General features: G+C 69.0%; 61 protein-coding genes and 1 pseudogene (2 of these 62 running past the window's edge). 35 read left to right on the plus strand and 27 right to left on the minus strand.

Annotation, left to right across the window (positions count from 1 at the left end):
• From ACO2Q2_RS04635 to motB, 11 genes are all read left to right on the plus strand, one after another.
• Window positions 1–82 carry the 3' portion of a hypothetical protein gene (locus tag ACO2Q2_RS04635; RefSeq protein ID WP_423254605.1) on the plus strand. It extends 353 nt beyond the left edge of the window, so only the last 82 of its 435 coding nucleotides appear in the window; its start codon lies beyond the left edge, outside the window; its stop codon occupies window positions 80–82.
• On the plus strand, window positions 79–1,443 hold the full coding sequence (fliI, locus tag ACO2Q2_RS04640) for a flagellar protein export ATPase FliI (RefSeq protein WP_423254606.1): 1,365 nt from the start codon (window positions 79–81) through the stop codon (window positions 1,441–1,443). Before ACO2Q2_RS04635 ends, fliI begins: the two co-directional genes overlap by 4 nt.
• Window positions 1,440–1,883, plus strand: coding sequence for a flagellar export protein FliJ (fliJ, locus tag ACO2Q2_RS04645; RefSeq protein ID WP_423254607.1), 444 nt, complete (start codon window positions 1,440–1,442; stop codon window positions 1,881–1,883). Before fliI ends, fliJ begins: the two co-directional genes overlap by 4 nt.
• 71 nt (window positions 1,884–1,954) lie before the next feature.
• Entirely contained in the window at window positions 1,955–3,145 is a 1,191-nt protein-coding gene (locus ACO2Q2_RS04650) for a flagellar hook-length control protein FliK (RefSeq protein WP_423254608.1), read from the plus strand.
• Window positions 3,146–3,172: 27 nt separating this feature from the next.
• Entirely contained in the window at window positions 3,173–3,349 is a 177-nt protein-coding gene (locus ACO2Q2_RS04655) for a hypothetical protein (RefSeq protein WP_423254609.1), read from the plus strand.
• A 28-nt stretch (window positions 3,350–3,377) separates the two neighbouring features.
• Complete coding sequence (tgt, locus tag ACO2Q2_RS04660) at window positions 3,378–4,520, plus strand: tRNA guanosine(34) transglycosylase Tgt (protein ID WP_423254610.1); 1,143 nt, start codon at window positions 3,378–3,380, stop codon at window positions 4,518–4,520.
• 293 nt (window positions 4,521–4,813) lie between these two features.
• Entirely contained in the window at window positions 4,814–5,143 is a 330-nt protein-coding gene (gene yajC, locus ACO2Q2_RS04665; RefSeq protein ID WP_423254611.1) for a preprotein translocase subunit YajC, read from the plus strand.
• An 83-nt stretch (window positions 5,144–5,226) separates the two neighbouring features.
• Window positions 5,227–7,107, plus strand: a complete 1,881-nt coding sequence (gene secD / locus ACO2Q2_RS04670) for a protein translocase subunit SecD (RefSeq protein WP_423254612.1) — start codon at window positions 5,227–5,229, stop codon at window positions 7,105–7,107.
• A gap of 97 nt (window positions 7,108–7,204) precedes the next feature.
• On the plus strand, window positions 7,205–8,176 hold the full coding sequence (gene secF / locus ACO2Q2_RS04675) for a protein translocase subunit SecF (RefSeq protein WP_423254613.1): 972 nt from the start codon (window positions 7,205–7,207) through the stop codon (window positions 8,174–8,176).
• Between the two features lie 145 nt (window positions 8,177–8,321).
• Window positions 8,322–9,191 (plus strand): flagellar motor stator protein MotA, encoded by an 870-nt coding sequence (gene motA / locus ACO2Q2_RS04680; protein ID WP_423254614.1) that lies wholly within the window; start codon window positions 8,322–8,324, stop codon window positions 9,189–9,191.
• Entirely contained in the window at window positions 9,188–10,165 is a 978-nt protein-coding gene (gene motB / locus ACO2Q2_RS04685) for a flagellar motor protein MotB (protein WP_423254615.1), read from the plus strand. The genes motA and motB overlap by 4 nt, the downstream gene beginning before the upstream one ends.
• A gap of 41 nt (window positions 10,166–10,206) precedes the next feature.
• Here the strand turns inward: motB and murU are convergent, their stop codons facing one another.
• The 4 genes from murU to ACO2Q2_RS04705 form a co-directional block, all read right to left on the minus strand.
• Complete coding sequence (gene murU / locus ACO2Q2_RS04690; RefSeq protein ID WP_423254616.1) at window positions 10,207–10,902, minus strand: N-acetylmuramate alpha-1-phosphate uridylyltransferase MurU; 696 nt, start codon at window positions 10,900–10,902, stop codon at window positions 10,207–10,209.
• Entirely contained in the window at window positions 10,899–11,927 is a 1,029-nt protein-coding gene (locus tag ACO2Q2_RS04695; protein ID WP_423254617.1) for an aminoglycoside phosphotransferase family protein, read from the minus strand. Before ACO2Q2_RS04695 ends, murU begins: the two co-directional genes overlap by 4 nt.
• Before the next feature lie 193 nt (window positions 11,928–12,120).
• Window positions 12,121–13,491: an ammonium transporter gene (locus tag ACO2Q2_RS04700; protein WP_423254618.1), complete on the minus strand. Its 1,371-nt coding sequence runs from the start codon at window positions 13,489–13,491 to the stop codon at window positions 12,121–12,123.
• Entirely contained in the window at window positions 13,481–13,819 is a 339-nt protein-coding gene (locus ACO2Q2_RS04705; protein WP_423254619.1) for a P-II family nitrogen regulator, read from the minus strand. Before ACO2Q2_RS04705 ends, ACO2Q2_RS04700 begins: the two co-directional genes overlap by 11 nt.
• A 259-nt stretch (window positions 13,820–14,078) precedes the next feature.
• Between ACO2Q2_RS04705 and ACO2Q2_RS04710 the strand changes: the two genes are divergently transcribed.
• From ACO2Q2_RS04710 to ACO2Q2_RS04740, 7 genes are all read left to right on the plus strand, one after another.
• The gene (locus tag ACO2Q2_RS04710) at window positions 14,079–14,537 is read left to right on the plus strand and encodes an SUF system Fe-S cluster assembly regulator (RefSeq protein ID WP_423254620.1); all 459 of its coding nucleotides are present in this window, start codon (window positions 14,079–14,081) and stop codon (window positions 14,535–14,537) included.
• Window positions 14,534–16,000 carry a Fe-S cluster assembly protein SufB gene (sufB, locus tag ACO2Q2_RS04715; RefSeq protein WP_423254621.1) on the plus strand — a complete coding sequence of 489 codons (1,467 nt, stop codon included), beginning with the start codon at window positions 14,534–14,536 and terminating at the stop codon, window positions 15,998–16,000. The genes ACO2Q2_RS04710 and sufB overlap by 4 nt, the downstream gene beginning before the upstream one ends.
• Window positions 15,997–16,644 carry a class I SAM-dependent methyltransferase gene (locus tag ACO2Q2_RS04720; RefSeq protein ID WP_423254622.1) on the plus strand — a complete coding sequence of 216 codons (648 nt, stop codon included), beginning with the start codon at window positions 15,997–15,999 and terminating at the stop codon, window positions 16,642–16,644. Before sufB ends, ACO2Q2_RS04720 begins: the two co-directional genes overlap by 4 nt.
• 5 nt (window positions 16,645–16,649) lie before the next feature.
• Window positions 16,650–17,417: a Fe-S cluster assembly ATPase SufC gene (sufC, locus tag ACO2Q2_RS04725; RefSeq protein ID WP_423254623.1), complete on the plus strand. Its 768-nt coding sequence runs from the start codon at window positions 16,650–16,652 to the stop codon at window positions 17,415–17,417.
• The gene (sufD, locus tag ACO2Q2_RS04730) at window positions 17,414–18,721 is read left to right on the plus strand and encodes a Fe-S cluster assembly protein SufD (protein WP_423254624.1); all 1,308 of its coding nucleotides are present in this window, start codon (window positions 17,414–17,416) and stop codon (window positions 18,719–18,721) included. The genes sufC and sufD overlap by 4 nt, the downstream gene beginning before the upstream one ends.
• A gap of 114 nt (window positions 18,722–18,835) precedes the next feature.
• On the plus strand, window positions 18,836–20,077 hold the full coding sequence (locus ACO2Q2_RS04735) for a cysteine desulfurase (RefSeq protein ID WP_423254625.1): 1,242 nt from the start codon (window positions 18,836–18,838) through the stop codon (window positions 20,075–20,077).
• 467 nt (window positions 20,078–20,544) lie between these two features.
• Window positions 20,545–21,441, plus strand: coding sequence for an acyltransferase (locus tag ACO2Q2_RS04740; RefSeq protein ID WP_423254626.1), 897 nt, complete (start codon window positions 20,545–20,547; stop codon window positions 21,439–21,441).
• Here the strand turns inward: ACO2Q2_RS04740 and ACO2Q2_RS04745 are convergent.
• The 3 genes from ACO2Q2_RS04745 to ACO2Q2_RS04755 all read right to left on the minus strand — a co-directional run bounded on the left by ACO2Q2_RS04745 (window position 21,431) and on the right by ACO2Q2_RS04755 (window position 22,414).
• On the minus strand, window positions 21,431–21,721 hold the full coding sequence (locus tag ACO2Q2_RS04745) for a type II toxin-antitoxin system RelE family toxin (RefSeq protein WP_423254627.1): 291 nt from the start codon (window positions 21,719–21,721) through the stop codon (window positions 21,431–21,433). The genes ACO2Q2_RS04740 and ACO2Q2_RS04745 overlap by 11 nt on opposite strands.
• Before the next feature lie 73 nt (window positions 21,722–21,794).
• Window positions 21,795–21,956 (minus strand): type II toxin-antitoxin system Phd/YefM family antitoxin, encoded by a 162-nt coding sequence (locus tag ACO2Q2_RS04750; protein ID WP_423254628.1) that lies wholly within the window; start codon window positions 21,954–21,956, stop codon window positions 21,795–21,797.
• A gap of 86 nt (window positions 21,957–22,042) precedes the next feature.
• Window positions 22,043–22,414, minus strand: a complete 372-nt coding sequence (locus ACO2Q2_RS04755) for a YciI family protein (RefSeq protein ID WP_423254629.1) — start codon at window positions 22,412–22,414, stop codon at window positions 22,043–22,045.
• A 336-nt stretch (window positions 22,415–22,750) separates the two neighbouring features.
• On the opposite strand from ACO2Q2_RS04755, the gene ACO2Q2_RS04760 reads away from it, so the two are divergent.
• The gene (locus ACO2Q2_RS04760; RefSeq protein ID WP_423254630.1) at window positions 22,751–24,550 is read left to right on the plus strand and encodes an amidase; all 1,800 of its coding nucleotides are present in this window, start codon (window positions 22,751–22,753) and stop codon (window positions 24,548–24,550) included.
• An 11-nt stretch (window positions 24,551–24,561) separates the two neighbouring features.
• Here ACO2Q2_RS04760 and ACO2Q2_RS04765 read toward each other — a convergent pair whose 3' ends face one another.
• Both ACO2Q2_RS04765 and ACO2Q2_RS04770 read right to left on the minus strand, forming a co-directional pair.
• Window positions 24,562–24,852 (minus strand): HigA family addiction module antitoxin, encoded by a 291-nt coding sequence (locus ACO2Q2_RS04765; RefSeq protein WP_423254631.1) that lies wholly within the window; start codon window positions 24,850–24,852, stop codon window positions 24,562–24,564.
• 16 nt (window positions 24,853–24,868) lie between these two features.
• A complete protein-coding gene (locus tag ACO2Q2_RS04770; RefSeq protein ID WP_423254632.1) occupies window positions 24,869–25,150 on the minus strand; it encodes a type II toxin-antitoxin system RelE/ParE family toxin in 282 nt (93 codons plus the stop codon).
• 114 nt (window positions 25,151–25,264) lie between these two features.
• Between ACO2Q2_RS04770 and ACO2Q2_RS04775 the strand changes: the two genes are divergently transcribed.
• Entirely contained in the window at window positions 25,265–25,750 is a 486-nt protein-coding gene (locus ACO2Q2_RS04775) for a hypothetical protein (RefSeq protein WP_423254633.1), read from the plus strand.
• 352 nt (window positions 25,751–26,102) lie between these two features.
• On the opposite strand, the gene ACO2Q2_RS04780 is transcribed toward ACO2Q2_RS04775, so the two are convergent.
• The 3 genes from ACO2Q2_RS04780 to ACO2Q2_RS04790 all read right to left on the minus strand — a co-directional run bounded on the left by ACO2Q2_RS04780 (window position 26,103) and on the right by ACO2Q2_RS04790 (window position 27,554).
• Window positions 26,103–26,429 (minus strand): hypothetical protein, encoded by a 327-nt coding sequence (locus ACO2Q2_RS04780; protein ID WP_423254634.1) that lies wholly within the window; start codon window positions 26,427–26,429, stop codon window positions 26,103–26,105.
• Between the two features lie 109 nt (window positions 26,430–26,538).
• On the minus strand, window positions 26,539–26,988 hold the full coding sequence (locus tag ACO2Q2_RS04785; RefSeq protein WP_423254635.1) for a hypothetical protein: 450 nt from the start codon (window positions 26,986–26,988) through the stop codon (window positions 26,539–26,541).
• Window positions 26,985–27,554, minus strand: a complete 570-nt coding sequence (locus tag ACO2Q2_RS04790) for an RNA polymerase sigma factor (RefSeq protein ID WP_423254636.1) — start codon at window positions 27,552–27,554, stop codon at window positions 26,985–26,987. The genes ACO2Q2_RS04785 and ACO2Q2_RS04790 overlap by 4 nt, the downstream gene beginning before the upstream one ends.
• Before the next feature lie 354 nt (window positions 27,555–27,908).
• On the opposite strand from ACO2Q2_RS04790, the gene ACO2Q2_RS04795 reads away from it, so the two are divergent.
• The 4 genes from ACO2Q2_RS04795 (at window position 27,909) to ACO2Q2_RS04810 (ending at window position 29,598) form a co-directional block, all read left to right on the plus strand.
• Window positions 27,909–28,235: a hypothetical protein gene (locus ACO2Q2_RS04795; protein ID WP_423254637.1), complete on the plus strand. Its 327-nt coding sequence runs from the start codon at window positions 27,909–27,911 to the stop codon at window positions 28,233–28,235.
• 104 nt (window positions 28,236–28,339) lie between these two features.
• Window positions 28,340–28,882, plus strand: coding sequence for a GNAT family N-acetyltransferase (locus ACO2Q2_RS04800; RefSeq protein WP_423254638.1), 543 nt, complete (start codon window positions 28,340–28,342; stop codon window positions 28,880–28,882).
• The gene (locus tag ACO2Q2_RS04805) at window positions 28,879–29,202 is read left to right on the plus strand and encodes a non-heme iron oxygenase ferredoxin subunit (protein WP_423254639.1); all 324 of its coding nucleotides are present in this window, start codon (window positions 28,879–28,881) and stop codon (window positions 29,200–29,202) included. Before ACO2Q2_RS04800 ends, ACO2Q2_RS04805 begins: the two co-directional genes overlap by 4 nt.
• Window positions 29,203–29,463: 261 nt before the next feature.
• Window positions 29,464–29,598 (plus strand): hypothetical protein, encoded by a 135-nt coding sequence (locus ACO2Q2_RS04810; RefSeq protein WP_423254640.1) that lies wholly within the window; start codon window positions 29,464–29,466, stop codon window positions 29,596–29,598.
• On the opposite strand, the gene ACO2Q2_RS04815 is transcribed toward ACO2Q2_RS04810, so the two are convergent.
• Window positions 29,582–30,355, minus strand: a complete 774-nt coding sequence (locus ACO2Q2_RS04815; RefSeq protein WP_423254641.1) for a MipA/OmpV family protein — start codon at window positions 30,353–30,355, stop codon at window positions 29,582–29,584. The genes ACO2Q2_RS04810 and ACO2Q2_RS04815 overlap by 17 nt on opposite strands.
• Window positions 30,356–30,661: 306 nt before the next feature.
• Here ACO2Q2_RS04815 and ACO2Q2_RS04820 point away from each other — a divergent pair.
• The 8 genes and pseudogenes from ACO2Q2_RS04820 to ACO2Q2_RS04855 form a co-directional block, all read left to right on the plus strand.
• Window positions 30,662–31,351 (plus strand): annotated as a pseudogene (locus ACO2Q2_RS04820) (MtnX-like HAD-IB family phosphatase); the annotation flags it as partial.
• A gap of 225 nt (window positions 31,352–31,576) precedes the next feature.
• A complete protein-coding gene (locus ACO2Q2_RS04825) occupies window positions 31,577–32,983 on the plus strand; it encodes an aspartate aminotransferase family protein (RefSeq protein ID WP_423254642.1) in 1,407 nt (468 codons plus the stop codon).
• A 109-nt stretch (window positions 32,984–33,092) separates the two neighbouring features.
• Complete coding sequence (locus tag ACO2Q2_RS04830) at window positions 33,093–33,368, plus strand: acyl carrier protein (protein WP_423254643.1); 276 nt, start codon at window positions 33,093–33,095, stop codon at window positions 33,366–33,368.
• Window positions 33,365–34,594 (plus strand): beta-ketoacyl-[acyl-carrier-protein] synthase family protein, encoded by a 1,230-nt coding sequence (locus ACO2Q2_RS04835; protein ID WP_423254644.1) that lies wholly within the window; start codon window positions 33,365–33,367, stop codon window positions 34,592–34,594. Before ACO2Q2_RS04830 ends, ACO2Q2_RS04835 begins: the two co-directional genes overlap by 4 nt.
• A gap of 32 nt (window positions 34,595–34,626) precedes the next feature.
• Window positions 34,627–35,694, plus strand: coding sequence for a peptidogalycan biosysnthesis protein (locus tag ACO2Q2_RS04840; RefSeq protein ID WP_423254645.1), 1,068 nt, complete (start codon window positions 34,627–34,629; stop codon window positions 35,692–35,694).
• A complete protein-coding gene (locus tag ACO2Q2_RS04845) occupies window positions 35,691–36,557 on the plus strand; it encodes an arginase family protein (RefSeq protein ID WP_423254646.1) in 867 nt (288 codons plus the stop codon). Before ACO2Q2_RS04840 ends, ACO2Q2_RS04845 begins: the two co-directional genes overlap by 4 nt.
• Before the next feature lie 69 nt (window positions 36,558–36,626).
• Complete coding sequence (locus ACO2Q2_RS04850) at window positions 36,627–36,893, plus strand: DUF1778 domain-containing protein (RefSeq protein ID WP_423254647.1); 267 nt, start codon at window positions 36,627–36,629, stop codon at window positions 36,891–36,893.
• 1 nt (window position 36,894) lies between these two features.
• A complete protein-coding gene (locus ACO2Q2_RS04855) occupies window positions 36,895–37,386 on the plus strand; it encodes a GNAT family N-acetyltransferase (RefSeq protein ID WP_423254648.1) in 492 nt (163 codons plus the stop codon).
• Window positions 37,387–37,443: 57 nt separating this feature from the next.
• Here ACO2Q2_RS04855 and ACO2Q2_RS04860 read toward each other — a convergent pair whose 3' ends face one another.
• The 10 genes from ACO2Q2_RS04860 to ACO2Q2_RS04905 all read right to left on the minus strand — a co-directional run bounded on the left by ACO2Q2_RS04860 (window position 37,444) and on the right by ACO2Q2_RS04905 (window position 47,076).
• On the minus strand, window positions 37,444–38,649 hold the full coding sequence (locus tag ACO2Q2_RS04860) for a DegT/DnrJ/EryC1/StrS family aminotransferase (protein ID WP_423254649.1): 1,206 nt from the start codon (window positions 38,647–38,649) through the stop codon (window positions 37,444–37,446).
• A 164-nt stretch (window positions 38,650–38,813) separates the two neighbouring features.
• Entirely contained in the window at window positions 38,814–39,212 is a 399-nt protein-coding gene (locus ACO2Q2_RS04865) for a DMT family transporter (RefSeq protein WP_423254650.1), read from the minus strand.
• A complete protein-coding gene (locus ACO2Q2_RS04870) occupies window positions 39,209–39,568 on the minus strand; it encodes an EamA family transporter (protein ID WP_423254651.1) in 360 nt (119 codons plus the stop codon). The genes ACO2Q2_RS04865 and ACO2Q2_RS04870 overlap by 4 nt, the downstream gene beginning before the upstream one ends.
• Window positions 39,569–39,575: 7 nt before the next feature.
• Window positions 39,576–40,412 (minus strand): alpha/beta hydrolase, encoded by an 837-nt coding sequence (locus tag ACO2Q2_RS04875; protein WP_423254652.1) that lies wholly within the window; start codon window positions 40,410–40,412, stop codon window positions 39,576–39,578.
• A gap of 183 nt (window positions 40,413–40,595) precedes the next feature.
• Window positions 40,596–41,525, minus strand: coding sequence for an HlyD family secretion protein (locus ACO2Q2_RS04880; RefSeq protein ID WP_423254653.1), 930 nt, complete (start codon window positions 41,523–41,525; stop codon window positions 40,596–40,598).
• Window positions 41,522–42,268, minus strand: coding sequence for an ABC transporter ATP-binding protein (locus ACO2Q2_RS04885; RefSeq protein WP_423254654.1), 747 nt, complete (start codon window positions 42,266–42,268; stop codon window positions 41,522–41,524). Before ACO2Q2_RS04885 ends, ACO2Q2_RS04880 begins: the two co-directional genes overlap by 4 nt.
• Entirely contained in the window at window positions 42,265–43,398 is a 1,134-nt protein-coding gene (locus ACO2Q2_RS04890) for an ABC transporter permease (RefSeq protein WP_423254655.1), read from the minus strand. Before ACO2Q2_RS04890 ends, ACO2Q2_RS04885 begins: the two co-directional genes overlap by 4 nt.
• The gene (locus tag ACO2Q2_RS04895) at window positions 43,398–44,822 is read right to left on the minus strand and encodes a TolC family protein (protein WP_423254656.1); all 1,425 of its coding nucleotides are present in this window, start codon (window positions 44,820–44,822) and stop codon (window positions 43,398–43,400) included. Before ACO2Q2_RS04895 ends, ACO2Q2_RS04890 begins: the two co-directional genes overlap by 1 nt.
• A 183-nt stretch (window positions 44,823–45,005) precedes the next feature.
• Window positions 45,006–46,409, minus strand: a complete 1,404-nt coding sequence (locus ACO2Q2_RS04900; RefSeq protein WP_423254657.1) for a sensor histidine kinase N-terminal domain-containing protein — start codon at window positions 46,407–46,409, stop codon at window positions 45,006–45,008.
• Complete coding sequence (locus ACO2Q2_RS04905; protein WP_423254658.1) at window positions 46,402–47,076, minus strand: response regulator; 675 nt, start codon at window positions 47,074–47,076, stop codon at window positions 46,402–46,404. The genes ACO2Q2_RS04900 and ACO2Q2_RS04905 overlap by 8 nt, the downstream gene beginning before the upstream one ends.
• Window positions 47,077–47,265: 189 nt before the next feature.
• Here ACO2Q2_RS04905 and ACO2Q2_RS04910 point away from each other — a divergent pair, with 189 nt between their 5' ends.
• Together ACO2Q2_RS04910 and ACO2Q2_RS04915 are read left to right on the plus strand one after the other, a co-directional pair.
• Window positions 47,266–49,488, plus strand: coding sequence for a M1 family aminopeptidase (locus ACO2Q2_RS04910; RefSeq protein WP_423254659.1), 2,223 nt, complete (start codon window positions 47,266–47,268; stop codon window positions 49,486–49,488).
• On the plus strand, window positions 49,488–50,402 hold the full coding sequence (locus ACO2Q2_RS04915) for a hypothetical protein (protein ID WP_423254660.1): 915 nt from the start codon (window positions 49,488–49,490) through the stop codon (window positions 50,400–50,402). Before ACO2Q2_RS04910 ends, ACO2Q2_RS04915 begins: the two co-directional genes overlap by 1 nt.
• Window positions 50,403–50,441: 39 nt before the next feature.
• Here the strand turns inward: ACO2Q2_RS04915 and ACO2Q2_RS04920 are convergent, their stop codons facing one another.
• The 4 genes from ACO2Q2_RS04920 to ACO2Q2_RS04935 form a co-directional block, all read right to left on the minus strand.
• Complete coding sequence (locus ACO2Q2_RS04920; RefSeq protein WP_423254661.1) at window positions 50,442–51,047, minus strand: hypothetical protein; 606 nt, start codon at window positions 51,045–51,047, stop codon at window positions 50,442–50,444.
• Window positions 51,044–51,583, minus strand: coding sequence for a GNAT family N-acetyltransferase (locus tag ACO2Q2_RS04925; protein ID WP_423254662.1), 540 nt, complete (start codon window positions 51,581–51,583; stop codon window positions 51,044–51,046). The genes ACO2Q2_RS04920 and ACO2Q2_RS04925 overlap by 4 nt, the downstream gene beginning before the upstream one ends.
• Window positions 51,584–51,596: 13 nt before the next feature.
• Entirely contained in the window at window positions 51,597–52,067 is a 471-nt protein-coding gene (locus tag ACO2Q2_RS04930; RefSeq protein WP_423254663.1) for an SET domain-containing protein-lysine N-methyltransferase, read from the minus strand.
• A 116-nt stretch (window positions 52,068–52,183) separates the two neighbouring features.
• Complete coding sequence (locus tag ACO2Q2_RS04935; protein ID WP_423254664.1) at window positions 52,184–52,519, minus strand: ComEA family DNA-binding protein; 336 nt, start codon at window positions 52,517–52,519, stop codon at window positions 52,184–52,186.
• A 211-nt stretch (window positions 52,520–52,730) separates the two neighbouring features.
• Between ACO2Q2_RS04935 and ACO2Q2_RS04940 the strand changes: the two genes are divergently transcribed.
• On the plus strand, window positions 52,731–53,037 hold the 5' end (the start) of the coding sequence (locus ACO2Q2_RS04940; protein ID WP_423254665.1) for a M20 family metallopeptidase. It continues 1,118 nt past the right edge of the window; 307 of the gene's 1,425 nt are visible here — the first part of the coding sequence; the start codon lies at window positions 52,731–52,733; its stop codon lies off the right edge, out of view.

The raw sequence follows: 53,037 nt of genomic DNA on the forward strand, positions 1-53,037 counted from the left end.
TCCCGCGGGCGCACACCGGCGGCGCGATCTTTCTGCCGTCACCACCCGCCGCCCGTCGCGCGGCCAGGCGCTGGCGCGATGAGCGCCGATCCGCTGGCGCTGCGCAGTGAGCGCTGGCGCGAGCAGCTCGCGCGCCGCGGCCGCCGCGCCGAGGCGGCGCATCCGCTCACCGTGGAAGGCCGACTGCGCCGCGTGGTCGGCCTCACGCTGGAAGCCGAGGGCTGCGAGGCGGCGCTGGGTTCGCGCTGCCTGGTCGAGGCCGCCGACGGCGGGCAGCTGGACACCGAAGTGGTCGGCTTCGCCGACGAACGCCTGCTGCTGATGCCGGTGGGCGAGATGCATGGCGTGCTGCCGAACGCCCGCGTGCGCCCCTGCGCCCGCGCCGATGGCCTGCCGGTGGGGCAGGGCCTGCTGGGTCGGGTGATCGGCGCCGACGGCCTGCCGCTGGATGGACTCGGCCCGCTGGATTCCGACGAGCACGCCGCACTCAAGCGCGAGCCGATCAACCCGATGGCGCGCAAGCCGATCGACACCCCGCTGGACACCGGCGTGCGTGCGATCAACGCGCTGCTCACCGTGGGCCGCGGCCAGCGCCTGGGCCTGTTCGCCGGCTCCGGCGTGGGCAAGTCGACCCTGCTCGGCATGATGACCCGTTACACCGACGCCGACGTGGTGGTGGTCGGCCTGATCGGCGAGCGCGGCCGCGAGGTGAAGGAGTTCGTCGAGCACACGCTGGGCGAGGAAGGCCGTCGCCGCGCGGTGATCGTTGCCGCACCGGCCGACGCGCCGCCGCTCAAGCGCCTGCGCGGCGCGCAGTACGCCACCGCGATCGCCGAGTGGTTCCGCGACCGCGGCCTGCGCGTGCTGCTGCTGATGGATTCGCTCACCCGCTACGCCCAGGCGCAGCGCGAGATCGCGCTGGCGATCGGCGAGCCGCCGGCGACCAAGGGCTACCCGCCGTCGGTGTTCGCGATGCTGCCGGCGCTGGTGGAGCGTGCCGGCAACGACGCGCAGGGGCGCGGCTCGATCACCGCGTTCTACACCGTGCTCACCGAGGGCGACGACTACCGCCACGATCCGATCGCCGACGCCGCGCGCGCCATCCTCGACGGCCACATCGTGCTCGCGCGCGACCTGGCCGAGGCCGGCCACTACCCGGCCATCGACATCGAGGCGTCGATCAGCCGCGTGATGCCGGCGGTGGTCACGCGCGACCATCTGCGCGCGGCGCAGCGCTTTCGCCAGATCTATTCGGCGTACCGCCAGCAGCGCGACCTGATCGCGGTGGGCGCGTACCAGAAAGGCTCCGATCCGCAGGTGGACCACGCCATCGCGATGTGGCCGCGCCTGCGCGCGTTCCTGCAGCAGGAGGTGGACGAGCCGATGACGCTGGCCCAGGGCATCGACGCATTGCGTACGCTCACCGGCGAAGGCGACGCATGAGTTCGCGCGCCGACCGCCTGCAGCCGGCCGTCGACCAGGCGCACAAGCGCCGCGACGAGGCCATGCAGAAGCTCGCCGAGCAGCAGCAGCGCGTGGCGCGCGCCGAGCACCAGCTCGGCGAGCTCAGGCGCTACCGCCAGGATTACGCCGAGGGGCAGGGCGACGGCATGAGCGTCAGCGCCCTGCTCAACCGGCAGCAGTTCATCGAGCGCATCGACCGCGCCATCGAGCAGCAGCAGCTCGACGTGCAGCGCCAGCAACGCCAGCTCGACCAGGCACGCGGCCACTGGCGCGATGCCCATGCACGCGAACAGGCGCTGGGCAGCGTGGTCGGCAACTACCGCGAGCTGGAGCGCAAGGCGGAAGACCGTCGCGAGCAGTCCGACGTGGACGAGCGCATGCAGCGCCGCCGCCCGCCCGGCCCGGGCCACGGCCGCTGATTCCGCCTGGCGCGAACCTTGCTGTAACTACCGCACAACCCACCGGTCGACGATTTTCCGACGAGGTTCCCATGCCCGCCACCGCCGTTCTTCCCGCGACCCCGACCCTCGTCCCCACCGCACCCGCACCCGCCGAGCCGCGCGGGCCGACCGACGCCGGACGTGCCTTCGACAGTCATCTGGATGCGGCGCGCCAGCAGCACGCCGATGACACCCGTGCCGACACCACCCCCGATCGCGGCAGCGCGCAGCAGCCCGCCAGCCGGGACGCGCGCACCGAACACTCACGCCCGGATGCCGGCAGCGATGCGACGGCATCGGCAAGCACCTCGCTCGTCGACACCGCGACCGTCGCAGTGCCCGTGCCGAACGCGGCTGCGCAGGCCGACCCGTCTGCGTCGGCCGTCGATGCCTCGGCAAAGAGCAAGGCGGACGCACCCGCGCCCGACGCGATCTCGGTGGCCAGCGCCATGCTGGCGCTGCTCGGCCAGGTGCTGCCGGCCAACGCTTCCGTCGCCGCCGGCGACGCGGCGAAGGCGATGACCGCCAGCGTGCTCAAGGCCCCGTCGGGACAGCCGGCCACGGCACTGCCGACGGCCGCCATGGCCGACGCGTTCGCCACGCTCACGGACGCCGCCGCCGGCCACGGCGCGGCGACCGTGGTGCCGTCGGGCAAGACCACGACCGCCGGTGCCGCGGCGCTGGCCGACCTGTTCGCCGCCGGCGCCAGCAAGGCCGCGATGCACAAGGGCGCGGACGACCCGGGCATGCAGGAACTCGCCACGCTGCTCGGCGCCGCGCCGCAGGCCACCGCCAACACCGGCGTCATGCCGCCGCACGCGCTGCACATCGCCAGCCCGGCCGGCAGCCCCGCGTTCGCGCAGGAGCTGGGCCAGCAGGTGGCGTGGCTCGGCAACCAGGACATCAAGCAGGCGAAGATCCGCCTGCACCCGGAAGAACTCGGCCAGGTCGACGTGAGCGTGCGCATGCAGCACGGCGGGCAGGTCGACGTGACCTTCGCCGCCCAGCATCCCGCCGCTGTGCACGCGCTGCAGCAGACCTTGCCGCAGCTGGACGCGCTGCTGGCGCAGCACGGGCTGTCGCTGGGCCAGGCGCAGGTGGGCCAGCAGTCGGCCGGTGGCGACGGGTCGCGCAACGGCCATTCGTCGTTCGGCAGCGACGGCGTCGACACCGGTGGCGACGAACCGATCGCCGCGCCGGTCACGGTGAGTGCGCTGGGCCTGCTCGATACCTTCGCCTGAGAGGCGGCCGGGATCAAGCCGTATCCGATGCAGGACCCGCGCCACTTCCTGATCTTCGCCCGCGTGTGGCGGGTGCATGTCGACGATGCGGTGCCGGCCGACGTGCGCCACGTCGATCCCGGCAAGCCCGACCGCGTCGGGCGGCCGAGCGGGCCGTGGCATGCCACCACGCGCGACCGCTTCGGCATGACGCGGCCGTCCTGATCCGGCGCCGGCGGCTACAATCCGCCGGATGACTTCCATGACGTTCGATCTCACCGCCACCGACGGCGCGGCCCGGCGCGGGCAGCTCACGTTCGGCCGCGGCACGGTGCAGACGCCGGCCTTCATGCCGGTGGGCACCTACGGCTCGGTGAAGGCGATGACGCCGCGCGACATCGTCGACGTCGGTGCCGAGATCATCCTGGGCAACACCTTCCATCTGTTCCTGCGGCCGGGGCTGGAGATCGTCGAGCAGTTCGGCGGGCTGCACAGGTTCATCGGCTGGAACAGGCCGATCCTCACCGACTCGGGCGGCTTCCAGGTGTTCTCGCTGGCGCACAAGCGCAGGCTGGCCGAGGAGGGCGTGACCTTCGCCTCGCCGGTGGATGGCTCCAAGGTGTTCCTGTCGCCCGAAGTGTCGATGAAGATCCAGACCGTGCTGGACTCGGACATCGCGATGATCTTCGACGAGTGCACGCCTTATCTGATCGACGGTGTTCCGGCCACCGGGAAGGCCGCCAGCGATTCGATGGAGCTCAGCCTGCGCTGGGCCGAGCGGTCGCGTCAGGCGTTCGATGAACTGAAGAACCCCAACAACCTGTTCGGCATCGTGCAGGGCGGCGTGTACGAGCCGCTGCGCCGGCGCTCGGCCGAAGGGTTGGTGAACATCGGCTTCGACGGCTACGCGGTCGGCGGCCTCGCCGTGGGCGAGCCGGAAGCCGAACGCAACCGCACGCTGGACTTCACCGTCCCGCTGCTGCCGGCGGACAAGCCGCGCTACCTGATGGGCGTGGGCCGGCCGGAGGACATCGTCGAGGCGGTGCGCCGCGGCATCGACATGTTCGACTGCGTGATGCCGACGCGCAACGCGCGCAACGGCTTCCTGTTCGTGCCCGAGGGCACGCTGCGCATCCGCAACGCCAGGTTCGCCATGGACACGCGGGTGATCGAGGAAGGCTGCGACTGCCACGCCTGCGCCAACGGCTTCAGCCGCGCCTACCTGCGGCATCTGGACCGCTGCAACGAGATCCTCGCCAGCCAGCTCGCCACCATGCACAACCTGCGGCACTACCAGCGCCTGATGGCGGGCCTGCGCGGGGCGATCGCAGCCGGCACGCTGGACGATTTCACCGCGCGCTTCCACGCGCTGCGGCAGGGAGCGCCGACGGCATAGGCGCCGCACCCGCCCGGTACGGGCGCACCCCTCGATCGAGTCGAGGGCAGGCTCTGTGCGTGAAGGTTCCGATCCCGCCCGGTAGGAGCGCACCCTGTGCGCGAACGCTCTTGCTCCTGATCGACATCAAAGCCAGACATCAAAACCAAGAGCATTCGCGCACAGGGTGCGCTCCTACAGTTGCGGCACGCCGGTGCCAGTGCAGGGCGGGGGAGCGCATGGCATAATTCGCAATCTTTTATCAGGCGTTCGGCAGAAAATGCTGCCGGGGCCGCAACTTGCGAGAAGAAACGATGAGTTTTTCGATGAGCACCGTGATCGCCCAGGCCGCCGCGCCGACCGCCACCAACCCGATCATCACCTTCCTGCCGCTGATCGGCCTGTTCGTGGTGTTCTATTTCCTGATGATCCGCCCGCAGATGAAGCGCCAGAAGGAGCACCGCACCATGCTCGCCGCGCTGTCCCGGGGCGACGAGGTGGTCACCAGCGGCGGCATCGCCGGCCGCGTGGAAGAGGTCGGCGAGAGCTTCCTCACCGTCGAGATCGCGCCGAACGTGAAGGTGCGCGTGCAGAAGGGCTCCATCTCGCAGGTGTTGCCCAAGGGCTCGCTGAAGTCCGTTTGATACCCACGGCGCGCCCTGGCGGCGCGCCGTTTTCGCTGTGACGCCATGCCGCCCCACGGGCGCGGCTTCGATGGATGCAAGGCATGAGTGATTTCCCCCGCTGGAAATACGCGCTGGTCGCGATCGTATTGCTGTTCGGCATCGTGTATGCGCTGCCCAACGCCTTCCCGCCGGTGCCGGCGGTGCAGGTGCAGGCCAGCCACGCCGCGCCGCTGGACGCCACCGTGCAGCAGAAAGTGGCCGATGCACTGAAGCGGCAGAACATCGCCTACACCGGGCTGGCGATCGACGGCGACCACCTGGTGGCCAACTTCGCCAACGCCGACGTGCAGGCCAAGGCCTCGGACGTGATCAAGGCGGCGCTGGGCGACAACTACACCGTGGCGCTGAATCTTGCGCCCACCGTGCCGGGCTGGCTGCGCGCGATCCACGCCAAGTCGATGCCGCTGGGCCTGGACCTGCAGGGCGGCGTGCACTTCCTGATGGCGGTGGACCAGGACAGCGTGATCGACAAGCAGGAGGAGCGCTACGCGGACGACATCCGCAGCCTGCTGCGCCAGAAAAACATCCGCTACGACTCGGTGGTGCGTGCCGCCAGCCGCGGCCAGGGCATCCACATCGCGCTGCGCTCGGATGCCGACCGCAATGCGGCGGCCACGGCGATCGCCAACGAGTACCCCGACCTCAACGTCCGCAACGGCGACAGCACCGGCGACCGCTTCATGCTCAACGCCGCGGTCAAGCCGCAGAAGCTGCGCCAGCTGGCGCTCGATGCGATCAAGCAGAACGTGGGCACGCTGCGCAACCGCGTCAACGCACTGGGCGTGTCCGAGCCGGTGATCCAGCAGCAGGGCGAGAACCAGATCGTGGTCGAGCTGGCCGGCATGCAGAACCCGGCCGAGGCGAAGAAGGTGATCGGCGCCGTGGCCACGCTGGAATACCGCCCGGGCATCGGCTATCCCGGTGATGCGCAGGCCGCCGAAGCGGCTCGCACCGGCAACGTTCCACCGAACGCACGGCTTTATCGCGAGCGCGGCACCAACCGTCCGGTGCTGGTCAGCAAGCAGATCATCGTCAGCGGCGACCAGCTCGCCGATGCGTCGTCCGGTAGCGACCAGCGGTCCGGCACGCCGACGGTGAACGTCACGCTGACCGCGGCCGGCGCCAGGAAGATGCTGGATTTCACCACCAACAATGTCGGCAAGCCGATGGCGGTGGTCTATGTGGAGCGCGTCACCGATACCAAGGTGGTCGACGGCAAGGAAGTACGCACGCCGCGCATCACCGAAGAGGTGATCAGCGACGCGCGTATCGACGGCGTGTTCGGCAAAAACTTCCAGACCACCGGCCTGGGCTCGCCGAAGGAAGCCTCCGAGCTGGCGCTGCTGCTCAAGGGCGGTTCGCTGGCCGCGCCGGTGGACATCGTCTCCGAGGAGGCGCTGAGCCCCAGCCTGGGCCAGGACAACATCGACAAGGGTTTCAAGGCGGTGCTGCTGGGCCTGGCGCTGGTGCTGGTGGCCGCGGCGATCTACTACAAGCTGTTCGGCCTGGTGGCGGACATCGCGCTGTTCTTCAACCTGGTGATCCTGCTGGCGGTGATGTCGCTGATCGGCGTGACGCTGACCATGCCGGGCATCGCCGGCATCGTGCTGACGCTGGGCATGGCGATCGACGCCAACGTGCTGATCTGCGAACGCATCCGCGAGGAGCTGCGCAACGGTTCCACCCCGCACGCCTCGATCCGCGCCGGTTACGAGAAGGCCTGGGCGACCATCCTGGACGCCAACGTCACCCACCTGATCGCGGCACTGGCGCTGACCACGATGGGTTCCGGCCCGATCCGCGGCTTCGGCATCACCCTGCTGATCGGCATCCTGACCTCGATGTTCACCTCGGTGACGGTGACGCACGCGATCACCGCGCTGATCCACGGCCACCGCAAGCTCAAGACGCTGTCGGTGTAGTTGTTGTGCCACCGGCGGCCCCGTGGGCTGCCGGCGACTCGCGCGGTTCGCCGTGCGACCGGCCATCCATGGCCGGAATCCCCCGAAGGAATGTTTCATGGAAATCTTCAACCACAACGCCAACGTCAACTTCCTGGGCATGCGCAAGTACAGCATCGGCCTGGCCGTGCTGCTGATGCTCGCCTCGGTCGCGCTGATTGCCACCAAGGGGCTGAACTACGCGCTGGACTTCACCGGCGGCATCTCGGTGGAAGTGAGCTACCCGCAGCCCACCGACGTGAGCCAGGTGCGCGCCGCGCTGCAGAAGCACGGCTTCGAGAACCCGCTGGTGCAGAGCCTGGGCGGCTCGCGGCAGATGTCGATCCGCCTGCAGGCGAAGGAAGACACCTCCGATGCCGCGGCCAAGGGCACCGGCGGTTCGACCGCCGCCGACAAGGTGGCCAACGACGTGCTCGCCGCACTGAAGGCCGAGCAGCCCGGCGTGGCGATGACCAGCCACAGCTTCGTCACCTCCGCGGTGGGCGACGAGGTGAAGAGCGACGGCTCCATCGCCGCGATCTTCGTGATCATCGGCATCGGCCTGTACCTGTGGATCCGCTTCGAGCGCCGCTTCGCGATCGCCGCGCTGGTCACCGAGGTGCACGACGTGCTGGTGACGCTGGGCGTGATCGCGCTGGTGCAGCGCGAGTTCGACCTCACCGTGCTGGCCTCGGTGCTGGCGGTGATCGGCTACTCGATCAACGACAAGGTGGTGGTGTTCGACCGCATCCGCGAGCTGTTCCGCCTCGCCCGCAAGGCCGAGCCGGAGGAGATCCTCAACCGCTCGATCAACACCACGCTGTCGCGCACCATCATCACCTCGCTGTTCACCGGCATCACCATGGCCGCGCTGTACTTCATCGGCGGTCCGGCGGTGGAGGGCTTCGCGGTGACGATGCTGATCGGCATCGTGGTCGGCACGCTCTCGTCGATCTTCGTGGCCAGCCCGATCCTGCTGTGGCTGGGCGTGTCGAAGAAGGACCTGATGCCGGTCACCAGGGAGAACCCCGAGCTGGCGCGGCGTCCCTAATCCGGGCCGCATCGTCACGATCATGAACCCGGCTCCGGCCGGGTTTTTTGTCGCCCGATGCGCGTCGCGCACTCAACTTTCGGCCGGCCGCGCCGATAGGCCCCGTGTTGCAGAAACCGATTTCTCACGCGAGGCGCCCCACCCCATGATGGCCATCATCGGTACGCTCGTCGTTCTTGTCTGCGTGACGGGCGGCTACCTGTTGTCCCACGGCCACCTGCTGGCGCTGTGGCAGCCCTACGAGCTGCTGATCATCGGCGGCGGCGCGCTGGGCGCCTTCCTGATCGCCAACCCGGCCAGCATCGTGAAGCAGTCCTTCATGGGGGCGCTGGGTCTGGTCAAGGGGCCGACCTACAAGCAGCAGGATTACATCGACCTGCTGTCGCTGCTCTACGACATCTTCAGCGTGGCGCGCAAGGAAGGTCTGCTCGGCCTCGAACAGCACATCGAGGAGCCGCACAACAGCTCGATCTTCACGGCCTACCCGCGGCTGGTGCGCGAGCACCACCTGATCGAATTCCTCACCGACTGTCTGCGCCTGATGGTCAGCGGCAGCATGAACGCGCACGAGCTGGAGCCGCTGCTCGACTTCGAGCTGGAAACCCACCATCGCGAGGCCGAGGCGCCCGCGCTGGCGGTGGCCAAGGTGGCCGACGCGCTGCCCGGTTTCGGCATCGTCGCGGCGGTGCTGGGCATCGTCACCACCATGTCGCAGCTCACCGGGGACACCTCGCGGATCGGCGAGCACATCGCCGGCGCGCTGGTCGGTACCTTCCTGGGCATCCTGCTGTGCTACGGCTTCATCGGGCCGCTGGCCTCGGCGATGGAGAACCGCGTGCAGGAGGATTCGCGCGCCTTCGAGTGCGTCAAGGTGGCGCTGATCGCCAACCTGCGCGGCTACAACCCCAAGGTGGCGGTGGAGTTCGCGCGCAAGTCGCTGTCGGCGCAGGCGCGCCCGAGCTTCGGCGACTTCGAGACCCACCTCAAGGAGAGCCATGCGGGAGCGGGCCGGTGAGCGACGGCGACAATGCCGAACCGGTCATCGTCGTCCGGCGCATCAAGCGCGTCACCGGGCACCGTCATCACGGCGGCGCGTGGAAGGTGGCCTATGCCGACTTCGTCACCGCGATGATGGCGTTCTTCCTGGTGATGTGGTTGATCGGCGTGGGCACGCGCGAACAGAAGGCGGCGATCTCCGAATACTTCAGGAACCCCAGTGCCGATCCCGGCACGGCCACCGTCGCACCGCCGGGCAGGATGGGGCCGGGCGGCGCGAGCGACAGCGCGATCCAGCTCGGCGGCGCCATGGACCTGCCGCGCGGCAAGGGCGACGATCGCCGCAACGCGCCGCCGGCCGCGTCGAAAGAGGCGATCGAGAAGCAGGCGCGTGCGCAGGAAAAGGCGCGGCTGGAGGAGCTGATGAAGCAGCTCAATGCCGCCATCCAGAGCAGTCAGGCGCTGGCGCCGTTCAAGGACCAGTTGCTGCTGGACATCACCTCCGAAGGCCTGCGCATCCAGATCGTCGACAAGCAGAACCGGCCGATGTTCGACACCGGCAGCGCGCGGCTGAAGGACTACACCGTCAACATCCTTCACGAGCTGTCCGGCTTCATCAACCGCGTGCCCAACCCGATCAGCATTTCCGGCCACACCGACGACGCGCCGTATTCCAGCGATCGCAGCTACGGCAACTGGGAGCTTTCCGCCGACCGCGCCAATGCCGCGCGCCGTGCGCTGCTGGACGGCGGCCTGCAGGACAGCAAGATCGCCCGCGTGGTCGGCCTGGCCGCGTCGGTGCCATTCGACAAGAACCATCCGAGCGCGGCGATCAACCGGCGCATCAGCATCGTGGTGATGACCCAGCAGGCCGCCGATGCCGCCAAGTCACCGGAGCTGGGCAGCAAGCTGCCGCCGCTGCCGCCGCCGATCCGCTCGACCGGTGCGGATGCGGCGGCAGTCGTCGCCGGCGCGCCGAACAAGGCAATCTGAGCCATGGGCCAGCTCCGTGGGAACGACTTCAGTCGTGACGCTCAGCGAAGCTGCGCCTCCAGGGCGGCGAGGCGCTCCGGCGTACCGGCGTCGGTCCATGCGCCGCGATGATGCATGCCGTCGATCTGGCCGCGTTCCATCGCGGCGCGCAGCAGCGGTGCCAGCGCGAAGCGCGGCGCGTGCGTGGGATCGCCGGCCGGCGCCAGCCCCTGCCAGCCTTCCAGCACGCGTGCGCGATACACGCCCACCCCGGCGAAGGTCAGCTTCGGCTCGCCGACGTCGTGCAGGCGCCCGGCATCGTCGAGCGCGAAATCGCCCTGCGGGTGATGCGCCGGGTTGTCCACCACCACCAGGTGCGCCGCGCCACGCGGCTCGATGGGCAGGGTGGCGAAATCCAGATCGGTCCAGATGTCGCCGTTGATGGCCAGGAACGGTTCGGGTCCCAGCAGCGGCAGCGCGTTGAGCATGCCGCCGCCGGTCTCCAGCGGCGTGGGACCCTCGTAGGCGTAGCGGATGCGCAGGCCCCAGCGCGAGCCGTCGCCCAGCGCGTCGGGAAACTGTTCGGCCAGGTGCGAGGTGTTGATCACCACGTAGTTCACGCCGATCGCGGCGAGCTTTTCCAGGTGCCAGGCGATCAGCGGCTTGCCGCCGGCGAGCAGCAGCGGCTTGGGCGTGCGATCGGTCAGCGGGCGCATGCGCTCGCCCAGTCCGGCAGCGAAGATCAGTGCATGCCTCACGCTTGGTCTTCCGCCGCGCGGGTGAGATCGCGCTCGCCGGCGTGGCGCGCCAGCAGGTCGGCCAATGGCTGCAGTTCCGGGTAGCCGGCGGCCACGTCGATCGCGTAGTCGAACACGCGCGGCAGGTCGGCCAGATAGCCGCGCTTGCCGTCGCGGTAGTGCAGCCGGCAGAAGATGCCCAGCACCTTGATGTGCCGCTGCAGGCCGGTGAGGTCGAACCAGCGCAGGAAGGTGGCGGCGTCCACCGTCCCGTCGATCAGCCCCGCCCCCTGCAACTGCAGGCGATAGCCCTCGGCCCACCGCTCCACGCGCTCGCGCGGCCAACTGACGTAGCAGTCGCGCAGCAGCGAGGCGAGGTCGTAGGTGACCGGGCCGGCCAGCGCGCCCTGGAAATCGATGATGCCCGGGCTTCGCAGCGGCGCCGGGTCGTCGACCACCAGCAGGTTGCGGCTGTGGAAGTCGCGGTGCACGAACACCACCGGCTGCGCCAGCGCGTTGTCCAGCAGCGCGATGAAGGCGGTGTCCAGCGCGGCCTGCTCGTCCGCATCGGGCGTCACGCCCAGGTGCCGGCCGAGGAACCACTCCGGCATGATCGCCAGCTCGCGCGCGAGGAAGGCGCGGTCGTAGCTCGCCAGCCCTTCGGTGCCGCACGCCGACTGCATCGTGAGCAGCGCGACCATCGCGTCGCCGTAAAGGCGGTCGACTGTCGCGTCCGTCAGCTCGGGCAGGTACATCCGCGTGCCGAGATCCTCGATCAGCAGGAAGCCGCGCTCAAGATCGGTGGCGTGCACCTCGGGCACGTGCAGCCCCGCGTCGGCGAGGCGCCGGCCCAGGGCCAGCCACGGGGCGGGGTCTTCCAGCACAGGCGGCGAGTCCATCACGATCCAGCTGCGGCCGTCGTGATGCGTGCGCCAGTAGCTGCGGAAGCTGGCGTCGGACGAGGCGCTTTCCAGCGTCAGCGTGTCATCGCCCAGGGTACGGCGGAGCCAGGCGAGGCGTTCGGCGGCGCGTTCGGTGGTGGGCATGGGCGAACACGTGATGGCGGAGCGCTGAGTCTAACGGAGCGTGCCATGCGGCATGGCACGACGCGGCCAGGTTATCGCGGTTGGACCCGTGTCCCGTAGGAGCGCACCCTGTGCGCGAATGCTCTTGCTTTGATGTCGATCAGGAGCAAGAGCAGTCGCGCGCAGGGTGCGCTCCGGGGTGTGCGGGCGGGGTTCAAAGGTTGTACGCCCGCTCCTCGTGCTCGGACAGATCCAGGCCGACCTGCTCCTGCTCGGCGTCCACGCGCAGGCCGATCGCGATGTCGAGGATTTTCAGGATCGCGTAGCTCAGCGTCGCGCTCCACGCGATGGTGAAGCCCACGCCCTTGGCCTGGATCCACAGCTGGCCGCCCAGCGAGGTGACGTTGCCGAAGCCGCCGAGCGTGGCGGCGGCGAGCGGGCCGGTGAGCAGGCCGCCGATGATGCCGGCGATGGCATGCACGCCGAATACGTCCAGCGAGTCGTCGTAACCGAGCTTGTTCTTCAATCGCGTGGCGGTGAAGAAGCACGCCGCGCCGGCGATCAGTCCCAGCACCAGTGCACCGCCCGGGCCGCAGGTGCCCGAGGCCGGCGTCACCGCGACCAGCCCGGCCACCGCACCGGAGACCGCGCCCAGCACGCTGGGCCGCTTGTGCGTGAACCACTCCACCGCAGTCCAGCCGATCACCGCGCCGGCGGTGGCGATCTGCGTCACCAGCATGGCCATGCCGGCGCTGCCGTTGGACGCCACCGCCGAGCCGGCGTTGAAGCCGAACCAGCCCAGCCACAGCAGGCTGGCGCCGATCACCGTGTAGCCGAGGTTGTGCGGCGGCATCGGCGTGGTCGGGTAGCCCTTGCGCTTGCCGATCACCAGACAGGCCACCAGGCCGGCGATGCCGGCGTTGATGTGCACCACGGTGCCGCCGGCGAAGTCCAGCACGCCCAGGTCGCCCAGCAGCGAGCCCGGGCCGCTCCACACCATGTGCGCCATCGGCAGGTAGACGAAGGTCAGCCACAGGCCGGTGAACCACAGCAGCGCGCTGAACTTCATGCGCTCGGCGAAGGCGCCGATGATCAGCGCCGGCGTGATGATGGCGAAGGTGAGCTGGAACATCACGAACACGCTTTCCGGCACCGTGTTGTACAGCGAGTCCGGGGTGAGCCCGGCCAGCATGAAGCGGTCCAGTCCGCCGACGATCGAGTGCAGGTCCACTTCACCGGCGTGCATGCCGGCGGTGCTGAAGGCCAGCGAGTAGCCGTAGACCATCCACAGCACGGTCACCAGCGCGGTGATGGCGAAGCACTGCATCAGCACCGACAGTAGGTTCTTGGCGCGCACCATGCCGCCGTAGAACAGGGCGAGGCCGGGGATCGTCATCAGCAGCACCAGCATGGAGGCGGTGAGCATCCAGGCGGTGTCGCCGCTGTCGAGCTTCGGCGCGGCGCCTTGCGCAAGCGCCGGCGAGGCCAGCGCGAGCAAGCCGCAGAACAGGCCCACGCGTCCCACGCCACGGGCCTTTCCGATTCCCGAATCCCGAATCCTGATTCCCGCGAGATCAAAGCGCATCGGCGTCGACCTCCTGCGTGCGGATGCGGATCACCTGTTCCAGATCGAACACCATGATCTTGCCGTCGCCCACCTTGCCGGTGCGCGCGGTGTTGCCGATCGCCTCGATCGCACGCTCGGCCTGCTCGTCGCCCACCGCGATCTCGATCTTCAGCTTGGGCAGGAAATCCACCACGTACTCGGCGCCGCGGTACAGCTCGGTGTGTCCGTGCTGGCGGCCGAAGCCCTTGACCTCGGTGACGGTCATCCCCTGCACGCCGGCCTCGGCCAGCGCCTCGCGCACTTCGTCGAGCTTGAACGGTTTGATGATCGCGGTGATCCATTTCATGGCGTGGCTTGCTCCCCGTACGGCCGTGGTTTGCTGCGATACAGCAGGTTGCGTGCCAGCGTGGACGATCCAGCGCCGGGCGAGGCGCAGCCTCGATTCTGCCGAGGCCTCCAGGCGGCAATACACGCCGGAACGCCCGCTCGCGGTGCGTCCGTTTGCCCAATCGTGGTGCAAGCCGTCGCCTGTGGCGCCATGCCCGGATTGACCGCGCGCCCGTCAATCCGTACCATTTTGGTCTTGATTCAACGGACGGACCGCCATGCTCCGTGTCAGCCGACTCACCGACTACGCCACCGTGGTGATGACCTGCATCGCGGCGCACCCGCAGAGCGTGCTCAGCACCGCGCAGATCGCCGACGAGACACACCTGGAACTGCCCACCGTGAGCAAGCTGCTGAAGTCGCTCGGCCACGCCGGCCTGGTGGAGTCGTTCCGCGGCGTCAACGGCGGCTATCGCCTGGCGCGCCCGGCCAGCGAGATCAACCTGGCCGAGATCGTCGAGGCGATGGAAGGGCGCATCGGCATGACCGAATGCGGCACCGACGGCCAGTGCGATCGCGAGTCGCAGTGCGGCGTGCGCGGCAGCTGGCGACAGATCAACCACATCCTGGACAACGCCCTGCGCGGCGTGAGTCTGGCCGACATGCTGCAGCCGCCGGCGCGTCCGGCGCTGGCAACCATCGCCATCAGCGAGATCAAGGGCAGGACCACCGCATGAGCCGCCAACCGAACGAAATCCTCGCGCCAGTCGACAACGCCGAAGTGATCGAGGCGCTGGGCCGCCGTTACGCCGCGGGCTTCGTCACCGACATCGAAACCGATTATCTTCCGCCGGGCCTGGACGAAGGCACGGTGCGTGCACTCTCCGCGCGCAAGGGCGAGCCGGAATGGATGACCGAGTGGCGCCTCAAGGCCTATCGCCACTGGCTCACCATGCCCACGCCCGACTGGGCCAAGCTCAAGGTGCCGGCGATCGACTACCAGTCGATCAGCTACTACGCCGCACCGAAGGAAGGCCCCAAGTCGCTCGACGAGGTCGACCCCAAGCTGCTGGAAACCTACGAGAAGCTCGGCGTGCCGCTGCACGAGCGCGCCAAGCTGGCCGGCGTGGCGGTGGACGCGGTGTTCGATTCCGTCTCCGTCGGCACCACCTTCCGCAAGGAGCTGGCCGAGGCCGGGGTGATCTTCTGCTCGATCAGCGAGGCGATCCGCGAGCATCCCGAGCTGGTGCAGAAATACCTGGGCAGCGTGGTGCCGGCGGGCGACAACTACTTCGCCGCGCTCAACTCCGCGGTGTTCTCCGACGGTTCGTTCGTGTTCGTGCCCGAGGGCGTGCGCTGCCCGATGGAACTCAGCACCTACTTCCGCATCAACGCGATGAACACCGGGCAGTTCGAGCGCACGCTGATCGTCTGCGAGGACGACGCCCACGTGTCGTATCTGGAGGGCTGCACCGCGCCCATGCGCGACGAGAACCAGCTGCATGCCGCGGTGGTGGAACTGGTGGCGCTGGAGAAGGCGAGCATCAAGTACTCCACCGTGCAGAACTGGTACCCCGGCGACGAGAACGGCGTGGGCGGCATCTACAACTTCGTCACCAAGCGCGGCGACTGCCGCGGCCACGACTCCAAGATCAGCTGGACGCAGGTGGAAACCGGCTCGGCGATCACCTGGAAGTACCCCAGCTGCGTGCTGCGCGGCGACCGCTCGGTGGGCGAGTTCTACTCCGTCGCGCTGACCCACCACCACCAGCAGGCCGACACCGGCACCAAGATGATTCACCTGGGCCGCGACACCAAATCGAAGATCGTCGCCAAGGGCATCTCGGCCGGCAGGAGCTCCAACAGCTACCGCGGCCTGGTGAAGGTGGAGAAGGGCGCCGAGAACGCGCGCAACTACACCCAGTGCGATTCCCTGCTGATCGGCAAGCAGTGCGGCGCGCACACCTTCCCCTACATGGAAGTGAAGAACCCCAGCGCGATCGTCGAGCACGAGGCCACTACCTCGAAGATCTCCGATGACCAGCTGTTCTATTGCCGCAGCCGCGGCATCGGCGAGGAAGACGCTGTGTCGATGATCGTCGACGGCTTCTGCAAGCAGGTGTTCAAGGAGCTGCCGATGGAGTTTGCGGTGGAGGCGAAGAAGCTGCTGGAAGTGTCGCTGGAAGGGGCGGTGGGATGAGCACGCCCACGCCATCGCACTGGGAGCAGGTATACCGGGAGAAGGGCGAGCCGCAGACCAGCTGGTTCCGCCCGCACCTGGACGAATCGCTGCGCTGGATCGACGCGCTCGCGCTGCCCGCCGACGCGCCGGCGATCGACGTCGGAGGCGGCCGCTCGACCCTGGTCGACGACCTGCTCGCCCGCGGTTTTGCCAACGTCACCGTGCTGGATCTGTCCGAATCGGCGCTGGCGCAATCGCGCGCGCGACTGGGCGACCGCGCCGGCACCGTGCACTGGCTGGCCGGCGACATCACTGCCATCGAGCTGCCCGCCGGTCGCTATGCGTTGTGGCATGACCGCGCGGTGTTCCATTTCCTCACCGATGTCACCGCCCAGCGCCGTTACGTGGAGATCGCTGCGCACGCCGTGCGGCCGGGCGGCCACCTGGTGATTGCCACGTTTGCGCTGGATGGCCCCGAGCGTTGCAGCGGCCTGCCGGTCAGTCGCTATGACGCCGCGTCGCTGTCGGCGCGTTTCGCCCCGTATTTCGAGAAGCTCGGCGACAGCCGCGACGTGCATCGCACGCCGTTCGACACCGACCAGAGTTTCACCTACGTCCACCTCCGCCGCCGCGCTGACGCGGACGGCGCACCTGCCGTGTGAATGCCATGCTGATCATCGAAAACCTCCACGCCCGCGTCGAAGGCAAGGACATCCTCAAGGGCCTCAGCCTCACTGTGAGGCCGGGCGAGGTGCACGCCATCATGGGTCCGAACGGCGCCGGCAAGTCGACGCTGGGCAACGTGCTGTGTGGCCGCGATGGCTACGAGGTCACCGCCGGCTCGGTCAGCTTCAACGGCGTCGACCTGCTGGCGATGGAGCCCGAGGCGCGCGCCGCCGCCGGCGTGTTCCTCGCGTTCCAGTACCCGGTGGAAATCCCCGGCGTGAACAACACCTACTTCCTGCGCACCGCGCTCAACGCGCAGCGCCGCGCGCGCGGCGAGAAGGAGCTCGACTCGATGGCCTTCCTCAAGCGGGTGCGCGAGAAGCTCAAGGACCTGCAGATCTCCGACGAGCTGCTGCACCGCGCCGTCAACGAGGGTTTCTCCGGCGGCGAGAAGAAGCGCAACGAGATCTTCCAGATGGCGGTGCTGGAGCCGAAGCTGGCGATCCTCGACGAGACCGATTCGGGCCTGGACATCGATGCGCTCAAGCAGGTCGCCCACGGCGTCAACGCACAGCGCTCGCCCGAGCGCGCGATGCTGATGATCACCCACTACCAGCGCCTGCTCGACTATATCCAGCCGGACTTCGTGCACGTGCTGGCCGACGGCCGCATCGTGGAGAGCGGCGACAAGACGCTGGCGCTCAAGCTCGAGGCGCAGGGCTACGCCTGGCTGCGCGAGCACGGCGAGCCGGCGGGAGCCCCGGCATGAGCCAGGCCGCGGCCATCACCCCCTTCGTCGCCTCGCAGCACGACGCCGAACTGCCGCGCAGCGGCATCGGCTGGCTGGACGCGGCGCGGCGCGACAACCTCGATGCGTTCCTTGCCGCCGGCCTGCCCGACACGCGGGTGGAAGCGTTCAAGTACACCGCGCTGCGCGCGCTCGGCCAGCGCAGTTTTGCGCTGGGCGATGCGCACATCGCCACCCGCGCGGTCGATCCGGCCACGCTGCAGTTGCCCGGCGTCGACGGCCCGCGGCTGGTGTTCGTCAACGGTGCACTGCGGCTGGATCTGTCCACCTTCGACGCGCTGCCCGCCGGGCTCACCGTGCAGCCGCTGTCGCAGGCGCTGAATACCGACGCCGAACCGCTGCGCTTCGCGCTGGCGCGGCATTACCGTGAGGCCGGCGATGCATTTGCCCAGCTCAATGCCGCGTTCGCCAGCGACGGCATGGTGCTGCGCGTGGCGCCTGGCGCGCAGATCGCCGCGCCGGTGCAGCTGTGCGTCGTCGGTGCCGCGGCACAGGGCGATGTCGCCTGGCACCTGCGCCATGTGATCGAGCTGGGCGAGGGCGCGGCGCTGTCGCTCATCGAACACCACGCCGGCAGCGGCGCACACGCGCACCTGGGCACTTCGGTGGCCGACGTGGTGGTGGGCGCGCGCGCGCGCCTGCAGCACGTGATCGTGCAGGCCGCCGCCGAAGGCAGCACCCTGGTGCGCCGTACCAGCGTGCAGCTGCGCGCCGGTGCCCACGCCACGCTGCACGCGCTGGAGCTCGGCGGTGGCCTCGGCCGCCACGAGCTGCAGGTGGAATTGGCCGGCGACGGCGCCAAACTGGAAACGCGCGGGGCCTTCGTGCTGCACGGCCGCCAGCACGCGGACACACAGATGCTGGTGCGCCACACCGCCAGGCACACTGCATCGGATTCGCTCTGGCGCGGCGTGGCCGACGGTCGCGCGCGCGGCGTGTTTCGCGGCGCCATCTACGTCGCGCCCGGCGCGGACGGCAGCGACGCCGCGCTGAGCAACAAGAATCTGCTGCTGTCCGCCGGCGCCGAGATCGATACCAAGCCCGAGCTGGAGATCCACGCCGACGAGGTGAAGGCCGCGCACGGCGCCACCGTCGGCCAGCTCGATCCGCGCGCGCTGTTCTACCTGCGCTCGCGCGGCATCCCGCAGGCGCAGGCGCGCGCCATGCTCACCGCCGCGTTCTGTCGCGCCGTGCTGGACGACCTGCCGAACGAGGCGCTGCGCGAGTACCTCGCCAGCCTGCTGGTGGCGAGGCTGCCCGCATGATGCGAAAGAACGCGTAGGAGCGCACCCTGTGCGCGAACGCTTCTCGCGCTCCGAGCAAAAAGCGGTCGCGCACAGGGTGCGCTCCTACAGGGCGGCCATGACGGGATTTTGGAAATGAACATGCAAACCAGCGCGGCCGCCCTCGACATCCAGCGCATCCGCGCTGACTTCCCGCTGCTGTCGCGCACCGTGCATGGCAAGCCGCTGGTGTACTTCGACAACGCCAACACCAGCCAGAAACCGGCCTGCGTGATCGAGGCGGTGGACCAGCACTACCGCCTGCACAACGCCAACGTGTCGCGTGCCGTGCACCTGCTCGGTGAGGAAGCCACCACCGCGTACGAAGGCGCGCGCGACAAGCTCGCGAAGTTCATCAACGCCACCTCGCGCAACGAGCTGGTGCTCACCTCCGGCACCACCCAGGCCACCAACCTGGTGGCATACAGCTTCGCGCTGCCGCGCCTGCAACCGGGCGACGCCATCCTCACCACGGTGATGGAGCACCACGCCAACATCGTGCCGTGGCAGCTCGTCGCCCAGCGCGCCGGCGCTACGGTGAAGGCCGCGCCGATCAACGAGCGCGGCGAGCTGATCCTCGAGCGCTTCGTCGAGATGCTCACGCCGGAGGTGAAGCTTGCCTGCGTCACCCACGTCTCCAACGTGCTCGGCACGGTCAACCCGATCCGCGAGATCGCCCGCGAGTGCCGCAAGCGCGGCATTGCGCTGCTGGTGGACGGCTCGCAGGCGCTGCCGCATCGCCCGGTGGATGTGCAGGCGCTGGGCTGCGATTTCTACGCGCTCACCGGCCACAAGATGCTCGCGCCCACCGGCACCGGCGCGCTGTGGGCGAAGAAGGAACATCTGGAGGCGATGCCGCCGTTCTTCGGCGGCGGCGAGATGATCCGCGAGGTGCGCTTCGACGGCACCACCTTCGCCGAGCCACCGCACAAGTTCGAGGCCGGCACCCCGAACATCGCCGGCTTCGTCGGCCTGGGCGCTGCCACCGACTACTACCAGTCGCTCGGCTTCGAGGCGATCCACGCCCACGAGCAGATGCTGCTGGCTTACGCCACCGAGCGCCTGCGCGAGATTCCGGGCCTGCGCATCTTCGGCGAGGCCGCGGAGAAAGAGCCGGTGATTTCGTTCCTGATCGAAGGTGCCCAGGCCACCGATCTGGCCACCCTGCTCGACCTGCAGGGCATCGCCGTGCGCTCCGGCCACCACTGCGCGCATCCGCTCATGCAGTTCTACGGCGTCCCCGCCACGCTGCGCGCCTCGTTCGCCTTCTACAACACTCGCGAGGAAGTGGATGCCTTCGTCGAGGCGCTGGTGAAGGTGCGCAAGCTGTTGATGTGAGGGGGCTTGGGTTTGCCCCATCATTCGCAGACCGCTTTGGGTTCCCTCTACCATCATTGCCCTCAACGCCATCCCGGCGAGGAGCTTTTCAACAGCCGCAGGCTGGTCAAACCGGACAAGCGCGACGCGCGCAGAACGCCCGCAGGGTGGCCCCGAAGGGGCGAGCGAAGCGAGTCATCCAACGCCTTTGCACTCCCTCAAGCCTCATCTTCCTCACCGTCATCCCGGCGAAAGCCGGGATCCAGCGTCTTCGCATTGGCCTACCTTAAGTCACTGGATCCCGGCTTTCGCCGGGATGACGGAGATCAGGCTTCTGGGATATCCACGTGGATTCGGTCCATCGAGCCGACGGCAAACAAGGCCGGCACACCGCCCCCACACCACGCAGAACGCCACACCCCCTGACCCCAGTCAAACCACGACCCCACCGCCGCGCTACGCTGTCCCCCACCCACGACGGTACCCCCATGCTCGCCTCGCTCCCCGCCTTCCTGCGCATCCCGCTCGCCATCGCCCTGCTGATCCTCAACACGATCGCGCACGTGCTGCCGCTGTTCGCGCTCACCTTCGTCAAGCTGCTGCTGCCGTTGAAGGGCATGCGCGTGGCGCTGTCGCGCGCACTGGTCGCCATCGCCGAGAGCTGGATTGCCATCAACAGCGCGCTGTTCGACCTGTTCACCCGCACGCAGTGGCGCATCGAGGGGCTGGAAGGCCTCAAGCGCGATGGCAACTACCTCGTGCTGTGCAACCACCAGAGCTGGGTCGACATCCCGGTGCTGCAGAAGGTGTTCAACCGCCGCATTCCGTTCCTGCGCTTCTTCCTCAAGAGCCCGCTGATCTGGGTGCCGCTGCTGGGGCCGGCGTGGTGGGCGCTGGATTTCCCCTTCATGAAGCGCCACTCGCGCGAGGAACTGGCCAGGCATCCCGAGCTGGCCGGCAAGGATCGCGAGACCACCCGCAAGGCCTGCGAGAAATTCCGCCACATGCCCGTGTCGGTGATGAATTTCGTCGAGGGCACGCGCTTCACCCGCGCCAAGCACGACGCCCAGGGCGCGCCGTACACGCACCTGCTGCGGCCCAAGGCCGGCGGTGTCGCCTTCGTGCTTGATGCGATGGGCGAAGGCCTGCATGCCATCGTCGACGTCACCATCGTCTACGCCCAGGGCGCCGGCTCCATGATGGATCTCATCGCCGGCCGCGTCCGCGATATCCGCGTGCACATCCGCCAGCGCGCCATCGATCCCGCGTTGCGCGGCGACTACGAGAACGACGCGGCGTTTCGCGAGCGCTTCCAGGCGTGGGTCAATGCGCTGTGGGCGGAGAAGGATGCGGAAGTGGGGCGGTTGCTTTCAGCTACAAACTGAAGCTTGACTGGTCTCGATCTTCGGCCAGCCCCTTGTCCCGCTTGCCCACCGCGATCACGGTGACCACGAGCACCTTGTCGTGCACCTGATAGACCAGCCGATAGCCCGATGCGCGCAGCTTGATCTTGTAGCAGTCGGGCATGCCGTGCAGGCGCGAGGCGGGGACGCGTGGATGCTCAAGACGCTCGGCGAGTTTGGCCTTGAGCTGCTGGCGGATATCGGGGGACAACTTGCGCCATTCCTTCAGCGCGGACTCGACGAACTCCAGGCTATAGCTCATCGAGCTTGACCTTCACCCTCCGCTTGCTGCGGCGGGTGCGTACCAGTTCGGCCAGTTCCAGGTCCCCCAGCCGTTACATCAGGCGCTGGTAGGTTTCGGCCGGCACCAGATAGGCGTTGGGTTTTTTGTGCACCAGGATCGCGACCGACTCGCCGTCGGCCGCTTCGATCACGGCACTGGGATTGCGCTTGAGTTCGGTGATGCTGACGCTTGCGTGGGAGAGGATGGCTTCCATAGTTTGGCTCTTTGTTTAGAGCCAGATATGGCACGACCAAGACGATGGCTCAAGCCGCGCGATGTCTTGGGCGGGCTTCCAAGCCCTCACGGCGCCAGATAGAAATCCATCGGAATCAATTCGACCGCCCACTCACCTTCCTCGCCAATCTGCGCGGCTGGATGCATGGAGGCGATGCGCAGCGCCTCGTCGTGGCTGTCCGCCTCGATGATGAACAGGCCGCCGACGACTTCCTTCGACTCGATGTACGGCCCGTCGGTGATCTGCGTCTTGCCGTTGCGCGGGCGCAGTGTGCGCCAGTTTTCCAGATCGCCCAGCGACGCGGACACCAGCACCTTGCCGGTGGCGCGCATCTTCTCGTCCAGCGCCGGGCACTGGCTCACGATCGCCTTGACGTCGTCCGGCGGCAGCGCGGCGAATTTCTCGGGAGTGAAGTAGGCGAGGCCGAGGTATTTCATGGGAGGTCCTTGGGTTGGGATGCACTGACGACGAAGCGGATGTCCGCAAATCGACCGTGCACCGGGAGAGTTTTTTGGCGGGTCCCTCGGCCAACCTATCTGCCTTGGGTCGCAGGCGGCCATCCGGCAGGACACCTCGCAGGTCACCGTGAACCCGGCGCAAGAAGCTGCCCCCACTGCGCCTTTCCACCTCACCGAAGTCGAGTTGTGCACGCCCCGGCGCTCGTCCACAGTAGGCAGCCGTTCCGGCCAGCCCGGAAACCGCCTGCGCGCAGCACGGCGCCGGCAACAGCATCGACAGCAACGCGCTCCTGCTGGAGCGCATCGGGGAGAACCATGAAGACTCGTCGCGATTTCCTGACCCAGGCGCCGCTTGGCCTGCTGGGTGCCGTGGTGGCCAGTGGCGCGCTGGCGCAGACCGGCGAAACCACTGCGCCGCCACCCGGTTCGCCCGGCGCGTTCAACACCGCGCCGCCGGTGGGCCCGAAGCTCACCGCGGCCACCTTCGCCGAGGCGGAGAAGCTGCAGCAGGTGACGATGACTGAGCCGCAGCGCGCCATGGCCGTGGACAGCTGGCCCACCTCGATGGCCGCGCTGCTGGAACGCCGCACCGGCCCGCGCAAGGTCGCGCTGGAAGAGGGCCTGCCGCCGGCCACCACCTGGTTCCCCGCGATGGGGCAGGCGCATGTGGGCCCCGCGCACGATCGTTTCGTGCCGGCCAAGGTGGCCACCACGCCGCTGCCGGCCAAGGACGAGGACATCGCCTTCGCCTCGGTCGCCCAGCTCGGCGAGTGGATTCGCACGCGCAAGCTCAGCTCCACCCGGCTGACGAAGATCTACCTCGATCGCCTCAAGCGCTTCGACCCGCAGCTGCGCTGCGTCATCACCCTGTGCGAGGAGCACGCGCTGAAGCAGGCCGCGCAGGCCGACCAGGAGATCGCCGCCGGCCACTATCGCGGCCCCCTGCACGGCATGCCGTGGGGCGCGAAGGATCTGCTCGACACCGCCGGCATCCCCACCACCTACGGCGCCGAGCCGTTCAGGCACCGCGTACCGAAGGACGACGGCGCCGTCACCCGCAAGCTCAACGAAGCCGGCGCCGTGCTGCTGGTCAAGCTCAGCCTGGGCGCGCTGGCGCTCAACGACATCTGGTTCGGCGGCCAGACCATGAACCCGTGGCTGCCGCAGGAAGGTTCCTCCGGCTCCAGCGCCGGCCCGGCCTCGGCCACGGCGGCGGGCCTGGTGGCGTTCGCCATCGGCAGCGAAACCCAGGGCAGCATCATCAGCCCGTGCATGCGCTGCGGCACCACCGGCCTGCGCCCCACCTACGGTCGCGTGCCGCGCACCGGCGCCATGACGCTGTGCTGGACGATGGACAAGCTCGGCCCCATCGCCCGCTCGGTGGAAGACACCTTGCTGGTGCTCAATACCATCCGCGGCACCGACCCCGGCGACAGCGCCAGCGTCGCCGCGCACCTGGACTACGACGCCGCCGCATCCATCAAGGGCCTCAAGGTCGGCTACTTCCCCGCGTGGATGAAGGAGGCGCCGGCCACCGACCTGGACCGCGCCGCCCTCGACCAGCTGCGCGCGCTCGGCCTGGTGCCCACCGAGGTGTCGCTGCCCGACTGGCCCTACGACGACCTCAACCTGCTGCTGTTCGCCGAGGCCGGCGCCGCGTTCGAGGAGCTCACGCTCTCCGGCGAGGTCGACAAAATGCGCGAGCAGACTCCAGACGCCTGGCCCAACCTGTTCCGCGAAGCGCGCTTCCTCTCCGCCGTGGACTTCGTCCAGGCCGACCGCCTGCGCCGCAAGGTGGCGAACGAGATGGCGCGCGTGATGGGCGAGGTCGACCTGCTGCTGGTGCCGTCCATGCGCGACGAGATGATGGTGATCTCCAACATGACCGGCCAGCCCTCGCTCACCCTGCGCACCGGCTTCGTGGAAGTGAACCAGGTGCGCAGCGACTGGGCGCCCGACCCCAGGCACCCGCGCCCCATGTTGGCCAGGCCGCACCGTGTGCCGTACGGCGTCACGCTGATTGGTCGGCTGTTCGAGGAGGGTACGCTGGGCCGCGTGGGCCGCGCGCTGGAGCAGAAGGTGGGTGTGGCCGGGGAGCGCCCGCCGGGGTTCTGAAGCGGAGAACTTTACGCGGCAATGCGCTCGATACGGTCGACGGCTTTCCCCAGCGCCCGATGGGCTTCTTCCAGGTCGTAGTCTGCCTGGAGCCCGAGCCAGAAACGTTCGCTCGTTCCCAGCGCAGCGGCCAGGCGCACGGCGGTATCCGCCGTGATGCCACGCTTGCCGAGCACAATCTCGTTGATGCGGCGCGGCGGTACGCCGGCGGCACGCGCCAGGGCGTTCTGGCTGATGCCCATGGGCATCAGAAACTCCTCGAGCAACACTTCGCCGGGATGGATGTTGGGCAGTTTCTTCATGATCAATTCGTCAGCGTCAGTGGTAATCGACGATTTCCACGTCGTGGGCGTCGCCGTCGATCCATCGAAAACAGACGCGCCATTGGTTGTTGATACGAATGCTGTACTGGCCTTTGCGTTGACCTTTCAGGGCCTCCAGCAGATTGGCAGGAGGAACGCGCAGGTCATCCAGTGCGGATGCATTGGCCACCATGCGCAGCTTGCGGCGCGCCACGGACTGGATATGGGCAGGCAATCGCCGAGAAGGCGTTCCGAGCCAGATCTTTTCCGCTTCCTTGTCGGCAAAGTTCCTGATCACGGAGAAACCATAACGCTACCCGTTATATGTCGCAAGTCGTCATGCCTCGGCACGAACCGGCGCCTTGCACTGATCGAGGCACTTCTTCCGTATGCCGAAGCCGCTCGATGTCGAGTGGCGCTCGCGTCGACAATGCGCCAACCTGTGCGCTTCCTCAGCGAGCCCACCGGCATGACGACTCCCGCAGCTTTTCCCCACGCCGCGGTGCTGGCTCGCCTCGATGCCGGCGACTTCGTGGGCCTGCCGGCTGAATTTGTCGACACACCGCAGAAGCGCGAGGCGCTGCATGCGTTGCTGAAAGCGAGTCAGGCCGTGCATCGCGCAGGCGTCAGCACCATGCAGGTGGCCGATGCGCTGCGTCGCGATCAGAAGTTCGTTCGGCCGGGTGCGCCGTCGCCGCATCTGGTGCGATTGCGCCAGCAGCAGGCGGCGGCGCGGCAGGCGACGAATCAGGCGCGGCAGGGGTTTATCGTGGCGGTGGATGGATTGGTGCGGGTGTTTGCACTCACCGTGCCGGCACGGAAGAGACTGGAGGTGTTTGCTCAGGATTGGATCGGAGCGACCCTCCATCCGAAGCGGCCACGCGAGAGCGAACTCTGATCCGAGATTTGCTTGCTCGCCCGCATCACGAAATCGCGGCACCTTGAGCAACGCACCCCATCTGTAGGAGCGCACCCTGTGCGCGACGCCCTATGCAGCGTCAGGTTCTCGCGGTTGGACAACAGGGTGTACTTCTGGCTGCCGACGTACGTGGTAAATCGACCGGCTTGATCGACTCGATGCTCGCGGTCACAGCAAACCTCCCCAGGAACTTGTTGTGACCACCCTCTCGGGCCACACCGGGCACAACGCCTCCACCGCTTCCATCAACTCCACCCAGTCGAAAAGGTCGCCTTTTGCTGGCAGCGAAGCCAACTCGACGTAGCCCCCGGCCAGCGGCTCGGCGACCCGGTCAGGAGGATTGGTCGGCAATGTGGGCGAGGATCTCATCGAGCCATTCCGTGCGATCGAACAAGGCGAAGTATTCGCGGACTTCGGGCATGTTGAGCTTCCCGCGCTGGGCTCGCAACAGCGCCCGGATGTCGTCGAGGTCGCGGGTGCGGGACGGGTTGTTGACCAGCGCTTGCAGCTTGAAGCCGATCAGGCCTTCGGCACTGATCACGCGCAGCGATCCCAGGGCCGTGGAACGCTCCGCGGCGTCAGCGAGCAAACGCCGTGCGATGGGGCGATGCGCGTACAGCAAGTCCAGGCCTTCATGTTCGGCCAAAACCTGGGCCAAAGGGTACTTCCAGGTGGCCGTATCTGGCAGGAAGTGACTTGGTGGGCAGCGCCGCGATCGCACCCATGGCGTTCGGACGGGAAGACGGAAAGAGGAAGTCGTCGCGCGATCAGCCCAACTTCCGCCGCAACAGCTCCGCCCCCTGCGACGCTCCAAGACACGCCAGCAACGCCAACACCCACGGATTGCCAGCCACCGACCACGCGGCCGGATCGGCGCTGAACCAGCTGCCGCCTTCGAGCACGGCGAAAACGAGGCCGGCGATGACGAGGGCGGCCAGCAGCAGGCAGGTGAGCTGTTTCTCGAAGCCGGTTTCCGGGGCGATGGCGGCGGTGGGTACGGGGCCGGCTTTGGTGGCGAGCTGGTCGGCGAAGTCGGCGGGCAGGCCTATGGCATCGTCGGCGCGCAGGGCGGCGTCGATCTGGCGGTAGGCGCGGGTGCGGGCGTCGTCGGCGGCCGGCTCGCCGGTGCGGGCGGCGTGCACGGCGCGTTCCTGTGCCTGCCACTCGCGCTCGGCGGCGGGGTGGCGGAAGAAATCGATGTCGCGATGCTTGCTCATGGCATGACTCCCAACCGGGTTTCCAGCGTCTCGCGCAGTTTCAGGCGCGTGCGGAACAGGTGGCTCTTGATGGTGCCGGCGGCCAGGCCGGTGACTTGCGCGATCTCGGGAATGCTCAGCTCGTCCAGATGGTAGAGCGTGAGCACGGTGCGCGGCAGCGGGGGCAGGGTGTCGATGGCCGCGTGCAGGTGCGCGCTCATTTCGTCATCGGCGCAGCTGGCTTCCAGGTCGAAGCCGTCGCCGAGGGTGTCCAGCAGCGAGAAATCCTCGTCGCCGCCGGTGTGCGGATCCACCAGCGCAATGCGCTTGCGCTCCAGGTGGCGCAGGGCGACGGTGTAGGCCACGCGGCCGATCCACGATTTCAGCGCGCTCTCGTAGCGGTACTGGTGCAGGTTCTGGTGCACCTTCAAGAAGGTGTCCTGGCACAGCTCGCGAGTGTCCTCCGGGTTGCGCACCATGCGCTGGATGATGTGCCAGCACAGGCCCTGGTACTCGCGCACGAGGCGTGCGAACGCACCTGGCGCATTCGCCAGTATGGCATCCACCAGGGCGCGGTCGTCGGTCATCGGGGGCGAGCTTCCATCGGCTGATGGATACGCGCATGTGCCGGACGGTTGCATCTGTGTCGTCATTCCCGCGAAAGCGGGAGGAGCCTTTCAACGGCGTATGCCGGTCATCCATGTGGCTCGCCGCCAAGATCAAAGTGGATGACCAGACGTTCGTCTGTTGAAAGCCCCGCTTTCGCGGGAATGACGGCAGCCCGAGACCCCGCGCGAGTGTGGTGTTTCGGGGGCTTTCGCGGGCTCGTCCGGGGCGAACGGTGAGGGTGCGATGGCCTGCGGGGCCGGCAGTCGACCGATGCAACCGCCGCCGCGGTGCCCGTATCCATGGCCCCGTCACCCAACCCAAAGGAGCACCCCATGATCGACGGCAACCTGGTTCCCATTGCCCTGTTCCTGTGCATCACCTACGCGATCAAGGCAGTGGTCGATGCGCGCTTCCGCCAGAAGATGGTCGGCGCCGGGGGCTCGGAAGAGCTGATTCGCTCGATCCTGCAGGGGGAGGAGGTGCGCCGCCGCCACGCCTCGCTGCGCTGGGGCATCATCCTGGTGGCGCTGGCCGGCGGCTTTGCGCTGATCCAGCAGTCCAACTGGCACGAGCTGACCCCCGGCATGATCGCCGTGCTCGCCGGCGCCACCGGCCTGGGCAACCTGGTGTACTTCGCGGTCGCCCGCAAGATCGGCTGATTGCCGCCTGCGGCGACGTCCTCTGGCTCGCGGCGCAGCTCTGGTGCGCGCTCTGGTGCGGCCAGGCTCTCCTGCGCCGTGCGGCGGCGGATTATCATCGATGGATGCACGCAAACGAACTCGCTTTCCGGGCGGCCACCGCCGCCGACATTCCCGCCGTGGTGGCGCTGGTCGAATCGGCCTACCGCGGTGAATCCGGCCTGCGCGGCTGGACCACCGAATCGAACCTGCTCGACGGCCAGCGCACCGACGCGCAGGACGTGGGCGAGGCGATCGAGCGCCCCGACAGCCTGGTGCTGCTGGCCGAGCACGAGGGCGCGCTGGTCGCCTGCTGCCACCTGGAAAAGCAGGACGGCGCGGCGTACTTCGGCATGTTCGCGGTGGATCCCTCACGTCAGACCGGCGGCGTCGGCAAACAGGTGATCGCGCACGCCGAGCAGCTGGCGCGCACGCGCTGGGGCGTGGATCGCATGCGCATGACGGTGATCGTGCAGCGCGAGGAGCTGATCGCCTTCTACCAGCGCCGCGGCTACGCGCGCACCGGGCAGATCAATCCGTTCCCGTACGGCGACGCGCGCTTCGGCATCCCGCGCCGCGACGACCTGCGTTTCGAGGTGCTGGAAAAGCCGCTTGGCGAGTTGGCATGAGCGCGTCGCCGGGCTGGGTGAAGGTGGGCACGCGCAGCGAGATCCTGCCGGGCGAATACAAGGTGGTGTGGGACGGCGACACCGCCATCGCCGTCTACAACATCGACGGCACGCTCTATGCGGTGGAAGACGTGTGCACCCACGACGGCGCCGAACTGGCCGGCGGCGAGGTGCACGGCTTCGAGGTGGAGTGCGTGCGCCACGGCGCGCGCTTCGACCTGCGCACCGGCGCGGTCACCTGCCCGCCGGCGTACGAGCCGATCGCCTGCTTTCCGGTGAGGGAAGAGGGCGGGTTGATCTTCACCCGCGACGATCGATAAGGCGCAGCTCCCATCTCCGTTCGCCTCGGATCGCGTTCGCGCTGAGCGTAGGCGCAAAGCGCCGGAGTCGAAGCGCCTCGCGCGCTGCCTCGCCCCGCCTTGCTGGCGCAAGCGAGGCCAGCACAGGTGGCATCTGGGGGAGCAGGGCGCGTTGGCCATCGGCTGCCGAACAACCACCCGGCTACATTGCGCGCGGCATCGCGATGGGGAGAAAGTCGCCATGACCCAGCGGGTCGCTCGCGCGGGATCGTCTTCGCGCTGTTGTTCGTGCTGTACCAGTCGGCCGAAGGTGTGGGTGGGCGCTGGCTGCACAGCTTCGCGGTGCACCTGCTGCTGGTGGTGCTGCTGTTCGGCGTGCCGGCATCGCGCCGGCCCGCCGCTACGGATGCCAGATGAAGGCCAGCGATTCGGACCACTGGTTGGCGGTGCCGAACTGCTGCACCAGCGGACTGTTCCCCGCACCGCCGAGCAGGCGGCCGTAGACCAGCGCCAGCGCCACGCCGGTGTGGCGGCTGGTGGGCACGAACAGGTCGTACTCCAGCGACGCCATCTCGCTGCCGCCGGACGGATGCCAGGGCGTCACGCCCAGTGCCGTGGCCGATGCGGGGCCGATGCCGAAGAAGCGGCGCATCGCCGGGCCGTTCATCATCGCCCAGCGCAGCGTGGCGGCTTGCTCCACCGGGCCCAGTGCGGGCAGGTCGGTGTCGGCGTAGAGGTTGAGGTAGGCGCCCGCGCCCTCGGTGTCGTGGCTGAGGTTGGCGCCCACGTCCAGCGCCTTGCCGATCTGCCATTCGAGGTAACCGCCAAGATTCAGCCGAGGCGACAGGGTGGGTACCTTGCCGCCCAGCGTGCCCAGTTCGGTGCGCTCACGGCCCCACTGATAGGCGCCATAAAGCCCGCCGCGCAGGGCCGGCCCGTGCAGGAACTCCAGTTCCAGCCCGTTCAGCGTGGAAAAGCTGCCGACGCCCGGCAGTTCCAGGTCGATGTAGGGCACGGGATCCTCGCGACTGCTGCGTGCGCCGGCCCACGCCGGCATGCGCTGCACGCCGGCGCCGACGGCGAGTACGGTGCTGTCGGCAGCGGCGCCGGTCAGCGGCCAGAGGGTGGGCAGGGTGCACGCCAGCAGGAGGATGAAACGGGAATGTCGAGGCATGGGCAGTCGGGGGTTGTGGAGGTGATCCGGACGCCCATCGGTACGGCAGGAGCGTGGCGACGAACCCGGAAACACCTCAAGTCGGCGTCGTTCCCGCGCACGCGGGGCTTTCAACAAACGAACGTCTGGTCATCCATTTTGATCTTTGGACTCAGCAGCCTGGATGGCCAGGCTTACTTCGGTTGCAATCCCCGCCTGACAGCCTTGCGGCCGTTGAAAATCGCGGGAATGACGAGGAAAAACAGCCATCCCGGATTCGCAAGAAAGGGAAAGGGCATGGAAAGACTGGCGGCCTAGCCTTTCGCCATGCCTACGAATGCCTCAACGCCCGACACCGCCTTCCGGTGGACCATCCTGTGTGATTTCGACGGCACCATCGCCGTCGAGGACGTGATCGACTCGCTGCTCGACCGCTACGGCCGCTCCGGCTGGGAAGCGCTGGAGCGGGACTGGCGCGCCGGCCGCATCGGTTCGCGCGAGTGCATGAGCGGCCAGGTGGCCCTGCTCGACATGAGCCGTGAGCAGCTCGATGCCCACCTCGCCACGCTGTGGATCGACCACGCCTTCCCCGGCTTCGTGGCCAGGGCCCGTGCGCTGGGCGTGCCGATCCGGGTGGTCAGCGACGGGCTCGACTACGCCATCCACAAGATCCTCGGCCGCTATGGCCTGGACGACCTGCCGCTGGCCGCCAACCGCCTGTCGCCGGCCACGCCGCCGCAGCGCTGGCAGCTCGCATCGCCGTTCCAGGCCGAAGGCTGCGCCAGCGGCACCTGCAAGTGCGCCTGTGTCGAACGCGCCCGCGCTGGCGGGGCAACCCGCACGCTGCTGATCGGCGACGGCGCCTCGGATTTCTGCGCCGCCGACCGCGTCGATTTCGTCTTCGCCAAGCACCGCCTCATCGAGCACTGCCGCGCCGCCGGCATCCCCTACGTGCCGATCACCGGCTTCGAGGACGCGCTGGAATTCCTGCCCAAGCTGCTCGACGGCAGCCTGCTGGAGGCCGAGCAGGCTAGGCCAACCGATTCCGGAAACGTCGAAGAACCCTCAAGCCTCCGTCATTCCGGCGAAAGCCGGAATCCAGCGTCTTTGCATTTCGCCGACAAGTCGCTGGATCCCGGCTTGACCAGCCATTCGGCTGTTAAGAGCCGCCGGGATGACGAACCCGCAGTAGGGCTGTTCAAGGTTTCCCCCACATCTCTCTGACCCGTTTCGGACATCCCCATGAACGTCTTTGACAAGAACACCGCCGTGATGATCGACGACGCGCAGCTGCTCGCCGACGAGGCCAGGTACAGCTCCTTCGGCGACACCGTGCACTACGTCGATCCGCCGAAGATCTTCCGCAGTTGCGAAGGCAGCTACATGGTCGACACCGCGGGCACGCCGTTCCTCGACCTGCAGATGTGGTACTCGGCGGTGAACTTCGGCTACGCCAACCCGCGCCTCAACAACGTACTGAAGAACCAGATCGACCTGCTGCCGCAGGTGGCCAGCCAGTACCTGCACCAGACCCGCATCGAGCTGGCCAAGACGATTGCGCTCGACGCGAAGAAGAAGTTCGGCCTCGACGGCCGCGTGCACTTCAACGTGGGCGGTGCGCAGGCGATCGAGGATTCGCTCAAGCTGGTGCGCAACTTCAAGAACGGCAAGAGCCTGATGTTCGCCTTCGAGGGCGGCTACCACGGCCGCACGCTGGGCGCCTCGGCGATCACCTCCAGCTACCGCTACCGCCGCCGCTTCGGCCACTTCGGCGAGCGCGCGATGTTCCTGCCGTTCCCGTATCCGTTCCGCCGCCCCAAGGGCATGACCGCCGAGGAGTATTCGGACAACTGCGTGAACCAGTTCGCGCGCCTGTTCGAGACCGAATACAACGGCGTGTGGGACCCCAAGACCAGCCAGTGCGAGTACGCCGCGTTCTACGTCGAGCCGATCCAGGGCACCGGCGGCTACGTCGTGCCGCCGATGGGCTTCTTCAAGGGCCTCAAGAAGGTGCTCGACCAGTACGGCATCCTGATGGTGGTCGACGAGATCCAGATGGGTTTCTGGCGCACCGGCAAGCTCTGGTCGATCGAGCACTTCGGCGTGACGCCGGACGTGGTGGTGTTCGGCAAGGCGCTCACCAACGGCCTGAACCCGCTGTCGGGCCTGTGGGCGCGCGAGGAGATGATCAACCCGACCATCTTCCCGCCGGGCTCCACCCATTCCACCTTCAACTCCAACCCGCTGGGCACCTCGCTGGGCCTGGAAGTGATGAAGATGGGCTACGAGCTGGACTACGAGACCTCGGTGCCTAGGAAGGGCGTGCACTTCCTGGAGGGCCTGCGCGACCTGCAGAAGAAGCACAAGGAGATCGGCGACGTCGACGGCCTGGGGCTGGCGCTGCGCGCCGAGATCTGCACCGAGGACGGCTTCACCCCGAACAAGGCGCTGCTCGACCGCATGGTCGACATCGGCCTGGCCGGCGACCTGGAGCACAACGGCAAGAAGATCGGCCTCGTGCTCGACGTCGGCGGCTGGTACAAGAACGTCATCACCTTCGCCCCCTCGCTGGAAATCACCCACGAGGAGATCGACCTGGCCATCGCGCTGCTCGACCAGCTGCTCACCAAGGCCAAGCGCACGGCGTAAGGTGGTGCGACAAGTCTTTAGAAGCGAACCGTGTCCCATGGCCGTCATTCCCGCTTGCGCGGGAATGACGGCTCGAAGACACACCCATCCCAAGCGAACGGACCCGACCATGACCGAGCCACTCCCCGCCGACGCCGTCCGCGACCAGGTGTTCGCGATCATCGCCAAGCAGGCCAAGATCGACGTGGCGACGATCACCCCGGCCTCCACGCTGAAGGATCTCGGCGTGGCGTCGCTGGACGCGATCGAGGTGATCTTCGACATCGAGGAGCACTTCGACATCACCTTCCCCGACCAGGGCACCAACTTCGACACCGACACCGTGCAGCATCTGGTCGATGCGGTGGTGGCGGCGCAGGCCGCCAAGGCCGACGGATCGGTATGAGCGACGCCGCATCCCGCGCCATCGCCATCACCGGCATGGGCGCGATCAGCGCCTTCGGTGAGGGCGCGCAAACGCTGTGGGCCGGACTGCGCGAAGGGCGCAGCGGCATCCGCCCGCTGCGCCACGAGCGTGCCGCCGATTTGCGCGTGCGCGTCGCCGCGCAGGTGCCGGAGGATTTCGATCCGGCGGCACATTTCTCCGAGCGCCAGCTGTCCATGCTCGACCGCACCTCGCAGCTCGCGCTGGTCGCGGCGAACGAGGCGATCGCGCAGTCGGGGCTGGATTTCGCCGCCGATGGCCTGGGCCTGCGCACCGCGGTGGTGGTGGGCACTGGCGTGGGTGGCGAGACCACGCAGGACGAGCAGAGCCGCCGACTCTACGCGGAGAACGCCTCGCGCCTGCATCCGCTGAGCATTGTGCGGCTGATGACCAACGCGCCGGCCAGCCAGATCTCCATGACGCACGGTCTGCGCGGTCCGGCCTTCGCCGTGGCCAGCGCCTGCGCCTCCGCCAACCACGCCATCGCCCAGGCCGCGATGATGATCCGTGCCGGACTGGTCGACGTGGCAGTGGTCGGCGGCACCGAGGCGTGCCTCAGCTTCGGCGCGATGCGTGCGTGGGAAGCGATGCGCGTGCTCGCCGACGACACCTGCCGCCCGTTCAGCGCCAACCGCCGCGGCCTGGTGCTGGGCGAGGGTGCCGGCATGTTCGTGCTCGAATCCATGGCCTACGCCCGCGCGCGCGGCGCGCAGGTGCTGGGCGTGCTCGCCGGCGTGGGCATGAGCGCCGACGCCGGCGACATCGTGGCGCCCGATGCGGCCGGCAGTGCATCGGCGATGGCGCAGGCGCTGGCCGACGCCGGGCTGTCGCCCGGGGACATCGACTACATCAACGCGCACGGCACCGGCACGCCGGCCAACGATCCGACCGAAACCAGGGCGATCCATCGGGTGTTCGGCACGCATGCGCCGCGGCTGGCGGTGTCCTCCACCAAGTCGATGCACGGCCACGCGTTGGGCGCCTCCGGTGCGCTGGAGCTGGTGGCGGTGCTCGGTGCGATCCGTGACGGCGTGGTGCCGCCCACCGCCAACCTCGACGCGCCTGATCCGGCCTGCGACCTCGACTACGTTGCCAACGTGCCGCGCCAGATGCGCGTACGCGCGGCGCTCAGCAACTCCTTCGCGTTCGGCGGGCTCAACGCCGTGCTGGCGGTGCGCGCACCCTGAGCAACGGAACGCTCGCCGCAGTGGATGCATCCATGCCTTACCTCGCCCAACTCGAACCGGAGAGCCTGCTGCGGCAGTTCCTCGCTCACCCGCCGGAAGGCTTCGTGGCCGGCACCACGGAATCGGGCATGCCCACCTTCGTGGCGCCGTTGGACCTGCTCACCACGGCCGACGACACGCTGCGACGGCGCCTCACGCGGCTGCCCGGGTATGGACGCTGGGGCCGGCTGCTGCGCTGGCGCACGCGCTTTGCCGGCAGCACCGTCACCGAGTTCGCGCCGCTGCCGCGCACCGTCTCGCCCGAGGCGCTGGCGCGCGAGCTGGTACCGGGCCTCGGTCGCGACTGCGCCCTGCTGGTGGTGAAGGACATCGCGCCGGAAACGCCCCTGCTCGACGTGGCCGACGGCCAGCGCGCCAACGCCTTTGCCCGCGCGCTGGAAGAGGCCGGCTGCGTGCTGCTCGAAGGCATGGCGCTGGCCTGGGTGCCGATCGATTTCGACAGCGAGGACGACTACCTCGCGCGCCTCTCGCGCAGTCGCCGCAAGGACATGAAGCGCAAGCTGCGCTCGCGCGCCGACCTGCGCATCGAGGCCTGGCCCACCGGCTCGCCGGTGTTCGAGGACGCCGCCCTGCGCGCGCGCATCCACGCCCTGTACGAGAACGTCTACGCGCAGAGCGAGATCCACTTCGATCGCCTCACGCCGGCCTTCCTCGACGCTGTGCTGCGCGACGGCGGCAGCGGCGGCGTGGTGTTCGCCTATTTCCACGGCGATGCGCTGATCGGCTGGAACCTCTGCTACGAGCACGCCGGCAAGCTGGTGGACAAGTACATCGGCCTGGCCTATCCGGCCGCGCGCGAGCACAACCTGTACTTCGTCAGCTGGATGGAAAACCTCGATTACGCGCGCCGCCGGGACTTGAGCCACTACGTGGCCGGCTGGACCGACGCCGCGGTGAAGCGTCAGCTCGGCGCGCGCTTCTGCCTCACCCGCCACGCGGTGTACGTGCGCAACCCGCTGCTGCGGGCCGTCTTCCGCCGCATCGCCCACCACTTCGAGAGCGAGCCGGTGCAGCCGGCGCCCGCCATGGAATCGGCATGACCCGCCCGATCGTGCTGGACATCGACCACTCCGTCGGCCCGCTGCCCGGGCGACTGGTGGTGCCGCTGGAACACTGGCAGGAGGCGCTGCGCTTCGGCTGCTCGCTGCGCACGCTGGATCGATTCCGCCAAGTCCTCAACGACACCCTTCCGGCCGAGCACGGCACCGTGCTGCTTGGCAGCGGCGACTTCCATCACCTGAGCTGGCCGCTGATCGAGCGGGTGCGGCACGCCGCGCCGTTCCAGGTGGCGGTGCTGGACAACCACCCGGACAACATGCGCTACCCGTTCGGCGTGCACTGCGGCTCGTGGGTGCGCCGCGTGGCGATGCTGCCGCAGGTGAGCCACGTGCACGTGGTGGGCATCGGCTCGACCGACATCGGTGCCGGCCACGCGTGGGAAAACTACCTCGCCCCGCTGCGCGCCGGCCGCCTGAGCTACTGGAGCGTGGGCGTGGACGTGCGCTGGGCAGCGAAGGCCGGCCTCGGCGAGGCCTTCCACGCGTTCGAGCACGCCGACGCGCTGGTCGACGCCTTCACCGCGCAACAGCTTGCCGCGCCGCAGCCCACGTACCTGTCGATCGACAAGGACGTGTTCGCGCAGAACGTGGCGCGCACCAACTGGGACCAGGGCAGCCTGCAGTTCCACCACGCCACCGCCATCATCGCCAGCCTGCGCGCCGGCCTCGTCGGCAGCGACATCACCGGAGAAATCTCCGCCTACCGCTACAAGAGCTGGTGGAAGCGCCGACTCTCTGCCATCGACGACCAGCCCCCGGTCGACCCAAGCGAACTGGCCCGCTGGCAGGCGCAGCAGCATGGGTTGAACGAGCAGTTGCTGGAGGCGATCGCTGCGCAAGCGTGATGGGTGTCCCGCTGTGGTTTTGCGGTTGACCATTGCGTACGGTAGTATTCCGTACAAATGGAGCCCGCCATGACTGCCGCCGCCCGCCTCGATCTTCGCCTCTCTCCTACCGACAAGGCTCGCATCAGCCGTGCCGCCGGTCTGCGCGGTGTGCCGCTGTCGGCCTTCGTGCGCGACGCGGTGTTGCGCGAGGCTGAAACCGTGATGGCGGCTGAGCTTACCGTCACCCTTTCCGTAGCCGAGTCGCGGCGCTTCCTCGATACGCTGGACAAGCCTTTCAAGCCCCATGCCCGTTTGAAAAAGGCGATGGCCGACGCCGCCAAATTGATCCGTTGACGTGCCTCTGCGCCTTGTACGGCTGGATGCGCGCCTGCACGACCGCAACGGTTTCACCTGCGGCGAGCCCGCGCTGGACGCCTATCTGCGCCACCAGGCCGGGCAGCATCAGCGCGACGGCATCGCCACCACCCATGTCCTGATCGATGACAGCGCCACGTCGCGTATCCTGGGCTACTGCAGCCTTGCGGCTGCTCAGGCAAATATCGAGGACCTGCAACCGACTGACCGCAAGCGTCTTCCCGCCTATCCCGTACCCGCTGTACGCATTGGCCGGCTGGCAGTGGCTATCGACGGACAGGGCAACGGCTACGGTGCATTGCTGCTGGGTCATGCCATGAACTGCGCCATGCAGCTGCGCACCCAGCTCGGTGTGAAGCTGGTGCTGGTCGATGCTCTCAACGAGCGCGCCGCCCGCTTTTATCGCGCCTGCGGCTTCCGCGAAGTCGCGGCCAATGCCATGACGCTGTATCTGCCGCTGGGCAAGGGTTGAACTCGGCAGCAAGGCGTCATGCCGACGTGGCGGCGAGACAGGAAAAGGTGCGGCGCCTCAGCCACTCGTGCGGTCCATCGCCTCGACAATCCGCTCGAAGGCCGCATCGTCCAGCCACGGGCTGTTGCTGAGGGTCAGCGCGCGCTGGGCGAAGTCGCGGGCGTGCGGCATGGGCGCTTGCGGCACGCGGTCGGCGAGGTAGGCGTAGTCGGGCAGGGCGTGGACAAACAGGCGGCTGACGCCGAGGCCGGCGGTCCACAGTTTGTCCAGCGCGGCGTCGGCGTGCGCGGCGGTGGGCATCAGCAGCAGCAGGAAGGGCCAGCTGCCGCTGGTGCCCGGAGCCTCGTCGAACACGGTGATGCCGGGCAGGGCGCGCAGCCGGGCCACGCGCTGCAGCGCGCGGGCGCGATTGTTGATGAGGAAATCCGGCAGTCGCGCCGCCGCACGGGTGCCGACGCCGCGGCGCCAGCGGCCGACGCGATGGAACGGAATCTGCGGCGCGAAGTCATCGCCCACGGCGGCGATCGGGTCGCCCCGCCGCAGCGCGCGGCGCAGCGGCATGCCGTAGGCGAGGCCCAGCAGCGACGGCCGATACAGCGCGGCGAGTCCCAGCAGTTCGACGCTGCGGCGCAGCTCCCAGAGCGGTACGCGCGGCACGATGGCGGCGCCGACGGCGCGCAGTTCCTCGCGCAGTGCGTCGTCGCGGGTGACCAGCAGTCCGCCTTCGTGGATCGACAGGCCCTTGCCGGCGGCGAGGCTGAAGAAGCCGATGTCGCCGCGCAAACCCACGCTCTGCCCGCCATCGCGCGCGCCCAAGGCCTGCGCGGCATCCTCGATGACGAAGGCGCCGCTGGCGCGGGCGATCTCCAGCGGCGCATCCATGTCGGCGACGAGGCCGGCGAGGTGGGTGGGGAGGATGGCGAGTGTGTCCTCGCGGCAGGCCAGTGCCAGCGCCTGCGGATCGAGGTCCCAGTGGTCCGGACGCGTGTCGCACAGACGCAGCGTGAGGCCCATGCGGTGCACGGCGATGGCCACCAGCGGACAGGTGTAGGCCGGCGCCACCACCACGCGGCGGTCCGGCGCGCGCCCCTTCAGCGCATGCAGCGCCACCAGCAGCGCCGCGGTGCCGGAGCATTCCAGTTGCAGCGGCGGCGTACTCAACTGCGCGGCGAGCGTGGCAGTGAGTGCATCGCGGCGCGACAGCAGGTCCGCGGCCTGCAGCGGCAGGCCGGCGGTGGGCGGTATTTCGCGCAGGCGGCGCATGGAGCTCAGGGTCGGATCCCGAAGAACAACATCAGGACGTCATTCCCGCAAAGCGGGAATCCACGGTCGATTTGAGGACAATGGATTCCCGCTTTCGCGGGAATGACGGCCAAGGATGATTCCGCCATGTAGTGGATTATCTCTTCTTCTAGCGTATGCGTAGCTCATGGTGCTTCAGGAGCGCTCACGGGCGCCGCCTCGCGTTCGGCCAGGCCCAGGCAGACGATGCCGGCGAGGATCGCCGCGGCGCCGAGCAGCTTGGTGGTGGTGAGCGGTTCGTGGAACAGCCATACCGACAGCGCCATCACGCTGATCACCTCCAGGTGCGAGGCGGCGAAGGCCGGACCGATCGGCGCGTGCTTGAGCAGGCTCATCCAGGTGAAGAACGCGCCAAGGTAGCCGAGCACCGCGCCGTACACCCACGGCTCGCCGAACAGCCGCAGCAGCCAGGCGAGGTTGGCCTCCACCGGCAGGGCATGGTTGCCGGCAAGCTTGAAGGAAATCTGCGTGAGCGTGTCGAAACCCATCAGCAGGGCGAAGCCGATCAGGTAGAAGCGCTTCATGCGCCCGCTCCCACGATCGCCACGCCCAGGCTCACCAGCAGGATGCCGGCCACGCGCAGGCGGGTGAGTTTCTCGCCGAACAGGAAGCGCCCGGCCACCATGATCGCCACGATGTTGACCGATCCCAGCAGCACGCCCTCGGACAACGGCAGCAGCGAGAGGAAGGCGATCCACACCAGGAACTCGAACACGTAGCAGCCCACGCCGATCCACAGCCACGGGCGCGCGGCCATGTATCTCCAGCGGGCCAGGCCGTCGCCCGCGGCGCGGTCACCGGCGGCGGCCTTGAAGGCGAGCTGGCCGCCGGTGTCGAGCACCACGTTGGCCAGCCACAGGATGATGGTGAGCAGGGGCATGCGGGTCTCAGGCCGCCGCGCGCTCGGCGGTGCGGCCGGCGACGATGGCATCGAAGAAGCGCGCCGAGCGCTCGATCAGGGTGCGGCGCTCCTTGTCGATGGTGATCATGTGGTAGCTGTCGTCGAGCAGCAGCAGTTCGGTGGGGGCGCTCACGCCGCGCAGCACCAGCTCGGCGTTGCGCACGCTGGCCACGTCGTCCTCGCTGGCGTGGGCGACCAGGCAGGGCGAGGTGACCTTGGGCAGCCGGCGTCGCACGTGCGCCGAGAGCTGGTGGAGGTCGGCCAGCGCGTGCCACGGGTTGCCGAGCAGGCCGGCCACGGTGCTGTCGCCCGAGCGCATCGCGGCGGCGACCTGGGCGCGCAGGCGCTCGTCGCGCAGGCCGTAGGGCGGCTGCTCCTCGAACGCGCGGTCGCGGCCGAGGCCGAGCTTCTTCACCAGCGGCAGCAGGAAGCTCAACCGCGCCGACCACGGAATGCTCCAGCCGTCGTAGCGGAAGGTGGCGCCGTACACGCCCACGCCGGCCACCTGCTGCGGACGCTCGGCGGCGAGCTTGAGCGAGAGCAGCGCGCCCATCGACAGGCCGCCCACAAACAGGTGGTCGACGTGCTGCATCAGCTTGTCGGCGGCGGCTTCAACGCTGGCGTACCAGTCGCGCCAGTTGGTGGCGAGCAGATCCTCGACGTTGCCGCAGTGACCGGCCAGTTGCATACCGTAGACGGTGAAGCCGGCGTTGTTCAGGCCCTTGGCGAGCAGGCGCATTTCCATCGGCGTGCCGGTGAGGCCGTGGATCAGCAGCACGCCGCGGCGGTCACCTTCGAGCATGAAGTCGGTGGGTTGGATCATGGGGACATCCTGGGCGGTGAGGCTGTCATGCCTCGGCTTTTCCATGGCTCAAGCGGGCCGCCTGGTCGCAGCCTCGCAGTCTTTGCTCGTCATCCTCGCGAACGCGGGGATCCACCGCCATGGAGCGAAGATGGACCCCCGCGTTCGCGGGGATGACGCCGTAAAGGTGATCGCAAGTTCGTGTCAGCGACCTTTCGTCGGTGCGGCGGACGCAGCCGGCGCCCCGAACCGCACCAGCACGCGCTGGCCTACCCGCACGTCGGTCGGCGGCGGGGTGTCGAAGGCCAGCACGCAGGCGACGGTGCGGGCGTTGGCGCGCAGCTGCGGGTCGTCTTCCAGCGTGGACGGGCCGACCACGCTGCCGATGCGCAGCACGTGTGCCGGCCAGCTCCGGGTGCTGCCGCCGCCGTCGGCGGCGACGGTGGCGGGCATGCCGAGCTTGACCGCATCGACGAAGGATTCGCTCAGCTCGGCGCGCACGATCGGCGGGGTGAGCGGCAGCAGGGTGAACAGCGGCCCACCGGCGGCGGTCGACACGCTGGCGCCGGCCTGCGCGGTCACGTGCACCACGCGCGCGTCGACCGGCGCGCGCAGCGTGCGCAGGCCCAGTTCGTAACGGGCCTCGTCGCGCTTCTGCGTGGCCATCGCCACGGCGGCATCGGCGGCGGCGCGCCGGGCGACCAGTTCGTTGACGCTGGCCGTGGCGGCATCGGCGCTCTGGCCATCGCCGGCGCCGGCCTTGGCCGCGGCGGTGAGGCGCTGTGCCTGCACGCGCACGGCGGCCAGCTTGCCGTCGAGCAGCTGGCGCTGCGCCCGGGCCTGGGCCAGCTCCGCTTCGGCCGCCTGCAGCTGCAGGCGGGCCGGCGCGGGGTCGAGCGTGGCCAGCACCTGGCCTTTGCTCACGCGGTCGCCCTCGTGCACGGCCACACCGGTGAGCGTGCCGTCGCGCGGCGTGCCCAGCACCAGCAGGCCGCCTTCCACGTCGACCCGGCCGCGCGCCACCGCGGCGTACGCGGCGGTGGCGGACGTCGCGGCGGGCGGCGGCGAATCGTGCGAGCAGCCGGCGGCCAGCAGCAGGGCGGCGACGAGGGCGGCGAGGCGCAGCGGTTTCATGACGCGGTTCCTGTGTCCATGGCGGCCGGCGGCGAGGCGCGCCGGTCGCTGAGAATGCGGCCATCTTCCATCGCCAGCATGCGGTCGGCGTGGTGGATCAGTCGCGGATCGTGACTGACGCACAGCACGGTGGTGCCGTGGGTGCGCGCGATGCGGTGGAGGATGTCGATGATCATCTGGCCATTGGCGGCGTCGAGCGCGCTGGTCGGCTCGTCGGCAAACAGCAGTTCCGGCCGCTTGGCCAGCGCGCGGGCGATCGCCACGCGCTGTTTTTCGCCACCGGACAGTTCGCTGGGGCGCAGCTGCATGCGCGGGGTCATGCCCACTTCCTCCAGCGACTGCATGGCGCGCTCGCGCGCCTGCTGGCGGGACAGGCCGAGGTAGTGCAGCGGCAGTTCCACCTGCTCGCGCGCGCTCAGTGCGGGGAACAGGTTGAAGCCCTGGAACACGAAGCCGGTGTGCAGCAGGCGGAAGCGTTCCACCGCGCGGCTGTCGAGCTGGCCCAGTTCGCTGCCCAGCGCGGTGACGCGGCCGGCGTCCACTTGCTGCAGGCCGCTGAGGATCGCCAGCAGGGTGCTCTTGCCGCAGCCGGACGGGCCGGAAATCAGGGTGAGCTCGCCGGCATCGATGCTCAGCGACAGGCCATCGAGCACCTGCGTGCGCACCTTGCCGGAGACGAACGCCTTGGCGATGCCCTCGGCACGCAGCGCCGGGCCGGCAGTGGCGTGGGCGAGCGCGTTCATCGCAGCAGGCTCGCCGGATCGGCGCGACGCAGGCTGCGCATCGCCACCAGGCCGGAGACGGCGGCCAGCGCCATCGCCAGCAACACGCACAGCAGGGTGATGGGGACGCTCAGCACCACCGGCACGTCCTGGCTGCGCGCCAGTTCCAGCAGCAGCACGCCCAGTGCAGTGGCGCCGAGCAGGCCGATCGCACCGACCCAGAACGCCTGTTCCAGCACCACCCAGCGCAGGTTGACCACGCCCACGCCCAGCGCGTTGAGCGTGGCGTATTCGCGCACCGAGCCGGCCACCGCAGCCATCAGCGTCTGGCTGGTAATCACCGCGCCGACCAGGAACACGATGCCGGCCAGGAACACCACGCCGGCGCCGGCGCCGGTGTCGAGCATCCAGTACAGCACCGAGCGGCGGGCAAAGGATCTGGCTGTCCACACGTCGTACGGGCCGAAGCTGTGGTCGCCGCGCAGACGGGCCGCCACGGCGTCGGCGGTGGCCGGATCGCGCAGCGCGGCGACCAGGTAGGTGGGGCGGCCGGCGTCGCTCGGATCGGTGTCGAGCCGGCGCGCGGTGTCCAGCGAGCTGACCACGTTGACGCCGCCCAGCGCGCGAAGTCCGCTGCTCACGCCGACCACGCGCACGCGATGGCCGTTGATCACCGCGTGGTCGCCGATCGCCACGCCGAGCTTGTCGATGTCGGCGCGGTCGACGATCACCGCGTCCGGCTCGGCCAGCCGCGCGCGCAGCGCGGGCGGCAGGGTGCGCGAGAACATCAGCCCGTCGGCGCGCGGATCGATGCCGGAGACGAACACCGACTCGCCGCCGGTGTCGTGCGCGCCGCGCCAGTCGGCGTCGATCCACAGGAACGGTTCGACGTGGCGGACCTCGGGGTCCATGCGCAGGCGCATCTCCACGTCCGGATCGATCGCGCGGCCGAGGTTGACGCTCTGCGTGCCGGGATAGCCCACCCACAGGTCGGCGGTGGAGCCGGTGATGTACACGCTGGCGCTGCCGAAGATGCCCAGCACCAGCGCCGCCTGCAGCAGCTGCAGCAAGCCGGCGAAACCCACCGCGAGGATCGCCGGCAGGAAGCGGCGCCATTCGTAGATCAACGTCTTGCGGGCCAGCGCGACCATCAGTGCGTGTCCGCGGTTCGGGTGTCGTTGGCGGCGCTGGCGTCGGCCTCCGGCAACGGTGCGCCACCGAGCGCCTTGTACAGGCTGACGAAAGCGAGGTCGCGCGCCAGGGTGGCGCGGGTGAGGGCGATCGTCGACTGCGCCACGGCGAGCTGGCTGTCGAGCTGCTGCGCCGGTGAGGCCAGGTGCAGGTTCACCCGCACACCCGTGGCCTGGGCCGCGCGTGTCAGCGCGGCCTGGGCCTGCGCCGTGTGCGCTTCGCGCTCACGCTGCTGCCGAAGCTGGCCCAGTGCGGTTTCCACCTCGGCCACGCCGCGCAGCACGGCTTGGCGATAGGCGTACACGCTGGCCTTGAGGTCGTGTTTGCGGGCGTGCAGCGTGGCCTCGCGGGCGCCCCAGTCGAACAGCGGGATGTCGATCATCGGGCCGGCTGAGGCGAGCGCATTGTCGTTGGTGCGCCGGTGGGTGGTGAGGTTGGTCGACCACACCAGCGAGCCGCCCAGGCCGATGCGTGGGTACAGGTCGGCGCGCGCCACGCCGGCATCGCCCGCGGCGGCGAGCACGCCGGCCTCGGCACGGGCGATGTCCGGACGGCTGCGCAGCAGGTCGGCCGGCGCCTGGGTGAGCGACAGCTCGCCCAGTGCCGGCAGCGGTGCCGCCGCAAGCCAGGCCGGATCGGGCTCGTTGCGGCCGAGCAGCACGGCCAGTTGCTGTGCCAGTGCATCGGCCTCTGCGCGCGGCCCGGTCAGTGCGGCTTCGGCCTGGGCCAGCACGGCTTCGGCCGCGTCCACCGACTGGGGGGAGGCCAGCTGCAGCCGCGCGCGGGTGCGCAGCAGCTGCCATTGTTGCCGGCGGGCGTCGCGGATGGCGGTGAGCGTGGCCTCGCGCTGCTGCGCGCCGCGCAGTTCCAGCCAGTTGCGCACCACCTCGGCCACCAGCGTCACGCGCACCTGTTGCAGGTCGGCCGCGCTGGCGTCGAGCTGGCCGCGCGCCTGGCGGTTCGTGGCGGTGCCGCGTCCGAACAGGTTGAGTTCCCAGGTGGCGTCGAAGCCGGCCACGAAGAACGAGGCGCTGGCATCGGGGTCGATCGCATCCTGGGTCTTGGCACGCAGGCGCGGCCGGTAAGCGACATCGGCGCTGCGGGTCATCGCGCGGGCGGCGAGCAGACGCTCCTTCGCCCGGGCCACGTCGAGGTTGTCGCGCAGGGCGGTGTCGACCAGCGCGTCCAGCGCCGGATCGTGGAAGGCGTGCCACCAGCCACGCAGGTCCGCCGGCGCTGCGCTCGCGTTCGAAGCGTGGCGCCACTGCGCCGGCGCGGGCGGTTTGAGCTGGGGCATGTCGATGCCGGTGCAGCCGCCCAGCAGCAGGGCGACGAGCACGCCGGCGAGCGTTGCACGCGCACCATGGAGGGTTGGTGGGCTCATTTCAATGCCGGTCCGCCATCCACCGTCCACCGACCGGTACCGGCGGCGCCAGCAGCCTGGCCGAGCAAAGTCCGACAGGTTGCTGGTATGGCGGCGAATCGGGCGCCGCGGGGAGTCGTCGGCGTGCGGGGCAGGCAGGAGCAGCGCAGAGTCATGCCGAAAGTTTCCACGATGAGGGTTTCATCAACTTTTCGCGGGCGGCGGAAAGTGGAGGCTGATCCGCAGACCGCCCGCGGGTGCGCTGGCAAATGTCACTTGCGCGCCGTGCTGGCGGGCGATCTGCTGCACGATCGCCAGTCCCAGCCCAGTGCCGCCGGACGGCGCATCGGGTGCCCGGAAAAAGCGTTCGCCCAGCCGTTGCAGCATCCCGGCCGGCACGCCGGGTCCGGTGTCCTCTACCTGCAGCAGCACGCCGCCGTCGGGCAGCGGCAGCAGGGAGACGGTGGCACGGGCGCCGCGGCCGGCGTAGCGCAGCGTGTTGTCGATCAGGTTGTCCAGCAGTTCCTGCAGGGCGGTTGCATCGCCCTGCACATACACCGGACCACCGGGTCCCTGGTAGCCCAGATCGATGCCGGCGCGGATGGCTTCGGGCACGCGTTGGCCCACGGCTTGCGGGATTTGCCGCGCCAGATCCACCGGCACGTGCGCCGCGCACTCGCTGCGTGGGTTCTGCGCGCGGGTGAGCGCGAGCAGCTGGGTGCAAGTGCGCGCGGTGCGCCCAGTGAGCTGGTCGATGTGATCGAGCGCGTCGCGCACGGTGGCCGGATCGGTGGCTGCGCGGGCGCGATCCACATGCAGCCGCAGCCCGGCCAGCGGCGTGCGCAACTGGTGCGCGGCGTCGGCGATGAAGCGCTCCTGCAGCGAGAGCATCGCCCGCAGCCGCTCGAACAGGCCGTCGATGGTGCGCGTGAGTGGCAGGATCTCCACCGGCACATCCTCGCCGGTGATCGGTTCCAGTTCCTGCTCGCGGGCGGCCAGGCGGTCGGTCAGCGGCTGCAGGATGCGCAGGCCGCGATTGATGCCCAGCCACATCAGCGACAGCGCGCCCAGGATCAGGATGGTCTGCAGCGGCACTGCCAGCAGCAGGATCTCGCGCGCGCGCCGCTGGCGATCATGCAGCGTCTCGGCGATGGTGACGGTAAGCACGTCGCCCGGATCGTTCGGCGCGCGCAGGCTGAGCGAGGCGGCGCGCAGGGTGCGGCCAGACAGCCGCGAATAGAACAGCTCCGGCGCCGCACCCAGTGCCGGAGCGGGCGGTTCCGGAAACGTGCCGTTGCCGCTGAGCAGGCCGCGGCGGCGGCTGCGTACGGTGTAGTAGTTGTGGCTGTCCGGGTCGTACTCGATCAGGAAGCGCGCCTCGGCCGGCAGGTCGCCGGACACTTCGCCCGAGCGGAACATCTGCGCCAGCGTGCGCACGTCGTCGGCGAGGTCGGCGTCGTGCACGCGGTTGGAGTAGTTCAGCGCCACGCCGTAGGTGACCACCGCATCGATCGTCAGCAGGATCAGCATCGGCAGCAGCAGCAGCAGCAACAGCCGTCGGCGCAGGCTCGGGCGCCGGCCGGCACCTGCGCGCACGACGTCATGCATCCGCGTCTTCCTCCAGCAGGTAGCCCAGGCCGCGCACCGTGCGCACGTTGGCGCCGCTGCCGTGCAGCTTGCGGCGCAGGCGGTGGATGGCGATGTCCAGGCCGTTGTCGGTGAGCTCCTGGTCCCAGTTGCACAGCGCCTCGACCAGTTGCGCGCGGTTGGTGATGCGGTCGGGGCGGCTGGCCAGCGCCTCGAGCAGGCCCAACTCGCGGGCGGTCAGGTCGAGCGGCTGGTCGTCCACCCAGGCGCGGTGGCCGGGCACGTCCAGCCGCAGCCGGCCGATCCGCAGTTCGGTGGCGCCCTTGCTGGCCGAGCGGCGCAGCAGCGCGCGCACGCGGGCTTCGAACTCGGCCAGCGCGAACGGCTTGACCAGGTAATCGTCGGCGCCAAGGTCGAGTACGCGCACGCGCTCGGCCAGGCCCTCGCGGGCGGTGATCACCAGCACCGGCATGCCCGAGCCGCGCTGGCGCAGGCGGTGCAGCACCTCGCTGCCGTCCAGCGCCGGCAGGCCCAGGTCGAGCACCAGCAGGTCGTGCGCCGCGTCGCGCAGGGCGGCGTCGGCCTGCGCACCGCTGGCCACGTGGTCGACCGCGTGGCCGTCCTGGCGCAGCGAGGCGAGGATGGCGGCGGCGATGGCGGAATCGTCTTCGGCAATCAGGATGCGCATGGCGTCGGGGGGGGTCAGGAGAAGAGGGGCATGCGCTGGATGGCGGCGCTCAGACCGGCACCATCCGGGCAAAGTTGCATCGAAACATCTTGCACCTTTCGCGATGCCTTCGTGACTTCCGGCAGGGGGTCTTGCCGCTGTCCCGAGCTTGCTCCAGTCTGGCGCATTGCCTGTCTACAGGGGGGAGTCATGGCGATTTTGAAGCGATCCGACGGGCTGTTGCCCGTTCTTTTCCTGCTGGCGTGGCCGCTGTGTGCGCCCGCCCGGCAGGCGTCAGCGCCCGAGCCGGCACCGGCGACCAGCACCGCGATGCCGTCTGCCGCACCGATCCCGCTGGCGGCGCCCGATGCGGCGGCGGTGAGCGTGCCCAGTGCGCCCGGCGCCTGGGGCGGCGAACGCCGCGGCAACGAGCCGACGCTGTCCGACCGCGTGGTCAGCTACCGCATCGACGCCGAGTTGGACGCCGCCAAACATGCGGTGCACGGCAAAGAGCAGTTGCAGTGGCGCAACCGCAGCGACCGCGAGGTGCGCAGCATCTACATGCACCTGTACCTCAACGCGTTCGCCAACCAGGGCAGTACCTTCTTCACCGAGCGCAAGGTCTTGACCGCGCACGGCCGTTCGCGCGGCCGCGCAAGCCTGAAGAAGGGGCAATGGGGCTGGATCGACCTCAACAGCGTGCGCCAGGCCGATACCGACCTGAAGGTCAGCTACGTGCAGCCGGACCACGGCCCGGCCACCGATCGCAGCGTGGTGCGCGTGGATCTGGCCCGGCCGGTGCCGGCCGGCGGCACGCTGACGCTGGACATCGATTTCCTCAGCCAGCTGCCGCGGGTGGTGGAACGCACCGGCTGGTTCGGCGATTTCAACCTGGTGGCGCAGTGGTTTCCCAAGATCGGCGTGCTGGAGCTGCCGGGCGAGCGCGGCGCCACCGAGGTGCGCTGGAACTGCCACGAGTTCCACTTCAACAGCGAGTTCTATGCGGACTTCGGCCGGTACGACGTCAGGCTCACGGTGCCGTCGGACTACACCGTCGGCGCGGTGGGCGAGCTGCGGGGCCAGCCGCAGAGCGACGGCGGCAAGACCACCTACCACTTCGTGCAGGGTGACGTGCACGACTTCGCGTGGGTGGCGGCCAAGGGCTACCGGACGCTGGACGGCACGTACGAAGGCCCCGGCAGCCCGAAGGTGGCGGTGCGGGTGATCTATCCGCCCGAATACGTGGCCAGCGCGCAGCCGGTGCTGAAGGCCAGCATCGATTCGCTGGGCTACTTCTCCAGGACGCTGGGCGCGTATCCGTACAAGACGCTCACTGCCGTGGTGCCGCCATACAACGCCGGCGAGGCCGGCGGCATGGAGTACCCCACCTTCTTCACCGCCGAGGGCTACAGCGACGTCGAGCCGGGCACGATCAGCCAGTACATGATCGATTTCGTGACCATCCACGAGTTCGGCCACGGCTACTTCTACGGCCTGCTCGCCTCCAACGAGTTCGAGGAGCCGATGCTCGACGAGGGTCTCAACGAGTACTGGGACCAGCGCATGCTGCGCGAGCGCAAGCAGGGCATCGACCTGGCCACGCCCTTCATGAAGTGGCTGGGGGTGGCGCCGACGATGAGCGGCTTCGTGCAGGAGCGGCTCACTGCGGGCCTGCGCCAGCCGGCCGACCCGATCGGCGAGAACGCGTGGGATCGCCTGTCCTCGTCCAGCTACGGCACGGTGTATTCGCGCACCGCCACCGCGATGCACGATCTGGAAGAGCGCCTGGGCACGAGCGTGATGGAACAGGCCTTGCGCGAGTACTACAGGCGCTGGCGCTTCCGCCATCCGTCGGTGGCCGACCTGCGCGCCGCGCTGATCGACGTGTCCGGCAAGCCCGACGTGGTCAATCAGGTGTTCGACCAGGTGGTCTACGGCACCGCCTGGGTGGATGACGCGGTCACCGCGATCGACACCGTGGAGGTGACGCCGCAGGCCGGCACCTTCCGCAAGGACGGCCAGCGCAAAGAGATCGATACTGCCGCGCTGGACAAGCAGCTCGCCAAGCAGCGCGCCGACTGGAAAAAGGCCCATCCGAAGGCCAAGCCGGGTGAGGGTCCGTTCCCTTGGCGCAGCACCGTCACGGTGCGCCGTTACGGCGCCGGGGCGCCGCAGACGCTGCGCCTCGGCTATGCCGACGGCAGCCACGAGGACCTGCGCTGGAACGATGACCGCCGCTGGGTGCGCTTCGTGGTGACCAAGCCGTCCAAGGTGGTGTCCGCCGAGCTCGACCCGGCGCAGACGGTGTACCTGGACGCCAACAAGCTCAACGACAGCTACGCCAGCAAGCCGGACGGCAGCGCCGCCCGACGCTGGGCCGCCGACGCGGCCGCGTTGCTGCAGAACCTCTATTCCTTGCTGGGGACCCTCTGATGGCCAGGATGCATTCGCGCCGGGTGGACCCCGGCTCGCTCGTCGCCGCTCCGTTCGCCGCCATGCAGTGGCGATTGCTGCTGCTGTGGGTGGTGTTGCTGCTGCTGCCCACGGCGGTGGTCAGCCTGCCGCTGTGGAAATCGCTGGGCGGCCTGCTCGATCACTCCGTGCATGCCGCGGCGTGGGCGCAGTCGTTCCACGCCATGATGTTCGGCGACGTGATCATGCAGCTGGGGCAGAACAGCGGCTGGCTGGGCGGGGCCGGTCTCGCCGGCCTGGTGGTTACCGTGGCGCTGCTGCCGCTGCTGCACGGCATGGTGGTGGCGGCCGGACGCGCCGGCCGACCGCTCGGATTCGGCCACCTGCTGCAGAGCGGGCTGATCGAGTACGGGCGGATGTTCCGCCTGATGCTGTGGTCGGTGCTGCCGTATGCGGTGATGTTCGGCCTGGCCGCCATGGCGATGTCGGTGGCGCGCAAGCAGGCCGAAGCGGCCACGCTGGAATCCCAGGCGCAGGTGGCACAGCACGCCGCGCTGTGGGTGGTGGGCGTGCTGTTCGTGCTGGCGCAGGCAGTGGTGGAGTCCGCACGGGCGGCGTTCGTTGCCGACGTGGGCCTGCGCTCGGCCACGCGCGCCCTGGGCCGCGGCGTGATGCAGCTGCTGCGCCGTCCGCTCAGCACCTTGCTGAGCTATGTGCTGATCAGCGCGATCGGTCTGGCCATCGCGCTGGCGCTGGGCATGTGGCGCGTGCGCACGCCGGCGCTGGGCGTGGGCGGTTTCGTGCTGGCCTTGCTGATCAGCCAGCTGGCCGTGGCGGTGACCGGCTGGATGCACGCCGCGCGCGTGTTCACGCTGGCGCGGGTAGCCGGTTCGCTGCAGCCGGTCCGTCGCGGCGGCCTGCCGCCGGCGCTCTGAGATCGTGCGGGATGCCGCCGGTGCACCGCGCCGACGGCGTCAGTCAGCGAGCGTATCGAGGCTCAGCGGATCGACGCCGCGCGCGTCGATCTTCAGTAGCAGCACTTCGCCGCCACCGTCGATGCGCAGCCGGCGCGCGGCGTCGTCGGGCAACCACATCGGCCGGTCGACCGGCAGCGGCCAGCGCGCGTCACCCCATTGAACCTCGGCCCGCCCGGCCAGCAGCCACGTCATCCAGCGGGCGCCGGCGGTAAGCAGCATGGGGCCTTGCAGCGGTCGGGCGATCAGCTCGGCCGCCACGCCGTCGCGGATATGCAGGCTGACCACGCGGGTGGACTCGGTGGCCAGGGCACGGTCGGCCATCTGCATGTGCGCAATCTGCAGGCGCAGCAGTGCGCGGGAGCGGCCGTCGTGCTGATGCAATTGCAGCGGCGCATCGAGCGACGTGATCTGGCCCGGCTCCCCGGGGGTGGCAGGGAGTTCGGCGCCCGCCGCCAGCGTGTGCAAGGCGAGCTGCCAGTGCCAGTCATCGCTGCCTTGCGGCGGCTCGCCGGTGACGGTGCCCAGCAGTGGCTGGGATGCCTCGCCCGCGCTTGTGGTCGGGCCGTCGGGCCATGCATCGACCGGCGCCGGCCCGACGCTCATGCCCAGGCGCGGCGCGGCTCGCGGATCGGCGGGTAGTAGGCGAACAGGTGCGTGTTGCAGCCGTAGAAATCCATGTTGTCCACGTGCTCGCCGCCCAGTCGCTCGGCCACGCGGTCGGAGGCCTCGTTGCCGATGCGCACCAGGCTGATCACGCGCTGCGCGTGCAGGGTGTGCCAGGCGAAGTCCAGCACCGCCGCTCCGGCCTCGGTGGCGTAGCCATGGTGGCGGTGTTCGGGCTTGAGCATCCAGCCCAGCTCCAGATCCGGCCAGCCTTCGGGGAACATCAGGCCGGCGCGGCCAATGAATTCGCCGGTGTCCTTGCGTTCCAGCGCCCACATGCCGCAGCCGCGCAGTTGCCAGTGGCCCAGCAGCATCGCCAGCGAGCGCCAGGCGTTGGTGCGGTCCAGCGGCTGGCCGTCGCCGATCCAGCGGGTGCTTTCCGGGTCGGCCAGCATCGCGGCGTAGTCGTTGAAGTGCCGTTCGGTGAGCGCGGTGAGGCGCAGGCGGGCTGTTTCGATGGTGGGAATCTGGGACATGGCCATTCGTTGGTCAGCGACGGCTATCCAGCAATCGGCTGAGCGCGAGGGTACTTGAGGCCAGGGCGTCCTCCCAGGCGAAGCCGATGATTGTCTCACCGGTGGCCGCATCCACAAAGTCCTCCGCCTCGCCGGGCGGCAGCAGGTGGCGATAGTCCACGGTGATTTCGGTGCCGGTCGGCAGGTCGGCCAGCGCGAAGATGAAGCCCAGGTGCCACAGCCCGGTGGGCGAAAAGCTGTGGTTGACGTAGCACTCGTCCGGCCAGTCGGGCGAGACGGTGTAACGATCCTCGAACCAGCGCGCGCTGGTGTGGCGCAGGGACGCCAGCTCCGGCGAGCTGGCCAGTTCGTCGTGGCGCCAGGTGCGCTCGATCGCGTCCGGGGCGGTGATGATGCTGCCGGCGCGCACGGCCTCGTCGAGAAACAGGCCCTGGCCGGCACCGCCGATGGCGGAGGCGGCGATGCGGTAACGCGGAAGAATCATGGCAGGCGCGGCGAACTGGGCCCCGATCGGGCGCGCCGGAGTGTAGCGCAAGCGTTGCGGGCGATCAGGCGCCCGCAACGCCGCCCCATCCCTGGGCTGGAGAGTCCTCGGGGGGATTACTTGGCGCTGGCCTTGCTCTTGCTCTTGGCCTTGGCGGCCTTCGGCGCCTTGGCCGACGCGCCGGCGGCATTGCCGCTGAACTGGATGGCCTCGCTGTTGCGCTTGAGCGTGGCCGGGCCCATGCCCTTGACCTGGGCCAGGTCGTCCAGCGTCTTGAACGGGCCGTGCGCGTCGCGCCAGGCGACGATCGCCCTGGCCTTGGCGTCGCCCACGCCATCGAGCGAACGGGCAATGGTGGCCGCATCGGCCTTGTTGATGTTGACGGGAGTGGCGGCGAACGCGGGCAGGGCGATGGCGAACGCGAGCGCGGCGGCGAACAGGGAACGAAGCATGGCGATCCTCCGTGATGCATGACTGGAGCCGTGATTGGCGCTGCCACTGTGCCCGCGCCGGTGGTCTCGCGGCTGTCGGTGCATGACCCGGGCGGTGGGGCATCCGGGCAGGTACGGTTGTGCGCATGCGCCGACTGCGGCGTCAGCTCCGGCGGGCCTCGGGGAGGGCGCTGATACAATGGCGCTCTTTGCCCTGTGCGTGGAGTTGCCGATGGATACCACCCGCCTGTCCCGATTCGTCAGCGGCCTGTGGTACGACGAGATCGTGCCGCAGCTGGTGGAGTACATCCGCATCCCCAACAAGTCGCCGATGTTCGACAAGGACTGGGCCGCCCACGGCTACATGGAGCAAGCCGTCGAGCTGATGTCGAGCTGGGCGCGCGGCAAGCTGGCCGCTTTCCCCGGTGCCACGCTGGAGGTGGTGCGGCTGGAAGGACGCACCCCGCTGATCTACATCGAGGTGCCGGGCGAGGGCGACGACACCGTCATGCTCTACGGCCACCTCGACAAGCAGCCGG

Source organism: Dyella sp. KRB-257, assembly GCF_049445995.1.
Taxonomy (GTDB): domain Bacteria; phylum Pseudomonadota; class Gammaproteobacteria; order Xanthomonadales; family Rhodanobacteraceae; genus Dyella_A.

Excerpts from the sequence above, each read along its gene's own strand:
- ACO2Q2_RS04910 (WP_423254659.1), top strand. The coding sequence starts at position 47,266 with ATGGCGATTTTGAAGCGATCCGACGGGCTGTTGCCCGTTCTTTTCCTG.
- ACO2Q2_RS04895 (WP_423254656.1), bottom strand. The coding sequence starts at position 44,822 with ATGAGCCCACCAACCCTCCATGGTGCGCGTGCAACGCTCGCCGGCGTG.
- fliI (WP_423254606.1), top strand. The coding sequence starts at position 79 with ATGAGCGCCGATCCGCTGGCGCTGCGCAGTGAGCGCTGGCGCGAGCAG.
- ACO2Q2_RS04825 (WP_423254642.1), top strand. The coding sequence starts at position 31,577 with ATGAACGTCTTTGACAAGAACACCGCCGTGATGATCGACGACGCGCAG.
- ACO2Q2_RS04815 (WP_423254641.1), bottom strand. The coding sequence starts at position 30,355 with ATGCCTCGACATTCCCGTTTCATCCTCCTGCTGGCGTGCACCCTGCCC.
- ACO2Q2_RS04765 (WP_423254631.1), bottom strand. The coding sequence starts at position 24,852 with ATGAAGAAACTGCCCAACATCCATCCCGGCGAAGTGTTGCTCGAGGAG.
- ACO2Q2_RS04915 (WP_423254660.1), top strand. The coding sequence starts at position 49,488 with ATGGCCAGGATGCATTCGCGCCGGGTGGACCCCGGCTCGCTCGTCGCC.
- fliJ (WP_423254607.1), top strand. The coding sequence starts at position 1,440 with ATGAGTTCGCGCGCCGACCGCCTGCAGCCGGCCGTCGACCAGGCGCAC.
- ACO2Q2_RS04870 (WP_423254651.1), bottom strand. The coding sequence starts at position 39,568 with ATGCCCCTGCTCACCATCATCCTGTGGCTGGCCAACGTGGTGCTCGAC.
- sufC (WP_423254623.1), top strand. The coding sequence starts at position 16,650 with ATGCTGATCATCGAAAACCTCCACGCCCGCGTCGAAGGCAAGGACATC.
- motA (WP_423254614.1), top strand. The coding sequence starts at position 8,322 with ATGATGGCCATCATCGGTACGCTCGTCGTTCTTGTCTGCGTGACGGGC.
- ACO2Q2_RS04805 (WP_423254639.1), top strand. The coding sequence starts at position 28,879 with ATGAGCGCGTCGCCGGGCTGGGTGAAGGTGGGCACGCGCAGCGAGATC.
- ACO2Q2_RS04700 (WP_423254618.1), bottom strand. The coding sequence starts at position 13,491 with ATGCGCTTTGATCTCGCGGGAATCAGGATTCGGGATTCGGGAATCGGA.
- ACO2Q2_RS04750 (WP_423254628.1), bottom strand. The coding sequence starts at position 21,956 with ATGGAAGCCATCCTCTCCCACGCAAGCGTCAGCATCACCGAACTCAAG.
- ACO2Q2_RS04860 (WP_423254649.1), bottom strand. The coding sequence starts at position 38,649 with ATGCGCCGCCTGCGCGAAATACCGCCCACCGCCGGCCTGCCGCTGCAG.
- ACO2Q2_RS04650 (WP_423254608.1), top strand. The coding sequence starts at position 1,955 with ATGCCCGCCACCGCCGTTCTTCCCGCGACCCCGACCCTCGTCCCCACC.
- ACO2Q2_RS04735 (WP_423254625.1), top strand. The coding sequence starts at position 18,836 with ATGAACATGCAAACCAGCGCGGCCGCCCTCGACATCCAGCGCATCCGC.
- ACO2Q2_RS04840 (WP_423254645.1), top strand. The coding sequence starts at position 34,627 with ATGCCTTACCTCGCCCAACTCGAACCGGAGAGCCTGCTGCGGCAGTTC.
- ACO2Q2_RS04710 (WP_423254620.1), top strand. The coding sequence starts at position 14,079 with ATGCTCCGTGTCAGCCGACTCACCGACTACGCCACCGTGGTGATGACC.
- ACO2Q2_RS04885 (WP_423254654.1), bottom strand. The coding sequence starts at position 42,268 with ATGAACGCGCTCGCCCACGCCACTGCCGGCCCGGCGCTGCGTGCCGAG.
- yajC (WP_423254611.1), top strand. The coding sequence starts at position 4,814 with ATGAGTTTTTCGATGAGCACCGTGATCGCCCAGGCCGCCGCGCCGACC.
- ACO2Q2_RS04655 (WP_423254609.1), top strand. The coding sequence starts at position 3,173 with ATGCAGGACCCGCGCCACTTCCTGATCTTCGCCCGCGTGTGGCGGGTG.
- ACO2Q2_RS04930 (WP_423254663.1), bottom strand. The coding sequence starts at position 52,067 with ATGATTCTTCCGCGTTACCGCATCGCCGCCTCCGCCATCGGCGGTGCC.
- ACO2Q2_RS04720 (WP_423254622.1), top strand. The coding sequence starts at position 15,997 with ATGAGCACGCCCACGCCATCGCACTGGGAGCAGGTATACCGGGAGAAG.
- ACO2Q2_RS04800 (WP_423254638.1), top strand. The coding sequence starts at position 28,340 with ATGCACGCAAACGAACTCGCTTTCCGGGCGGCCACCGCCGCCGACATT.
- ACO2Q2_RS04925 (WP_423254662.1), bottom strand. The coding sequence starts at position 51,583 with ATGTCCCAGATTCCCACCATCGAAACAGCCCGCCTGCGCCTCACCGCG.
- secF (WP_423254613.1), top strand. The coding sequence starts at position 7,205 with ATGGAAATCTTCAACCACAACGCCAACGTCAACTTCCTGGGCATGCGC.
- ACO2Q2_RS04920 (WP_423254661.1), bottom strand. The coding sequence starts at position 51,047 with ATGAGCGTCGGGCCGGCGCCGGTCGATGCATGGCCCGACGGCCCGACC.
- ACO2Q2_RS04900 (WP_423254657.1), bottom strand. The coding sequence starts at position 46,409 with ATGCATGACGTCGTGCGCGCAGGTGCCGGCCGGCGCCCGAGCCTGCGC.
- ACO2Q2_RS04850 (WP_423254647.1), top strand. The coding sequence starts at position 36,627 with ATGACTGCCGCCGCCCGCCTCGATCTTCGCCTCTCTCCTACCGACAAG.
- ACO2Q2_RS04880 (WP_423254653.1), bottom strand. The coding sequence starts at position 41,525 with ATGAAACCGCTGCGCCTCGCCGCCCTCGTCGCCGCCCTGCTGCTGGCC.
- ACO2Q2_RS04795 (WP_423254637.1), top strand. The coding sequence starts at position 27,909 with ATGATCGACGGCAACCTGGTTCCCATTGCCCTGTTCCTGTGCATCACC.
- tgt (WP_423254610.1), top strand. The coding sequence starts at position 3,378 with ATGACTTCCATGACGTTCGATCTCACCGCCACCGACGGCGCGGCCCGG.
- ACO2Q2_RS04865 (WP_423254650.1), bottom strand. The coding sequence starts at position 39,212 with ATGAAGCGCTTCTACCTGATCGGCTTCGCCCTGCTGATGGGTTTCGAC.
- ACO2Q2_RS04755 (WP_423254629.1), bottom strand. The coding sequence starts at position 22,414 with ATGAAATACCTCGGCCTCGCCTACTTCACTCCCGAGAAATTCGCCGCG.
- sufB (WP_423254621.1), top strand. The coding sequence starts at position 14,534 with ATGAGCCGCCAACCGAACGAAATCCTCGCGCCAGTCGACAACGCCGAA.
- ACO2Q2_RS04875 (WP_423254652.1), bottom strand. The coding sequence starts at position 40,412 with ATGATCCAACCCACCGACTTCATGCTCGAAGGTGACCGCCGCGGCGTG.
- ACO2Q2_RS04745 (WP_423254627.1), bottom strand. The coding sequence starts at position 21,721 with ATGAGCTATAGCCTGGAGTTCGTCGAGTCCGCGCTGAAGGAATGGCGC.
- ACO2Q2_RS04905 (WP_423254658.1), bottom strand. The coding sequence starts at position 47,076 with ATGCGCATCCTGATTGCCGAAGACGATTCCGCCATCGCCGCCGCCATC.
- ACO2Q2_RS04740 (WP_423254626.1), top strand. The coding sequence starts at position 20,545 with ATGCTCGCCTCGCTCCCCGCCTTCCTGCGCATCCCGCTCGCCATCGCC.
- ACO2Q2_RS04835 (WP_423254644.1), top strand. The coding sequence starts at position 33,365 with ATGAGCGACGCCGCATCCCGCGCCATCGCCATCACCGGCATGGGCGCG.
- ACO2Q2_RS04790 (WP_423254636.1), bottom strand. The coding sequence starts at position 27,554 with ATGACCGACGACCGCGCCCTGGTGGATGCCATACTGGCGAATGCGCCA.
- ACO2Q2_RS04785 (WP_423254635.1), bottom strand. The coding sequence starts at position 26,988 with ATGAGCAAGCATCGCGACATCGATTTCTTCCGCCACCCCGCCGCCGAG.
- ACO2Q2_RS04705 (WP_423254619.1), bottom strand. The coding sequence starts at position 13,819 with ATGAAATGGATCACCGCGATCATCAAACCGTTCAAGCTCGACGAAGTG.
- ACO2Q2_RS04935 (WP_423254664.1), bottom strand. The coding sequence starts at position 52,519 with ATGCTTCGTTCCCTGTTCGCCGCCGCGCTCGCGTTCGCCATCGCCCTG.
- ACO2Q2_RS04830 (WP_423254643.1), top strand. The coding sequence starts at position 33,093 with ATGACCGAGCCACTCCCCGCCGACGCCGTCCGCGACCAGGTGTTCGCG.
- sufD (WP_423254624.1), top strand. The coding sequence starts at position 17,414 with ATGAGCCAGGCCGCGGCCATCACCCCCTTCGTCGCCTCGCAGCACGAC.
- ACO2Q2_RS04760 (WP_423254630.1), top strand. The coding sequence starts at position 22,751 with ATGAAGACTCGTCGCGATTTCCTGACCCAGGCGCCGCTTGGCCTGCTG.
- ACO2Q2_RS04890 (WP_423254655.1), bottom strand. The coding sequence starts at position 43,398 with ATGGTCGCGCTGGCCCGCAAGACGTTGATCTACGAATGGCGCCGCTTC.
- ACO2Q2_RS04845 (WP_423254646.1), top strand. The coding sequence starts at position 35,691 with ATGACCCGCCCGATCGTGCTGGACATCGACCACTCCGTCGGCCCGCTG.
- secD (WP_423254612.1), top strand. The coding sequence starts at position 5,227 with ATGAGTGATTTCCCCCGCTGGAAATACGCGCTGGTCGCGATCGTATTG.
- ACO2Q2_RS04695 (WP_423254617.1), bottom strand. The coding sequence starts at position 11,927 with ATGCCCACCACCGAACGCGCCGCCGAACGCCTCGCCTGGCTCCGCCGT.